At 73.8% G+C, this 46,620-nt stretch carries 49 protein-coding genes, 1 tRNA gene and 1 pseudogene; 25 read left to right on the plus strand and 26 right to left on the minus strand.

The window, feature by feature from the left end; all coding sequences use genetic code 11:
* Positions 1 to 438 precede the first annotated feature (438 nt).
* From AB0637_RS20005 to AB0637_RS20020, 4 genes are all read right to left on the minus strand, one after another.
* The gene (locus AB0637_RS20005) at positions 439 to 1,176 is read right to left on the minus strand and encodes a hypothetical protein (RefSeq protein WP_366174447.1); all 738 of its coding nucleotides are present in this window, start codon (positions 1,174 to 1,176) and stop codon (positions 439 to 441) included.
* An 83-nt stretch (positions 1,177 to 1,259) separates the two neighbouring features.
* On the minus strand, positions 1,260 to 3,065 hold the full coding sequence (locus AB0637_RS20010) for a glycoside hydrolase family 15 protein (RefSeq protein WP_366174448.1): 1,806 nt from the start codon (positions 3,063 to 3,065) through the stop codon (positions 1,260 to 1,262).
* 50 nt (positions 3,066 to 3,115) lie between these two features.
* Positions 3,116 to 3,337 carry a hypothetical protein gene (locus AB0637_RS20015; RefSeq protein WP_366174449.1) on the minus strand — a complete coding sequence of 74 codons (222 nt, stop codon included), beginning with the start codon at positions 3,335 to 3,337 and terminating at the stop codon, positions 3,116 to 3,118.
* A 153-nt stretch (positions 3,338 to 3,490) separates the two neighbouring features.
* Positions 3,491 to 4,009: a GNAT family N-acetyltransferase gene (locus AB0637_RS20020; RefSeq protein ID WP_366174450.1), complete on the minus strand. Its 519-nt coding sequence runs from the start codon at positions 4,007 to 4,009 to the stop codon at positions 3,491 to 3,493.
* A gap of 124 nt (positions 4,010 to 4,133) precedes the next feature.
* On the opposite strand from AB0637_RS20020, the gene AB0637_RS20025 reads away from it, so the two are divergent.
* Complete coding sequence (locus AB0637_RS20025; protein WP_366174451.1) at positions 4,134 to 4,745, plus strand: DAK2 domain-containing protein; 612 nt, start codon at positions 4,134 to 4,136, stop codon at positions 4,743 to 4,745.
* A 21-nt stretch (positions 4,746 to 4,766) separates the two neighbouring features.
* On the opposite strand, the gene AB0637_RS20030 is transcribed toward AB0637_RS20025, so the two are convergent.
* Together AB0637_RS20030 and AB0637_RS20035 are read right to left on the minus strand one after the other, a co-directional pair.
* A complete protein-coding gene (locus AB0637_RS20030) occupies positions 4,767 to 5,261 on the minus strand; it encodes a GNAT family N-acetyltransferase (protein WP_366174452.1) in 495 nt (164 codons plus the stop codon).
* Positions 5,262 to 5,278: 17 nt separating this feature from the next.
* Positions 5,279 to 6,019 (minus strand): hypothetical protein, encoded by a 741-nt coding sequence (locus AB0637_RS20035; RefSeq protein ID WP_366174453.1) that lies wholly within the window; start codon positions 6,017 to 6,019, stop codon positions 5,279 to 5,281.
* Positions 6,020 to 6,146: 127 nt separating this feature from the next.
* Between AB0637_RS20035 and AB0637_RS20040 the strand changes: the two genes are divergently transcribed.
* On the plus strand, positions 6,147 to 6,767 hold the full coding sequence (locus tag AB0637_RS20040) for a YceI family protein (RefSeq protein ID WP_366174454.1): 621 nt from the start codon (positions 6,147 to 6,149) through the stop codon (positions 6,765 to 6,767).
* On the opposite strand, the gene AB0637_RS20045 is transcribed toward AB0637_RS20040, so the two are convergent.
* Positions 6,757 to 7,878 carry a lycopene cyclase family protein gene (locus tag AB0637_RS20045; protein ID WP_366174455.1) on the minus strand — a complete coding sequence of 374 codons (1,122 nt, stop codon included), beginning with the start codon at positions 7,876 to 7,878 and terminating at the stop codon, positions 6,757 to 6,759. The two genes, AB0637_RS20040 and AB0637_RS20045, sit on opposite strands and share 11 nt — an antisense overlap.
* A gap of 48 nt (positions 7,879 to 7,926) precedes the next feature.
* Here AB0637_RS20045 and mscL point away from each other — a divergent pair, with 48 nt between their 5' ends.
* Positions 7,927 to 8,364, plus strand: coding sequence for a large conductance mechanosensitive channel protein MscL (gene mscL / locus AB0637_RS20050; protein WP_366174456.1), 438 nt, complete (start codon positions 7,927 to 7,929; stop codon positions 8,362 to 8,364).
* Between the two features lie 23 nt (positions 8,365 to 8,387).
* On the opposite strand, the gene AB0637_RS20055 is transcribed toward mscL, so the two are convergent.
* From AB0637_RS20055 to AB0637_RS20065, 3 genes and pseudogenes are all read right to left on the minus strand, one after another.
* Positions 8,388 to 10,583 carry an EAL domain-containing protein gene (locus AB0637_RS20055; protein WP_366174457.1) on the minus strand — a complete coding sequence of 732 codons (2,196 nt, stop codon included), beginning with the start codon at positions 10,581 to 10,583 and terminating at the stop codon, positions 8,388 to 8,390.
* Between the two features lie 82 nt (positions 10,584 to 10,665).
* Positions 10,666 to 11,034 (minus strand): hypothetical protein, encoded by a 369-nt coding sequence (locus AB0637_RS20060; RefSeq protein ID WP_366174493.1) that lies wholly within the window; start codon positions 11,032 to 11,034, stop codon positions 10,666 to 10,668.
* A 24-nt stretch (positions 11,035 to 11,058) separates the two neighbouring features.
* Positions 11,059 to 12,339: pseudogene (locus AB0637_RS20065) on the minus strand (ABC-ATPase domain-containing protein); the annotation flags it as partial.
* A 65-nt stretch (positions 12,340 to 12,404) separates the two neighbouring features.
* On the opposite strand from AB0637_RS20065, the gene AB0637_RS20070 reads away from it, so the two are divergent.
* Entirely contained in the window at positions 12,405 to 14,051 is a 1,647-nt protein-coding gene (locus AB0637_RS20070) for a tetratricopeptide repeat-containing diguanylate cyclase (protein ID WP_366174458.1), read from the plus strand.
* Here AB0637_RS20070 and AB0637_RS20075 read toward each other — a convergent pair.
* From AB0637_RS20075 to AB0637_RS20090, 4 genes are all read right to left on the minus strand, one after another.
* Positions 14,038 to 14,868 (minus strand): SDR family oxidoreductase, encoded by an 831-nt coding sequence (locus AB0637_RS20075; RefSeq protein WP_366174459.1) that lies wholly within the window; start codon positions 14,866 to 14,868, stop codon positions 14,038 to 14,040. The two genes, AB0637_RS20070 and AB0637_RS20075, sit on opposite strands and share 14 nt — an antisense overlap.
* Before the next feature lie 22 nt (positions 14,869 to 14,890).
* Positions 14,891 to 15,847, minus strand: a complete 957-nt coding sequence (locus AB0637_RS20080) for a sugar kinase (protein WP_366174460.1) — start codon at positions 15,845 to 15,847, stop codon at positions 14,891 to 14,893.
* Between the two features lie 128 nt (positions 15,848 to 15,975).
* Positions 15,976 to 16,593, minus strand: coding sequence for a hypothetical protein (locus AB0637_RS20085; RefSeq protein ID WP_366174461.1), 618 nt, complete (start codon positions 16,591 to 16,593; stop codon positions 15,976 to 15,978).
* A 50-nt stretch (positions 16,594 to 16,643) separates the two neighbouring features.
* Positions 16,644 to 17,081, minus strand: a complete 438-nt coding sequence (locus AB0637_RS20090) for a PPOX class F420-dependent oxidoreductase (protein WP_366174462.1) — start codon at positions 17,079 to 17,081, stop codon at positions 16,644 to 16,646.
* A 75-nt stretch (positions 17,082 to 17,156) separates the two neighbouring features.
* On the opposite strand from AB0637_RS20090, the gene AB0637_RS20095 reads away from it, so the two are divergent.
* Entirely contained in the window at positions 17,157 to 17,720 is a 564-nt protein-coding gene (locus tag AB0637_RS20095) for a hypothetical protein (protein WP_366174463.1), read from the plus strand.
* A 2-nt stretch (positions 17,721 to 17,722) separates the two neighbouring features.
* Here AB0637_RS20095 and AB0637_RS20100 read toward each other — a convergent pair whose 3' ends face one another.
* Both AB0637_RS20100 and AB0637_RS20105 read right to left on the minus strand, forming a co-directional pair.
* Complete coding sequence (locus AB0637_RS20100) at positions 17,723 to 17,902, minus strand: hypothetical protein (protein ID WP_366174464.1); 180 nt, start codon at positions 17,900 to 17,902, stop codon at positions 17,723 to 17,725.
* A gap of 65 nt (positions 17,903 to 17,967) precedes the next feature.
* Positions 17,968 to 18,969 carry an aldo/keto reductase gene (locus tag AB0637_RS20105; protein ID WP_366174465.1) on the minus strand — a complete coding sequence of 334 codons (1,002 nt, stop codon included), beginning with the start codon at positions 18,967 to 18,969 and terminating at the stop codon, positions 17,968 to 17,970.
* 140 nt (positions 18,970 to 19,109) lie between these two features.
* Between AB0637_RS20105 and AB0637_RS20110 the strand changes: the two genes are divergently transcribed.
* Entirely contained in the window at positions 19,110 to 19,976 is an 867-nt protein-coding gene (locus tag AB0637_RS20110) for a helix-turn-helix domain-containing protein (RefSeq protein ID WP_366174466.1), read from the plus strand.
* Positions 19,977 to 19,982: 6 nt separating this feature from the next.
* Here the strand turns inward: AB0637_RS20110 and AB0637_RS20115 are convergent, their stop codons facing one another.
* Complete coding sequence (locus AB0637_RS20115) at positions 19,983 to 20,681, minus strand: hypothetical protein (RefSeq protein WP_366174467.1); 699 nt, start codon at positions 20,679 to 20,681, stop codon at positions 19,983 to 19,985.
* A gap of 56 nt (positions 20,682 to 20,737) precedes the next feature.
* A tRNA-Leu gene (locus AB0637_RS20120) sits at positions 20,738 to 20,821 on the minus strand.
* A 145-nt stretch (positions 20,822 to 20,966) separates the two neighbouring features.
* Between AB0637_RS20120 and AB0637_RS20125 the strand changes: the two genes are divergently transcribed.
* The 8 genes from AB0637_RS20125 to AB0637_RS20160 all read left to right on the plus strand — a co-directional run bounded on the left by AB0637_RS20125 (position 20,967) and on the right by AB0637_RS20160 (position 29,792).
* A complete protein-coding gene (locus tag AB0637_RS20125) occupies positions 20,967 to 21,671 on the plus strand; it encodes a DUF3662 and FHA domain-containing protein (RefSeq protein WP_366174468.1) in 705 nt (234 codons plus the stop codon).
* A 22-nt stretch (positions 21,672 to 21,693) separates the two neighbouring features.
* Positions 21,694 to 22,179, plus strand: coding sequence for an FHA domain-containing protein (locus AB0637_RS20130; protein ID WP_366174469.1), 486 nt, complete (start codon positions 21,694 to 21,696; stop codon positions 22,177 to 22,179).
* A 3-nt stretch (positions 22,180 to 22,182) separates the two neighbouring features.
* On the plus strand, positions 22,183 to 23,562 hold the full coding sequence (locus AB0637_RS20135) for a Stp1/IreP family PP2C-type Ser/Thr phosphatase (protein WP_366174470.1): 1,380 nt from the start codon (positions 22,183 to 22,185) through the stop codon (positions 23,560 to 23,562).
* The gene (locus AB0637_RS20140) at positions 23,562 to 24,935 is read left to right on the plus strand and encodes an FtsW/RodA/SpoVE family cell cycle protein (protein WP_366174471.1); all 1,374 of its coding nucleotides are present in this window, start codon (positions 23,562 to 23,564) and stop codon (positions 24,933 to 24,935) included. Before AB0637_RS20135 ends, AB0637_RS20140 begins: the two co-directional genes overlap by 1 nt.
* Positions 24,932 to 26,395, plus strand: coding sequence for a penicillin-binding protein 2 (locus AB0637_RS20145; RefSeq protein ID WP_366174472.1), 1,464 nt, complete (start codon positions 24,932 to 24,934; stop codon positions 26,393 to 26,395). The genes AB0637_RS20140 and AB0637_RS20145 overlap by 4 nt, the downstream gene beginning before the upstream one ends.
* A gap of 45 nt (positions 26,396 to 26,440) precedes the next feature.
* A complete protein-coding gene (pknB, locus tag AB0637_RS20150; RefSeq protein WP_366174473.1) occupies positions 26,441 to 28,327 on the plus strand; it encodes a Stk1 family PASTA domain-containing Ser/Thr kinase in 1,887 nt (628 codons plus the stop codon).
* Positions 28,324 to 29,157, plus strand: a complete 834-nt coding sequence (locus AB0637_RS20155) for a metallophosphoesterase (RefSeq protein ID WP_366174474.1) — start codon at positions 28,324 to 28,326, stop codon at positions 29,155 to 29,157. Before pknB ends, AB0637_RS20155 begins: the two co-directional genes overlap by 4 nt.
* Before the next feature lie 89 nt (positions 29,158 to 29,246).
* Positions 29,247 to 29,792, plus strand: coding sequence for a class I SAM-dependent methyltransferase (locus AB0637_RS20160; protein ID WP_366174475.1), 546 nt, complete (start codon positions 29,247 to 29,249; stop codon positions 29,790 to 29,792).
* Between the two features lie 203 nt (positions 29,793 to 29,995).
* Here AB0637_RS20160 and AB0637_RS20165 read toward each other — a convergent pair whose 3' ends face one another.
* The 6 genes from AB0637_RS20165 to AB0637_RS20190 form a co-directional block, all read right to left on the minus strand.
* Positions 29,996 to 30,478: a GrpB family protein gene (locus tag AB0637_RS20165; RefSeq protein WP_366174476.1), complete on the minus strand. Its 483-nt coding sequence runs from the start codon at positions 30,476 to 30,478 to the stop codon at positions 29,996 to 29,998.
* Between the two features lie 30 nt (positions 30,479 to 30,508).
* On the minus strand, positions 30,509 to 31,252 hold the full coding sequence (locus AB0637_RS20170) for a phosphotransferase (protein ID WP_366174477.1): 744 nt from the start codon (positions 31,250 to 31,252) through the stop codon (positions 30,509 to 30,511).
* Positions 31,253 to 31,348: 96 nt separating this feature from the next.
* Positions 31,349 to 32,452, minus strand: coding sequence for an acetyl-CoA C-acyltransferase (locus AB0637_RS20175; protein ID WP_366174478.1), 1,104 nt, complete (start codon positions 32,450 to 32,452; stop codon positions 31,349 to 31,351).
* Entirely contained in the window at positions 32,449 to 33,573 is a 1,125-nt protein-coding gene (locus tag AB0637_RS20180; protein WP_366174479.1) for a class I adenylate-forming enzyme family protein, read from the minus strand. The genes AB0637_RS20175 and AB0637_RS20180 overlap by 4 nt, the downstream gene beginning before the upstream one ends.
* Before the next feature lies 1 nt (position 33,574).
* Positions 33,575 to 34,162 (minus strand): biotin transporter BioY, encoded by a 588-nt coding sequence (locus AB0637_RS20185; protein WP_366174480.1) that lies wholly within the window; start codon positions 34,160 to 34,162, stop codon positions 33,575 to 33,577.
* A gap of 67 nt (positions 34,163 to 34,229) precedes the next feature.
* Entirely contained in the window at positions 34,230 to 34,622 is a 393-nt protein-coding gene (locus AB0637_RS20190; RefSeq protein ID WP_366174481.1) for a MarR family winged helix-turn-helix transcriptional regulator, read from the minus strand.
* A 62-nt stretch (positions 34,623 to 34,684) separates the two neighbouring features.
* Here AB0637_RS20190 and AB0637_RS20195 point away from each other — a divergent pair, with 62 nt between their 5' ends.
* From AB0637_RS20195 to AB0637_RS20245, 11 genes are all read left to right on the plus strand, one after another.
* A complete protein-coding gene (locus tag AB0637_RS20195; RefSeq protein ID WP_366174482.1) occupies positions 34,685 to 35,860 on the plus strand; it encodes a substrate-binding domain-containing protein in 1,176 nt (391 codons plus the stop codon).
* 180 nt (positions 35,861 to 36,040) lie between these two features.
* Positions 36,041 to 37,720, plus strand: a complete 1,680-nt coding sequence (locus AB0637_RS20200; protein ID WP_366174483.1) for a hypothetical protein — start codon at positions 36,041 to 36,043, stop codon at positions 37,718 to 37,720.
* A 64-nt stretch (positions 37,721 to 37,784) separates the two neighbouring features.
* Positions 37,785 to 38,441 (plus strand): urease subunit gamma, encoded by a 657-nt coding sequence (locus tag AB0637_RS20205; protein ID WP_366174494.1) that lies wholly within the window; start codon positions 37,785 to 37,787, stop codon positions 38,439 to 38,441.
* Positions 38,434 to 40,131 carry an urease subunit alpha gene (locus tag AB0637_RS20210; protein WP_366174484.1) on the plus strand — a complete coding sequence of 566 codons (1,698 nt, stop codon included), beginning with the start codon at positions 38,434 to 38,436 and terminating at the stop codon, positions 40,129 to 40,131. Before AB0637_RS20205 ends, AB0637_RS20210 begins: the two co-directional genes overlap by 8 nt.
* Positions 40,131 to 40,817, plus strand: coding sequence for an urease accessory UreF family protein (locus AB0637_RS20215; RefSeq protein ID WP_366174485.1), 687 nt, complete (start codon positions 40,131 to 40,133; stop codon positions 40,815 to 40,817). Before AB0637_RS20210 ends, AB0637_RS20215 begins: the two co-directional genes overlap by 1 nt.
* Positions 40,810 to 41,514: an urease accessory protein UreG gene (ureG, locus tag AB0637_RS20220; RefSeq protein WP_366174486.1), complete on the plus strand. Its 705-nt coding sequence runs from the start codon at positions 40,810 to 40,812 to the stop codon at positions 41,512 to 41,514. Before AB0637_RS20215 ends, ureG begins: the two co-directional genes overlap by 8 nt.
* On the plus strand, positions 41,511 to 42,236 hold the full coding sequence (locus AB0637_RS20225) for an urease accessory protein UreD (RefSeq protein ID WP_366174487.1): 726 nt from the start codon (positions 41,511 to 41,513) through the stop codon (positions 42,234 to 42,236). Before ureG ends, AB0637_RS20225 begins: the two co-directional genes overlap by 4 nt.
* 72 nt (positions 42,237 to 42,308) lie before the next feature.
* A complete protein-coding gene (locus AB0637_RS20230) occupies positions 42,309 to 42,506 on the plus strand; it encodes a hypothetical protein (RefSeq protein WP_366174488.1) in 198 nt (65 codons plus the stop codon).
* A 69-nt stretch (positions 42,507 to 42,575) separates the two neighbouring features.
* Positions 42,576 to 43,010, plus strand: a complete 435-nt coding sequence (locus tag AB0637_RS20235) for a hypothetical protein (protein ID WP_366174489.1) — start codon at positions 42,576 to 42,578, stop codon at positions 43,008 to 43,010.
* A 99-nt stretch (positions 43,011 to 43,109) separates the two neighbouring features.
* A complete protein-coding gene (locus AB0637_RS20240; RefSeq protein WP_366174490.1) occupies positions 43,110 to 43,559 on the plus strand; it encodes a hypothetical protein in 450 nt (149 codons plus the stop codon).
* A gap of 128 nt (positions 43,560 to 43,687) precedes the next feature.
* Positions 43,688 to 44,446: a class I SAM-dependent methyltransferase gene (locus tag AB0637_RS20245; protein ID WP_366174491.1), complete on the plus strand. Its 759-nt coding sequence runs from the start codon at positions 43,688 to 43,690 to the stop codon at positions 44,444 to 44,446.
* A gap of 165 nt (positions 44,447 to 44,611) precedes the next feature.
* Here the strand turns inward: AB0637_RS20245 and AB0637_RS20250 are convergent, their stop codons facing one another.
* Both AB0637_RS20250 and AB0637_RS20255 read right to left on the minus strand, forming a co-directional pair.
* Positions 44,612 to 45,193, minus strand: a complete 582-nt coding sequence (locus AB0637_RS20250; protein WP_366174495.1) for an AAA family ATPase — start codon at positions 45,191 to 45,193, stop codon at positions 44,612 to 44,614.
* A 16-nt stretch (positions 45,194 to 45,209) separates the two neighbouring features.
* Positions 45,210 to 45,773: an AAA family ATPase gene (locus AB0637_RS20255; RefSeq protein WP_366174492.1), complete on the minus strand. Its 564-nt coding sequence runs from the start codon at positions 45,771 to 45,773 to the stop codon at positions 45,210 to 45,212.
* Positions 45,774 to 46,620: the final 847 nt, after the last annotated feature.

A 46,620-nucleotide genomic window follows, 5' to 3' on the forward strand; every position in this document is an offset into this window, starting at 1 on the left:
GGCGAGACCAGGACTGCAGCTGGTCCCGCTCGGCCTCGGTGAGCTGGATCTCTGGTGGTTTCGGTCCGCGTACGCGTGCCATCGCCCCAGCTTACGAAGCCGACAAGGAATTAGCGACTCACGACACTAGTGTCCTGAGTCGCCAGCTGCCGTGAGGGAGTGCAGCTGCGGGCGAAGAGGCTGCCTTCAGCACCGTCCTCAGTCCCAGGACGTGTCGCTGATGCAGGCGACCGCTCATGGGAGCCTGACACGATCGCTCAGGCTGAGCGGCTCCCTCCGCGGCCCGCCTGACCGTTCCCCGTCCCCCGTCTCCCGTCCAGCGCGCCCACCGCCCGGTTCGCCCGGAGCAGAGGCGAGGTCGTGCGTTGCGCGGGACAGACGCGGCGCACCGGGGGCCGGTCCAGCAGCCAGGCAGTCTCACCACCGGGGTGGGAAGCGTCACCGATCCCCTGGTGCGGAACGGGCGCCGCTGTCCTGCGGCACGGCACCCGTTCCGGTGACGGCGTGCACGAGCGCGGTCTTCGGGTAGTCGTCGGCGGCGCTCGGCGGCGCGGTCTCGAAGAGGTCGACCATGAGCTGCAGGGGCTGGTCCAGCACCTGCGCCGAGGTGAACACCACCTGTTCGTCGCACGCCACGACGACCCCGCGGGCGTCCCAGCGCGCCGACCACGTGTGCGGCCGCCCCGCTCCGACGGGGACCGTCACCTCGGTCATCTCGGTGCGCAGGCGCGGGTCGCGGTGGGCCTTGATCCCGACCCGGGCGGTCGTGGCGTCGGCGGTGACGGCGTCCGCGTCGACCTCCGCGAGGCAGATCTCCCCGCAGTCGCGCTCGTCGAGGTGCTCGGTGCCGACGAGCCAGGCCGCCAGCATGCACCCGGGGTCCAGGCTCGCGGTGACGCTCACGTCGACCTGCCCCGACCGCGGCGCCCACAGGATCCGCTGCGCCACCGCGGTCCGGACGACGAGACCGTCCGGGCGGTGCCGGTGGGTCCCCCGGGTCGAGCCCACGGGTCCGCCGAACGTCGCCGTCTGCAGGTTCGACACGCGCAGCGGAGCGTCCTCGGCCCGCCAGTCCGGCTGGTCGGCGTCGATGCGCAGCCGCAGCCCGCTGGGGCCGACGTCCCAGCGGGCGCGCGAGCGCTCCGGGGTCGTCCACTGCGGCAGGTAGTGGTCCACCCACCGGTCCGGATCCAGTGCGCCGGAAAGGAAGTCCTCGACGAACCCGGCCCGCGCCGGATCCAGTCGAGGGAGCCTCCCCTTCACGCCTCCGGCGCCTCGTGACCGTCGGCGTCGTCGCTGCGACCGCCCTCCCCGCTGGTGAGGTGGTGCGCCGCGACGACGAGGGGGAAGTGGCTGAAGGCCTGCGGGAAGTTGCCGAGCTGGCGGCGCGAGACGGGGTCGTACTCCTCGGCCAGCAGCCCGACGTCGTTGCGCAGGGAGAGCAGCCGCTCGAAGAGGGCGCGCGCCTCCTCCGTGCGGCCGATGCCGTGCAGTGCGTCGACCATCCAGAACGAGCAGGCGAGGAAGACGCCCTCCGACCCCGGCAGACCGTCCGAGGACTCCTCGGTGCGGTAGCGCAGGACGAAGCCGTCCTGCGTGAGGTCGCGCTGGATCGCGTCCACGGTCGCGACGACGCGGGGGTCGTCGAAGGGCAGGAAGCCCACGCGCGGGATGAGCAGCAGACTCGCGTCGAGGTTCTCCGAGCCGTAGCTCTGGGTGAACGCCCCGGTCGTCGGGGAGACGCCGTGGGCCAGGACGTCGGCCCGGATCTCGTCGCGGACGCGGCGCCAGCGCTGGACGGGGCCGGGCAGCCCGAACTCCTCGACGCTGCGGACCATGCGGTCGGCCGCGACCCAGGCCATGACCTTGGAGTGCGTGAAGTGCCGGCGGTCGCCGCGCATCTCCCAGAGGCCGTTGTCCGGCTCCTGCCAGCGCGCCTCGAGGTGGTGCATGAGCGCCTTCTGCAGGTTCCAGGAGTCGTCCTCCTTCTCCAGCCCGGCCTGGCGGGCCAGGAAGAGGCTGTCGAGGACCTCGCCCCACACGTCGAGCTGCAGCTGGCCGGCCGCCTCGTTGCCGGTGCGCACCGGGGAGGACCCCTCGTACCCCTTCAGCCACGGCAGCTCCATCTCCGGCAGGCGTCGGGTGCCGTCGAGGGCGTACATGATCTGCAGGTCACCGGGGTCGCCCGCGACCGTGCGCAGCAGCCACTCGCGCCAGGCGCCGGCCTCCTCGTGGTGGCCGGACAGCAGCATCGCCTGCAGCGTGTACGTCGCGTCGCGCAGCCAGCAGTACCGGTAGTCCCAGTTGCGGGTGCCACCGATCTCCTCGGGCAGGGACGTCGTGACGGCGGCCACTATCCCGCCGGTGGGCGCGTACGTCATGGCCTTGAGCACGACGAGGGACCGGGTGACGGCCTCCTCCCAGTGCCCCTCGACCGTCTCGCTGCGGTTCCAGTCGGTCCAGAACTCGAGGGTGTCGTCGAGGGCCGCGAAGGGGTCGGGGCGGTGCGGGGCCTTCTCGTGGCTGCGGCCCCACGTCAGGACGAAGGGGACGCGTTCGCCCTCGCGGACGACGAAGTCCGACACCGAGCTGAGGTCGCGCCCCTCCACCGGGGCCGTGGTCCAGAACCACACCGAGTCCGGGCCCGCGACGGCCTCGAGCTCGTCCCCGCGGCGTCGCACCCACGGGACGATGGAGCCGTAGTCGAAGCGCAGCGTCAGCTCGGAGGTCATCCGGACCTCGCCCTCGAGGCCCTCGACGATGCGGATCACGTCGGGGTGGTTGCCCCGCGGCGGCATGAAGTCGGTGACGCGGACGGTGCCGTCGGGCGTGTCCCACTCGGTCTCCAGGACCAGCGACGACCCCAGGTAGCGACGACGGGTGCTGCGGGCCCCACCGCTGGGCCCCAGCCGCCACCGACCCGCGTCCGGCGTGTCGAGCAGGGCCGCGAAGCACGCCGGGGAGTCGAAGCGGGGGAAGCACAACCAGTCGATGGACCCCCCGCGGTCGACGAGCGCCGCGGTGTGGAGGTCACCGATGAGCGCGTAGTCCTCGATCTTGGCCACGGCAGCATCTTCCCCTGCGCGGAGGGCTCTCGTGACCGGACCGGGCCGTGTCAGCGCAGGTGGCCGTCCGAGACCGAGCGCAGGTGGCCGGTGGAGACGGAGCGGAGGTGACCGGCGGTGACGGTGACCTTCACCGCGACGGGGGCCTTGACGGACACGCTGACCAGCCCGGGGGCCTTCACGGCGGCCGAGGCAGCCGGAGCCGACGCGGCACCACCGAGGAGCAGCGCACCCGAGACGAGGACGGCGGCGAGTGTGCGGTGCTTGATCACGGTGGAACTCCTTCTCGTTCGTGCGTCGAGACGGTGCGTCACCGACACCCCTGGCATCGGTTCGCATTCCAGCACGCTTGAGCAGCAGTTGGGTAGTCTAGAAGCTACTCTCCGTAGTCTTCTAGAGGTTTCTAGTACCCGTTCGAGGGACGCTCACGACCGGGGGTCGGACGCGAACTGGAGGACCATCTCGAGCTCCTCGGCGGTGGTGTCCAGGACGTACGGGACGCGCACCCCGTTCTCGACGAACCCCCACCTCCGGTAGAACGCCTGCGCCCGCAGGTTGCGCTCGTGGACGTGCAGCGTGATGCCCGACGCCCCGGGCCGGGTCCTCGCCCAGGCGAGGACCTCCGCGAGCAACCGGTCGGCCAGGTCCCCGCCCCGGTGGGCCGGGTCGACGAAGACCGAGACGAGGTAGAGGCCCTCGACCGGGTCGGTGTAGGCGCCCATCGTGCCCACCCACCGGCCCGTCGCCTCCTCGACACCCACGACGGTGAGGCTGCCCGGGGCCCCGGACCGGCGGACCCGGAAACGCCACTCCGCCGCGTCGTGCCCACGGGCCGCCGCCAGCGTCTCGGCGAACGCCTCGGGGGTGTCGGCCAGCATCCGCAGCCGGAGGTCGCGCCAGTCCTCCCACTCGGAGTCCTCGGGCCTGCGCACCAGCACGGTCACGGCGGCAGCCTACGTCTGGCGGTGGAGCGCCCCGCGTGAAAGGCTCCTGCGGGTCAGAGACGATCCCTCGACGACGAGGCGGTGGGCCGTGAAGCGACGAGCGAGCACGGTGACGGCAGGTGCGGTGTCGCCCCTGGACGAACTGGAACTCCGGCACGACGGACGGCGGGTCGAACCCGTCGCCGGAACCCGGGCAGCGGACCTCGACGTCCGACGTGTCCTCCTGTGGTGGAGAGGTTTCGAGCACCAGCTGCAGACCCGGACGGACGAACTGCACGGGGTCGGCCCCGAACTCGAGAAGGCAGCGGAGGCCGCCGACACGGTCCTGCGGGAACGCACTCCCGAACTCGTCGGGGACGTCTTCGCCGCCGTCGCCGTGGGGTTCGGCGCGACCCCCGGCCTGCCCTCGCTGCTCGCGCCCTGGTTCTCGGAGTTCGCACGGTCCTGCGGTCGGGTCGTCGGCACCCGGGAACTGGCCGACGCGTCCTGGGCGGGGCTCCTCGCCGTCCAGCGCGCGGGAGCACCCTCCCCCGGTGCGGGTTCCCTCGTCGACGCGATGGCCCCCGCCGCCGAGGCCCTCGCCGGCGCCGACGTGGCCGACGTTCCCGCGGTGGCGGCGCTCAACGCCGCCTACCGGGCGGCCGCCGACGGCACGCGGCACACCGTCGTTGACGGGGTCGTCGACCCGGGCGCCCTCGTCGTCACGTGGTTCTTCGAACGCGGCACGGTGGTCTGAGGAACGGCCGGGAACGAGGACTCAGAGGGGTTTCGCGAGGTACTCGCTCGGGTCCGCGTGGTCCCGACTTCCCCCGTCCTGCAGGAGTTCCACCCACTCGTCGACGACCGGTCCACCGCCCCAGCCGCGGTAGCCGAGGCGTTCGTACAACCTCCGAGGGCCGGGGTCGTCGGGGTCGACGGCCAGCCCGATGCCGTCGTGGCCGCGGGCCGCCGCCAGCTCCTCGGCCCGTCGCAGGAGAGCCGTCCCCGTCCCGCGGCCCTGCGGGAACGCGGCCAGCGCGTTCACCTCCGCGTACCCCGGGAAGCGTTCGCGGACGGGGGCGTACTTCGACGCCACCAGGAGCGTCGCCCGCCCCACGTTCAGAACGCCGTCCCAGGCGAGCAGGTAGGCGCACCGCCCGGCCGCCTGCAGCGCGAAGCGCTCGCGGTGGTCGTGCGCCGTGTGCCGGGACGTCTCCCCGACCAGCAGCCGGGCCAGGTCCTCCTCGGTGCACACGGCGACGCGCAGGCTCACGGGCGCGACGCTACGCCTCAGCGACGGCGGTAGAGGTCGACGTCGCCCGGTGCGAGGCGGGGGTACGGCGTCGACCGCGGTTCGGTCGGCCGCGGTTCGACGGGCTCGGACGGGACGGCCTCGGGCCGGACGGGCTCGGGCGCGGGCACGTCCAGTTCAGGCGGGGCGGGGTCGGAGAGCCCCGGGTCTTCCGCACCTGGGTGCGAGGGCGCAGCAGGCGCCGGCTCGGGTTCCGGTTCCGCGGGCCTGGCGACCCCCGCGACGACCCCCGTGACGACCGCCCCCAGGACCGCCGTCGTGAGGACGGTGACGGCCCCCACGGAGAAGGCGTCCACCTCCGAGCCGGTCACTCCGGACCAGCCCGTGACCGGGAGGACACCGACAACCTGGGCCAGGAACCCCAGGACCCCCGCCGCCGCCGCGGCGGTGGTGAGGGCGGCGAGGCCGTTCGTGACGGACCGGGCGGTCCCGCGGGGGGCCACGGCCCTCGGCCGTTCCGCCACGACCGCGGCGGCCAGGACGAGGAGGGGCAGGAGGGTGGTGGCGAGCAGGATCGGGACGCTCGGCCCGGACCACAGCGTCGACCACCGGTTCCCGAGGAGCTCAGGACCGGCCGGCGGAGGGACCTCCTGGACGATCCCGTCGGCGCTGCCGCCCAGCACCGACCACGCGGCGTGCCCGGTCGCGGCCAGGGACGTCGCGGACGTCAGGAGCAGGGGCCAGGCGGCCCACCCGTCGGGGAGTCTGCGGTCGGCCACGGCGCGACGCTACAGAGGCCCGCCGTCGAGGGGGCGGGATCGACCGGGGAAAGTGCTTGCAGCTTGAAAGAAGCAGGAGTACGGTGGTCTCAGGCGGTTGAAGCTGCAAACACTTCTGGAGGACACCATGGGTTGGTTCGGCGGCAAGGACAAGAACAGCGGCACGGCGACGGTCGAGGCTCCCGCACAGGCGGCGGCGGGTCTGCCCGCGGTCCCCGGCTACCAGGCCGGCACGTGGACGATCGACGCGAGCCACTCCGAGATCTCCTTCACGGTCCGCCACATGGCCGTCAGCAAGGTCCGCGGCCGCCTCGGGTCGGTCTCCGGCGAGATCGTCACCCACGACGAGCCCGGCACGTCCGCCGTCACGGCCGAGGTCGACGTCACGAGCATCACGACGTTCAACGACCAGCGCGACGGCCACCTCAAGACCGGCGACTTCTTCGACGTCGAGAACCACCCCGTCGCGACCTTCCGCTCGACCTCCGTCGGCCACGACGGCGACGACTTCGTCCTCGCCGGTGAGCTCACCCTCAAGGGTGTGACGCGCCCCGTGACCCTGACCGTCGAGGTGTCCGGCTTCGGCCCCGACGCCTACGGCGGGACCCGCGCCGGGTTCTCCGCCAAGGGCCAGATCAACCGTCGCGACTTCGGCGTCGAGTTCGACGCGCGCCTCGACAACGGCGGGCTCGTCGTCTCCGACAAGGTCGACCTCGAGCTCGACGTCGAGGCCGTCCTCAACGCCTGAGCAGCACCCCGGGCCGAGTCCGGCCCAGCACGGTCGACAGCATCGCCGCCCGCGGGGACGTGGCCATCAGCGCCACGTCCTGCGCGGGCGTCGTCGTCCCGTCGAGGAAACCCAGCACCCGGTGGACCGGGTTGCGTCGGAACAGGTCCACGAAGAACGACGCCCCGTCGACCCGACCCGACGTGAGCGCCTCCAGGACGAGGGAGTCCATGAGGAGGTGCCGCCGGCGGTGCGGTCGCGGCAGCGTGAGCCCCTCCGCGCCGCGACGGGCGATCCGCGCCGCGAGGACGTCGGCCTGGCGCTGCAGCGTCGTGAACGAGTACCCCGTGGACGGCCGGATCGACCCGGCGTTCGCGCCCCACCGCAGGACCCCGGGATCGGTCGAGGCGGGGAACGCGGCGTCGGTCATCGGGATGACGCCACGTTCCTCCGACAGCACCTCGTGCTGCCTGGTCCCGCTGCGCTGCAGGTACTCCCCGAGCCGCTCGCGGTACTGCGCGTCGGTCAGCAGGTGCGCCGAGAACTCCGTGTACTCCACGAGCGCCTCCGTCGGCGACGTCGGCAGCACGTACCCGAACGCCACCCCGCCCGCCGGTTGCGGCACCCGGAAGTCCATGAAGGTGGCCGTCACGGGGTCGAACTCCGGACGCGCCGTGCGGACGCGGTACCCCAGGAAGTGCTGCCACAGCAACGTCCGGCCCCCCGGCGGCACGGGGACCGGGCGGGTGTCCACCGCCGGCGCGGGCGGCCTGCCCGCCAGGACCTCCTCGCGCACGGCGATCCCCGCCGCGGCGAGCTTGGCGCGCACGGCGCGGTCGAGGTCGGTGGAGTGCAGGCTGCGGTACCGCCAGCCCCCGAGGTCGGCTGTCACGACGGCGCCGTCGGTGCCGACGAGGCGGATCCGTGGCCACTGCGCCGAGACGAGGTGCCCGAACGGACCGGGACCCGTGGCGCCCCAGGTGCTCCAGGTCCGGTCCGGGCTGCGCTCGGCGGCCGCCGCGGGCGCCTCCACGACCTCGAACGGGACACCGGCGTCGACGAGCCGCCAGGCCAGGCTCGCCCCCGCCGCTCCGAGCCCGACGACGGTGAGTCTGGCCTCGCCGTGATCCACGGGCCTAGTGTTCGTCACGGCTTCCACACACACCGGAGGAAACGAGCCATGAAGATCGTCAACGGGTTCAAGGACTTCATCCTGCGGGGCAACGTCATCGACCTCGCCGTCGCCGTGGTCATCGGGGCGGCGTTCTCGGGGATCATCAACAAGGTGGTCGAGGGGCTCATCAACCCCATCATCGCGGCGATCGGCGGGGCTCCGAACCTCGACGGCGCCTGGGTGATCCCGCTGCGGAAGATCGGTGCCGACACGATCGGCATCCAGGTGGGCACCATCGTGGGTGCTGTCCTCAACTTCCTCATCATCGCCGCCGCGACCTACTTCATCATCGTGCTCCCCGTGAACCGTCTGCTCGCCATGCGCAAGCGCGGTCAGGTCGCCGAGCCGAAGGCTCCCACCGAGGACGTCCTGCTGCTCACCGAGATCCGTGACCTCCTGGCCCGGCAGACCGGGGGCACCACCCCCACGCTCGACACCAAGTAGTCCCCCGGCACCCCGCGACCGGTTCAGCGGTCGCGGGTGCCGGCCCCCCGCGCAGGGGCGGTGACGACCAGCCCCTGCGCGACCGTGGTCAGCCAGCGCGCGACGTCGGCGGGCGGCAGCGGCCGCGCGTGCAGGTACCCCTGCGACTCGTCGACGTCGAGACCCCTCAGGACGTCCCGGGTCGCCTCGTCCTCCACCCCCTCCGCGACGACGCGCAGGCCGAGCCGGTGGGCGAGTGCGACGGTCGCCTCCACGATCTCCGCCGTCCGGGGTTCGCTGAGCACCCGGATCGTGAAGGCGCGGTCCAGCTTGAGCTCGGTGGCCGGCAGGTCCGTGAGGTAGGCCAGCGAGGAGTACCCCGTCCCGTAGTCGTCGATGCTCAGCTGCACACCGCGCTGGGTGAGGGCGTGCGTGACCGCGAGCGCCAGGGCGGGGTCGGCCATGAGGGTCGTCTCGGTGACCTCCAGGACGAGCCGTCCCGGGGCGAGGCCACCGTGGGCCAGGACCTCGTCGACCAGCGGCAGCAGGTCCGGGTGCGCCAGGCAGCTGGCGGAGACGTTGACGGAGATGCGCAGGGGCACCCCGTCGTGGCTCCAGCCCGCCGCCTCGGTCGCGGCGCGCCGCAGGACGTGACCCGTCAGCAGCTGCATGAGGCCCAGTTCCTCGACGAGCGGCAGGAAGACGAGCGGGGGCAGCAGGCCGCGGGTGGGGTGCTGCCAGCGCACGAGCGCCTCGACACCCACGACGCGACCCGTCGTCAGGTCGACCTGCGGCTGGTAGTGCAGGACGACCTCGCGGCCCATCCGGCCGTGGCCGGACCGCACGAGACGCCGCACCTCGTCGGCCAGGCCGGCGCGTTCGCGCAGCCGCGCATCGACCTCGGAGTCGTAGACGCTGACCCCGCCGCCACCCGTCTTCGCGGCGTACATGGCGGTGTCGGCCTGGCGCAGGAGGCGGTCGGGGTCGACGGCGCCGGCGGGGCCTGAGCGGACGCCCACGGACACCCCGATCTCCGCGCGTTCGACGACGGCCGCGTGCACGGCGCGGCCGACGCGGGCGGCCTGGCACTCGTCCCGGCCCGGCAGCAGGACGGCGAACTCGTCGCCCCCGATGCGGGTCAGCAGCGCGTCGGCGGGCAGCGCCTGCCGGGTGGCGGCGACGACGCGGCGCAGCAGGTCGTCGCCGGCGTGGTGGCCTTCGCGGTCGTTGACCTCCTTGAAGTGGTCGACGTCGAGCAGCAGCAGGGCCGCGGCGCGGCCGTCGGCGACGAGCTGGTCGAGCGCGTGCAGGAGGGCGCGGCGGTTCCCCGTCCCCGTCAGCTCGTCGGTGACGGCCTGCCGGCGGGACTCGGCGAGGTGGGCGAGTTCGCGCACGAGGTGGACCATCCGCACGCTCACGCCGAGGACCGCGGCGACCGCGTACCAGGAGGCACCCCAGCCGGCGGCGTGGTCGTCGGTCCCCAGCGCCGTCACGGCCACGGCCAGCACGACGAGGGCGCCGACGGCGGGCGCCTGGCTCGTCGCGGCGACGGGCGAGGTGCGGCGCGGGAGCGTCGAGGCGACCGCGACGGCGACGCAGGCGGCGACCCACCCCGTGACGGCCCGGGCGCCCTCGACGTCGTCCGGCCCGGCACCGCGCGTCCAGGCGCTGAGGACGATGAGCCCGGCGAACGTCAGGAGCAGCACCCACATCCGCACGTCCCGCAGCAGTCCGCCGATGGCGGCGACGGCGGCGGCCGTGCCGAGCAGGATGACGAGGCAGGCGACGGTGAGCATCCACACGTGGACCCCGACCGTCGGCCACGTCGGGGGCAGGACGCCGAACCAGCGCTGGGCCACGAGCCCGGCGGACGTGAGCGCCAGGACGGCGCTGACACCGTTGAGCCAGTCACCCGGGTCGGAGACGTAGGTGCGGAACCGGTTCCAGCGCACGAGGGCGCCGTAGACCAGCGGCGCGGCGACGACGACCGAGGCGCCCTGCAGGGGGCCCGGCCAGGTCGAGGTGAGGAGACCGACGACGGGGGCGACCGAGAGCACGGCGACGGCGGCGGCCCACCAGCGCCAGACCCCGGCCTCCCGGCGGCCCGCCAGAAGCAGCACGGCGACGGCCCCGGCCTGGGCGAGGCTCAGCAGCACGTGCCGAGCGGTTCCCGTCCCGGACAGCACCCCGACCAGCACCGCCAGGACGGCGGCGGCCGCGACGACACGGGCTGACAGCACCGCCTGACGGGAACTCACCTGCAAGGCATCGACCTCGCCCGGGCCGGACTGGCTGCGCCGTTCGGGTCCCCCCGCGCGGCGGTCAGTGCAGCTCGCGCACCTGCAGCGCCCGGAGCCGGTTCAGCGCGGCGGCCACCTCGTGCCGGCGCGGCACCGCGACGTCGGTGCCCGCACCGCCCGTCCAGCGCGCGGTGGGGCCGGCGAGGTCGGCCTCCAGCCGGTCGAGCACCTCGGGCAGGGGACGTCGCCCGTCGAGGTGGCCCGCGGTGACGGCGTGGTCCAGGACCAGTCCGGCGCCGGCGACCTGCCCCGCGTCGGTGAACTGCCGGACGGCCCGCACGTCCACGTCGTGCTCACCGAGGCGGAGGGTGTCCGTGCCGACGGCGGAGACCCGCCGGCGCCCCCGGGCCGTCGCGTCGACGCTGCCCGGGTCGGGCACCCGGGCGCGCACCCGGGGGAACGAGCCGGCCTCGGCGACCCGCCCCGTGGGGCGGCGGGCAACCTCGCGGGCGCGCTCGGTGACGTCCCGGCAGCGGTAGGACTCCAGCAGCAGGACGCGGTCGGCGACGTCGAGGTAGTCGCCGCTGGACCCGACGACGAGCACGGTGGACACGCCGTGGTCGTCGGCCAGCGGGCGGACGAGGTCGACGAAGGGGTTGAGGGGTTCGGACGCCTTGGCGACGAGTTCCTGCATGCGGGCGTCACGGACCATGAGGTTCGTCGCGGTCGTGTCCTCGTCGAGCAGGAGGACCCGCGCCCCGGCCTCGAGGGCCTCGACGGTGGCCGCGGCCTGCGAGGTCGACCCGGAGGCGTCCGCGGTGGAGAAGTCGCGCGGGTCCACCCCGCCCGGCAGCCCGCCGACGAAGGCCCCGACGTCGACCCGCGTCACCGCGCGGCCGTCCTCGGCGCGGACGGCGGCCGCCCCGGCGTCGGTGACGACGAGCTCCCGGCCGTCCCCCGGCACGTGGTCGTGGACCCCGGCCTCCAGCGCGCGCAGCAGCGTCGACTTGCCGTGGAAACCCCCGCCCACCAGGACGGTCACCCCCGTGGGCAGGCCCATCCCCGTCGTCCGGCCGGCGTGCGGCAGGTCGACCTCGACGCGCAGCGAGGGCGGGGAGGCGAACGGCACCGCTGCCGGCAGCGGCTAGTCGTCGACCCCGCTGGCCCGCGGCAGCACGGCGCCCTCGGCGACGAAGGCCACGAGTCCGAGCCCCGGCAGCAGGGACCGCAGGTGGGTGGCGTCCTCGACGGCGTCGCAGAAGGCCCGCGCCCGGTCGAGGTCGACCCCCAGGACGTGCTCGGCCACGAGGTCCGGCAGCGCGCCCGCCAGGTCGGCGGCGGCGTGGTGGCCGTCGATGCGGCGCCGCGGGCCGGGCAGCGGGTAGGAGAGGCGCAGGACGACCGAACCGTCCTGGTCGACCTCGCAGCTGCTGCGCTGCAGCACCTCCTGGCCGCCGGCGTCGACGCGGAACGGTCCTCGCGCGGCGCGGGCGGAGCGGGCCAGGAACCCCGCGAGCGCCCGACGACGGGCCGGTGGGGCCAGGTCGAGGCCCGCGAACGGTGTCACCGCGCAGTGGACCTCCCACCGCGAGGGCGGGGCGAAGGGGTCGGCCTGCCCGTGCCGCAGCGTCGCCGTGACGCCCGCGCCGAGTGGCCAGGGCCGTCCGGAGAGGGAGCGGTAGCGGGCGTAGGGGGCTCCGTCGAGGCGTTCGAGGGTCTCGCGCAGTCCGGGCACCCGTGGCACCCTACGCAGCACCCGTCCGGGTGGTACCGCGTCAAGGTGTCACCGCAGGGGCCGATCCCCAGGAGGTGACGACGGAGGTGAGCGCAGCGGCGACGACGGTCCAGGGGGACGACACGGGGGACCTCGCTGAGGACGCCTCCGTCCTGCTCCTGCGCTCCGAGCAGGCCCGCACGCAGGGTGAGTACCGCGAGGGCCGGCGCCTCGCCGAGCACGTCGTCGTGCTGGCCACCGCCACGGGCGACGACGCCGCGCTGGCCGAGGCCCTGCGCCTCGTCTGCAACCAGGCCGTCCGCCTCGGGGACCTCGAGGACGCCGCGCGCGCCGGCGCGGAGGCGGTCGTCGTGGCCGAACGCCTCGGCGACGTGCCCGGGCAGGTCGAGGCCCTCAACCTGCTGGCGCTGTCCTACGTGCAGCTCGCCCTCTACGACGAGGCCCTCGAGGCGATCGAACGCAGCACCGCCCGGGCCGTGACCCTCACCGACCCCGACCTGCGCTCGGCCACGTTCAACCGGGCCGGGACGATCCGGTCCGCGATGGGCGACTTCGACGAGGCGGCGGAACTGTTCGAGCGGTCGGCGCGGGAGCTGACCGGCCAGGACGTCTCGAGCGAGACCCGCTTCTGCCTGCTGACGAACATGGCCGACCTCGTCCTGAACCACGCCTACGCCGAGGGGCCCGTGGCCGCGGAGGACCTGCGGCGCGGGGTGGAACGCTCGTGCGAGTCCCTGACGCTGGCGGTGGAGGCCGGCAACCCCTACCGCCAGGCCCTGACGCTGCTCAACCGCGGCAGCCTCACGAGCTACCTCGACGACCCCGTCGCGGCCGCCCGCGACCTCGAGGCCTCCCGGGAACTGTCCCGCGCGCACGGCTACCGGAGCCTGGAACTCGGCGTCGTCGAGGCGTACGCGATGGACGCGGTGCGTCGCGGGGACCACGCCACGGCGGCCCCGCTGTTCGAGGAGGTCGCCCGCACCGCGGACGCCCTCAACGACGCGACCGTCCTGGTCCGCGCCCAGGAGTTCCTGGCCCGCTGCCACGAGGCGCTCGGGGAGTTCCGCAGCGCGCTGGAGGCCTACCGCCGGTTCCACGAGCTGGAGACGCGCCAGCGCACCGAGACCGCCCAGGTGCGGGCCCGGTTGCTGACGCAGACCGTGGAACTGCAGCAGTTGCGCTCGCACGCCGAGACCCTGGACCGGCAGGCGCACGAGGACCCGCTGACGGGGTTGCGCAACCGCCGGTCCTTCGACGCGGTGCTGCCGACGCTGCTGAGCGCGACGGGTGAGGGCGACCGGGTCTGCGTCAGCCTGCTCGACGTCGACCACTTCAAGGTCGTCAACGACACGTTCGGGCACGGTGTGGGCGACGAGGTGCTGCGACGGCTCGGTGCGCTGCTGCGCGAGGACGTCCGGCACCACGACCTGCTCGCGCGGATCGGCGGCGAGGAGTTCGCGCTCGTCTGCGTGCTGCGCGGCTCCGCGGCGTCCGGCGGGCTCGTCGACGGCGTGCGCCGGCGGCTGGACCGCTTGCGGCGCAAGGTCGAACAGTTCGACTGGGGTCAGGTCGCCGACGGGCTGCACGTGACGGTCTCGCTCGGTGCCGTCGTCGGGGTCCGTCCCGACCCCGACGACGGCGGGGAACTGCTGCGGCAGGCCGACCAGCTGCTGTACGCCGCCAAGGCCGCGGGCCGCAACCGCGTCGTGGCGCGGCCCGTCACCTCCCGCTGAGGACGTCCTGCAGGCTGCGGGGTTCCCGGCCGAGGACGGTCCGGACGGCGTCGCTGACGGCCTCGAGCTCGCCCGCGGCGACGGCCGTGTAGGTGCTGACCCAGCCGTCGACCATGAACCCCGGTGCCCCCGCGGCGGCCCGGGAGGCGTAGGCCTCCTCGACGGTCTCTGCGACGTAGCCGACGGGAACCCCCCGGACCTCGGAGATCGTCGCGGCGATCTCGGCGAACGACAGCGCCTGCGGCCCCGTGAGGTCGTAGCTGCGCCCGCCGTGGGCCTCGTCGAGGACCGCGGCCAGTGCGACCTCCGCGACGTCGGCGCGGGCGACGGCCGAGACCCGCCCCGAACCCGCCGGACCGCGCAGCGCGCCGTCGGTGACGAACTCCGGCAGCACGTCGAGGTAGAAGTTGTCGCGCAGGAACGTCGTCGTGAACCGCGCCGCGCTCAGCAGGTCCTCGGTCTCGGCGTGGTCGCGGGCGAAGGTGAAGGTGCTCGCCGGCGACGCCCCGAGGAACGACGTGTAGACGACCCGGCGCACGCCCGCCGCGGCGGCCGCCTCGACGACCCGGCGGTGCTGCTCGAGCCGCCCCGCGTCCTCGGCGCCGGAGACGAAGAGCAGGACGTCGGCGCCGTCGAACGCGTGCCGCATCGCCTCGCCGTCGTCGTACGTGGCGACGCGGACGTCGGCGCCGTCGAGGTCGGGGGCGCGGCGCGGGTCACGCACCACGAGGCGTTGCGGGGCACCGGCGGCCGCGAGCCCGCGGGCCACCCGGCCCCCGATCTGGCCGGTGGCTCCGGTGACGGCGATGAGTCCCATGCGCCCACCCTCCCACCGGGACTCACCCGGCGCGGGGCGTGGTCCGCTGGAACTCCTGCACCTGCGCGAGGTCGACGATCCCGGCGTCGGAGCCCAGGCCCGTCGCGACGAGGCTCCCGCAGGCCAGACCCCGTTCGGCGGCGGCGTGCAGGTCGAGGCCGTCGAGCAGGCCCGACACGAATCCCGCCGTCAGGGCGTCCCCGCAGCCCGTGCTGTCGACGACGTCGACCGCGTACGCGGGCAGGACCGTCCCCCGTTCCCCGCGCCGGGCCACGTGGACGCCGTCGCCACCGAGCGTCAGGAGCGTCGTGCCCACCCCGCGCTCGTGGAACCACGCGGCGATGTCGTCGGGGGTGTCCTCGGGGGCGTCCCGGCCGGTGATCCAACCGGCCTCCTCCACGTTGGGCAGCAGGAAGTCGGTGTGCGGCAGGACGGGTGCCAGCAGGTCCTGCGCGTCCGGGCGCGGGCTGGCCAGCAGGTCGACGGTCGTGGTCAGGCCCAGTTCCTTGGCCCGGCGCAGGATGCGCCCGGCGGGTTCACCGTCGACCCCCGGCAGCACGAACAGCCCGCCGAGGTGGAAGACCTGCGCCTGCGCGACGACGTCCCACGGGACGTCCTCCTCCCGCAGCCCCGCGTTCGCGCCGATGACGTGCAGCGCCGGCCGGGAGCCGTCCGCGCGGATGGGCAGCAGGCTCGCCGACGTCTGCAGGTCGGGGTCGGTGACGAGGTGGGACACGTCGACGCCGTAGCCGGTCATCGTCGTGCGGACGAAGTCGCCGATGGTGTCCGCGCCCACCCGCCCCACCGTCGCGACGTCGACCCCCAGCTTGGCCAGGTTCACCGACGGCGCGGCCGCCGTCCCGGCGACGGTGAAGCGGATCTGCTCGAGGATCGCGAGGTGCTGCCCCGGCGGGACCTGCGTGAACGGCCAGCCGAGCGCGTCGGCGATGTGCGCCCCGAAGGAGACGACCTGCGGCATCGAACGTCCTCCCGTCCCGCGGTCCTCGGTGACCGCCCGTGATCACCGCAGTCTCGGAGTCCGCCGCTCCCCGCGCAACCGCCCGCTCACCTGCGCACCCCCGACCCCGCCACCGCGGGGGGAGCGCGTCAGGGGGCGAGGACGACCACGACGGCCGGGTCCGCGCCGTCCCAGCGGGCCGTGAGCGTCTCCCCCGCCGGCACGTCCCCGCCGAGCACGCGCAGGACGAGGAGGCGGCCGTGCCCGGTGTCGACCGTCGTCACCGAGCCCTCGGTGCTGGTGCGGACCTCGGTCACCGTCGGGGAGTCGGCGGCGGACCCGCCGCCCTGCGCGAAACCCTCCTTCGAGCCCGGTTCGAGGCGACCGTCGACCGCGCGCTGCACCTCGGCCTCGTGCCCGCCGGTCGCGATCGCCCGGCGGACGGTGTCGGCGTACACGGGGTCACCGGTGGCGTCGTAGACCCAGCGCCGCCCCAGCAGCGAGTGGTCCATCTCCGTGACGAGGAAGTCCGCGGCCCCGTCCAACGGTGCGCCGCGGTAGGTCAGCGGCACGGTGAGCACGGTGCCGTCCGCGGTCCGGACGAGCAGCGTCTCGACGCCGACCTCCCCGGCGGGGTCGTCGAACCGGAACCGACCCGCCACGACGGCCTCCCCCTCGAGCGCGGGCGCCCACGGCTGCGACGGCAGCCAGTCGAGGACGGCCTCGAGCTTGGTGGGGGTCAGCGTCGCGCGGTGGATGACGGCCATGGCGCGAACCTACCCGCGGGGGTCACCCGGGCACGTCAGCTCGGCAACTGTCAGCTCGGCAATTGCCCGTAGACCCGGCCGACGGGCAGGCGCACCACCCGCCGCCGGTCCCGCACCATCGTGCGGCGGTAGTCGTCCCAGTCCGGGTGCTCACCCGCGAGCGCCCGGTAGAGGTCGACGAGTTCCTCGACGGCCTCGTCGTCCTCGCGCTGCGCGACGGCGGACAGGTTCGCGTCGCCCTCGACGACGACCCAGCTCCAGAAGTCCGCGGCGCTCACGTGCAGGCTCGCGCGCGGGTCCCGTTCGAGGTTCCGCGCCTTCGCCCGGTCCGCCGTCACCGAGATCCGGACGACCCGGCGGTCAGGGTCGTAGTGGTGGGTGACGTTGGACAACTGCGGTCGGCCGTCCCGCTTCAGCGTCGCCAGGACGCTGTTGCGGGTGGAACCGACGAGGTCAAGGAGGGCGTTCTCCGTCGTGACGTCTGCCATGGGAGTGCAAGCCAGGGCGGTCGCGGGTTTCTTCCGCCCTCGACACGACCGCCCGGTGCTGGTGCACTGGTCCGGGTGTCCGACACCGCTCTGACCGGTCTCCCGCTCGCCCGCCTGCACGAGTTCGTGCTCACCCCGGGCGACCCCGTCGACGTGGACGGCGCCCTGCAGGACGACGACGGGACCCTGCTGCTCCTGCCGCTGGGTGACGACGACGGCCCCAAGGCCGGCGAACCGGTGGGCGCAGGGGTCCCGGTCCTGCTCCCCGCGGACTCGACCGTTGCAGCCGAGGACGTGGTGACGGTCCGCGGCACGTGGACGGGCACGGAGATCGTGGCGACGTCCGTGGTCGTCGCCACTCAACCCCGGACACTGCGTGGCCTGAGTCGAGGTCTCGCCGCCGACGTGGAACCGTCCGTGTCCGCTGACGCCACGGCGCGGGAGACCCTCACCCTCGTCACCGGCGGCGAAGAGCCCCGCGGCCTCCTCATCGCGTTCGGAGGGGAGCGACGGGAGGACGGGTCGGACCTGTCGATGGCGTGGTTCTCACGCCTCACGTCGAGCGCCGCGGACCGGCTGGTCGACGTGCCGCCCGAGCAGCTCGCCGTCGACGTCTGGCTCGTCCCCGCCCCGTCTTGACGTCAGCGCCCGCCCGGGTGCCCGCTGGAGATGACGCGACCGCCGTCCCCGTCGCTGTTCGGGATGAAGCTCCCGAGCGGCATCCGCGGGGGCTTCCGGCGGTCGGTGACGACGAGCGAGAGCACTCCCCACACCCGTCGCAGCACGCGTAGGAGGAGCGGTCGTCGCGGGGAGTCGTCCACGCCTCGATGGTGGCACTCCCCGCCCGGCCCCGACACCCCTTCCACCAGCGGCGCCGGGTCCCGGATCACAACCCCGTCATGGCCTGCATCGCCGCGTTGTAGCGCTCCCCCGCCACCCCGAGACGTTCGGCCGCCGCGGACAGTTCCGCGAGGTCGTCCGCCCCGAGCTGGAGCTCGGTCGCGCCGAGGTTCTCCTCCAACCGCGACAACCGGCGGGTCCCGGGGATCGGGACGATGTCGGGCCGCTGCGCGAGCAGCCACGCGAGCGCGACCTGCGCGGGCGTCGCGCCGAGGTTCCCGGCCACCCGGCGGACGAGGTCGACGAGCGCCTGGTTCGCCGCACGGTTCTCCTCGGTGAACCGGGGGATCCGGGTGCGGACGTCGTCGGCGGCGAACTCCGTCGAGGTGTCGACGGCCCCCGTGAGGAAACCCTTGCCGAGCGGGCTGAACGGGACGAGGGAGATGCCGAGCTCGTCGAGGACGGGCAGGACCTCGGCCTCGATCTCCCGGGTCCACAACGAGTACTCGCTCTGCAGCGCCGTGACGGGGTGGACGGCGTGCGCGCGCCGGATCGTCCCGGCACCCGCCTCGGACAACCCGAAGTGCAGGACCTTCCCGGCGGCGACGAGTTCCGCGACGGCCCCCGCGACCTCCTCGACGGGGACGTCCGGGTCGACGCGGTGCTGGTAGAAGAGGTCGATCCGGTCGGTCCGCAACCGCTGCAGCGAGGCGTCGGCGACGCGGCGGATCTGCTCGGGCCGGCTGTCGGTGCCGACGGACTTCCCGTCCTGGATGTCCCAGCCGAACTTCGTCGCGAGGACGACGCGGTCGCGGAGGGGTTCCAGGGCCTCCCCGACGAGTTCCTCGTTGTCGTACGGGCCGTACACCTCGGCGGTGTCGAAGAACGTCACCCCGCGCTCGACGGCACCCCGCAGGACGCCGACCATCTCCTGCCGGTCACCGGGGTTCGGCCCGTAGCTCTGGCTCATCCCCATGCAACCCAGGCCGAGGGCCGAGACGGTCAGCCCGCCGTCGACGGTGCCGAGGGTTCGCGTCCGCGTGGTCATGGTGTCTCCTCCGGTCGGTGCCACGTGCCCTCCCAGTGGACCGGCGCCGCGGCCGGCGCGACAGGCACTGGTGAAGGGTGTGACGGCAGACCACCCCTCGCACCCGCAGTCGGCCCCCCGACCGACCTACGATCGGACGGGTGGACACCCGCGACGAGATCCGCACCTTCCTGACGACCCGCCGCGCGAAGATCACCCCCGAACGGGCCGGACTCGTCGTGCACGGCAACCGTCGTGTTCCCGGGCTGCGGCGCAGCGAAGTGGCCACCCTGGCCGGGGTGAGCGTGGAGTACTACGCCCACCTCGAACGCGGGAACCTCGGCGGGGTCTCCGAGAGCGTCCTGCACGCCCTGGCCGCGGCCCTGCAGCTCGACGAGGCCGAACGCGCCCACCTGGCGGACCTGGCCCGGAGCGCGGGGCCGGCGGCACGCACGCGACGCCGTCCCGCGCCGAAGGGGGTGCGGCCGGGGTTGCGCCGCGTGGTCGACGGGCTCGGGGACCTGCCCGCGTACGTCCGCAACGGCCGCCTCGACGTGCTGGTGTTCAACCGGATGGCCCGCGCCCTGTACGCCCCCGTCTTCGCCACGCCCCGCGCGACGGGTCAGGAACCCAACACCGCCCGCTTCACCTTCCTCGACGACCGCGCCCGCGACTTCTGGGCGGACTGGTCCCGCGCGGCCGACGAGACGGTCGCGGTCCTGCGCACCGAGGCCGGCCGCGACCCGTTCGACAAGGGGCTCAGCGACCTCGTCGGGGAGTTGTCGACGCGCAGCGAGGAGTTCCGGACCCGGTGGGCGGCGCACGACGTGCGCCTGCACTCCACGGGCGCCAAGCGCTACCACCACCCCGTCGTCGGCGACCTGGAACTGGCGTACGAGTCGCTGCAGCCGACGGCCGACCCCGGCCTGACGCTCCTCGTCTTCAGCGCCGAACCCGGGTCCCCCGCCCACGACGGGTTGCGGTTGCTCGCCAGCTGGGACGCGGCCCCGCGCACGACGGGGTCCTGACCGGACTCACTCCGGGCGGGTGCCGCCCTGGGCCAGGACCCGACCGGACGCGTCGAGGGCCCGCCAGGTCGCCTCGGTCGAGCGCGCGGCCACCGACGCGTCGACGACGGGGGCGGCCCACCACACGTTCCCCTGCACGGCCGCGACGCGGTCCGTGCCGTCGGGCGTGCGCACGACGACGGCGGCGACGTCGGAGGCGGCCCAGCCGAAGTAGTCGACGACGTTCTCCCCCGGGCCGTACCCCGACCCCGACCCAGCGACGGTCACCTCGACGTCGTCGTCGGTCGGCACGGGGATCGTCGCGGACGACGCTCCGCTGCTGTCCTCGCGCAGCCGGAATCCCGTGCAGAAGAAGACGGTGTCACCACCGTCCTCGCGGTACCCGACCGCGGAGGACACGTCCGTGCGGGCCGCGAAGACGAGGCGCAGGTCGTCCGTCTCGTCGGCCGGCACCCGGTGGGACCCGTCGTCGTGCACCGACCGCCCCTGGCCCATGCGGGCGCACGCGTCCCCGTCGTGAGTCTGCTCGGCGACGTCCCCGCCCGCACCGGGGTCGAGGTTCCGAAGCCGGGGCGCCGACGGGTCGTCCGGCAGTCCGACGACCGTGGGGGCGACGGCGCGGGGGACGGGCGGGGCGTCCTGGCACCCCGCCACGAGGAGCAGGGCGACGACCGCCGGCGCGAGGACCCGTCCTGACATGCGCACCCCCCCTCCGGAGACGACGAAGGCCCCGGTCGGAACGACCGGGGCCCTGCCACACGTGCGCGAGGGGGGAGTTGAACCCCCACGCCCTTTCGGGCACACGGACCTGAACCGTGCGCGTCTGCCTATTCCGCCACTCGCGCGTGCTGGGAGCAACCGTACCAGCCCCGGAACTGCCCACACGCCACCTCCACGTCCGCTCACCGCCGCTCCACGGGCAGGCAGGGGGTGCCCGGCTACGATTGCCTGGCCCGTACGACTGGACGCGATCTTGGAGGGAGGCCCACCGTGGGAGTGCTCGACCGCTTCGAGCGCGGGGTCGAACGTGCCGTCAACGGTGTGTTCGCTCGGGCCTTCCGCAGCGAGGTGCAGCCCGTCGAGGTCGCCAGCGCCCTGCGCCGCGAGCTGGACGACCGCGCGGCCGTCCTGTCCCGGGGGCGCACGCTCGTCCCCAACAGCTTCATCGTCGAGCTCGGCCCGGCCGACCACGAGAAGATCGCCTCCTGGCAGGACACCCTGTCCGACGAGCTGGTCGCCGCCGTCACCCAGCACGCCGAGAAGCAGCGGTACAGCTTCGTCGGCCCGGTGCGCGTCGGTTTCCACGAGGCCGACGACCTCGAGACGGGCGTCTTCCGCGTCCTGTCCTCGACGGTGAAGGGACGGGTGGCCCCGGCCACCCCCCGCACCGACCAGGCCGGCCGGCCGCGGCTGGAGGTGGACGGTCGCGGGTACGTCCTGGCGGAGTCCGTCACCGTCCTGGGCCGCGGGTCGGACGCCGACGTCGTCCTCGACGACCCGGGCGTCTCCCGCCGGCACGCCGAGATCCGCGTCGCCCCCGGTGGCGCCCGGGTCTCCGACCTCAGCTCCACCAACGGCACCTTCGTCGACGGTGAGCGCGTCTCCTCGCTCGACCTGTGGGACGGAGCCGTCATCACCGTCGGACGCAGCAAGATCGTCTTCCACGCCGCGCGGCGGGACGAGGGCTGGACGTGACGGGCCGGCCGGGGACGCGCCCGTGAGCGAACTGACCCTCACCGTCCTGCGGTTGGGGCTGCTCGTCGTGCTGTGGCTGTTCGTCCTGGCCATCGTCGGCGTCCTGCGCGCCGACCTGCTCGGCACCCGCGTCACGACGCGCCGCACCGAGCGGGCGACGGCCCGTCCCCGGCGTGACCCGGTCGAGGCGTCGCCAGAAGCGGCCCGCCCGCGTCGCGCGACGCTCGTCGTCACCGAGGGGTCGCTGCGCGGCACCACCCTGGCGGTCGGCCAGAACGCGGTCCTCATCGGCCGCGGCAGCGACTGCACGCTCGTCCTCGACGACGAGTACGCCTCCACCAAGCACGTCCGCATCACCCCGAACCCCGCCGGAGACGGCTGGACGGTCGAGGACCTGCAGTCCACCAACGGCACGTTCCTCGGCCGCGACCGCCTGACCGCCCCCGCCCCCTTCGAGCCCGGGACGCCGCTGCGCATCGGCAAGACCGTGCTCGAGCTCCGGAGGTAGCTCGTGGCCATCGCGCTGAACTACGCCGCGCGCTCGGACGTCGGACTGGGCCGCACCACCAACCAGGACTCCGGGTACGCCGGACCGCACCTGCTGGTAATCGCCGACGGCATGGGCGGCCACGCCGGTGGCGACGTCGCCAGTTCCCTCGCCGTGGGCGAGATGTCCTCCCTCGACGGGGAGTCGCACGGCAGCGACGACGCCGCCCAGCACCTGCACGAGGCCATCGAGGCCGCGAACGAGCAGCTGCGCCGGCGCATCGAGGCCGAACCGGACCTCGCCGGGATGGGTACGACCGTCACGGCGATCCTGCGGGCGGGGTCGCGGCTCGTGCTCGCGCACATCGGCGACTCGCGCGGGTACCTGCTGCGCGACGGTCAGCTGACGCAGCTCACGAAGGACCACAGCTACGTCCAGACCCTCATCGACGAGGGCCGGATCAGCCCCGAGGAGGCCGAGCGGCACCCGCAGCGCTCGGTGATCATGCGCGTGCTCACCGGCCGCCACGACGACGAGGCCGACGTCTCCGTCCGCGAGGCCCGCCCGGGCGACCGCTACCTGCTGTGCAGCGACGGCCTCTCCGGCGTCGTCAGCCACGACACGCTCAAGGAGACCCTCGCCGCGGGCGCCGACCCGGACACCACCTGCCAGCGGCTCGTCGAGCTCGCGTTGCGCGGCGGCGGACCCGACAACATCTCCTGCGTCGTCGCCGACGTCGTCGAGCTCGGTGGCGGCGCGCCCCCGTCGACGACCCCGCAGGTCGTCGGCGCGGCCGCCTTCCACCGCCCCCGCCGTTCGTCCGCCGCCGGGACACCGGCCGCCCGCGCCGCCGCCCTGCGCGCCGCGCAGGACGAGTCCGGCGACGACTCGGAGGACGACGATCGCCCCCCGCTGACCGACCGCGAGCGCCGCCGCCGTCGGCTGCGCTGGATCGCCGGCCCCCTGCTGCTCGTGCTGCTGCTCGCAGCCGGTGGGCTCGGGGTGTGGCGGTGGAGCCAGCAGCAGTACTTCGTCGGCGACGACGCCGGGACCGTCGCGATCTACCAGGGCCTGTCGCAGGACATCGGCCCGCTGAAGACCTCCCACGTCCTGCAGACGACGGACATCGCCGTGGCGGACCTTTCGACGACGTGGTCCACGCGCGTCCGGGCGCGGGTCACGACGGGCAGCCTCGCCGACGCGCGCGAACTCGTCACCAACCTCGAGGACAACGCCGCCGCCTGCCGGGCGGCCGTCGCGGCGACCACCGCCGTCCCCTCGCCGGCGCCGAACGGCACCGCCACCCCCGACGCGACCGCCACCCCGAGCGCGACCCCGAGCGGTTCCCCCACGAGTTCCCCGACCCAGACCCTGAGCCCCGAGGACTGCGGAGGTGTCGGCTGATGGCGACCGTGCTGCCCGTCTACCCGACGACCCGCCGCAACGTCGAGCTCGCGCTCGTGCTGCTGGCCGTGGTCATCGCCGGCGGCGCCTGGGCCGTGACCGGGCTGACCATCGACGGGTCGATGCCGCCGAACCTGTTCGCGTACGCGGGCGGGCTCGGCGGGCTCGCCGTCCTCCTGCACCTGCTGCTGCGCTGGCGGGCCCGGCACGCCGACCCGCTGCTGCTCCCCGTGGCCACGCTGCTCAACGGCATCGGCCTGGTGATGATCCACCGCCTCGACCTCGCGCTGGACTCCTCGGCGGCGTCGCGGCAGTTCATCTGGTCGGCGCTGGGGATCGTCGCCGCCGGCGTCGTCCTGGTGTTCGTGCGCGACCACCGCATCCTGCGCCGGTACACGTGGACGGCCGCGGTCGCGGGTCTCGTCCTGCTGCTGCTGCCGCTGACGCCGGGGCTGGGCCGCACGGTCAACGGCGCGCGCATCTGGATCGGGATCGGACCGCTGTCCTTCCAGCCCGGGGAGATCGCGAAGATCTGCCTCGCGGTGTTCTTCGCGGGCTACCTCGTCGTGCACCGGGACGCGCTCAGCCTGACGGGGCGCAAGGTGCTGTTCCTGCAGCTGCCGCGGGCGCGCGACCTCGGGCCGATCCTGCTGGCGTGGGTGGCGAGCATCGGCATCCTCGTCCTGCAGCGCGACCTCGGGACGTCCCTGCTGTTCTTCGGGCTCTTCGTCGCCGTCCTCTACGTCTCGACCGAACGCGTGTCGTGGATCGTCCTGGGGCTGCTGATGTTCTCCGCAGCGGCCGTCTTCGCGGCCACGACGATGGGGCACGTCCGCGAGCGCGTCGACATCTGGCTGCACCCCTTCACGGCCGCGAACCGCAGCGGTGACAGCTACCAGCTCGTCCAGGGCCTGTTCGGGATGGCGAACGGCGGGCTGACGGGGACGGGGCTCGGCGAGGGTCGCCCGCAGACGGTGCCGTTCGCGAACTCCGACTTCATCTACTCCTCCCTCGGTGAGGAGCTCGGGCTCGTCGGCCTCTTCGCCGTGCTGATCCTCTACGTGGTGCTCGTCGAGCGCGGGCTGCGGACGGCGATCGGCGTGCGCGACGGGTTCGGCAAGCTGCTGGCCGCCGGGTTGGCGTTCTCCGTGACGCTGCAGGTGTTCGTCGTCGTCGGCGGCGTCACCCGGGTCATCCCGCTGACGGGTCTGACGATGCCGTTCCTCGCCGCCGGCGGGTCCTCGCTCGTCTCGAACTGGATCGTCGTCGCCCTGCTGCTGCGGGTCTCCGACCTGGCCCGCCGCCCGGCCGCGGAGGTCCGCAACGGACCCGACGGCGACACCGGCGTGACCCAGGCGGTGAGGACCGTATGAACCGCCCCCTGCGCCGCCTGTCCCTCGTCGTGGCGTTCCTCTTCTTCGCCCTCTTCGCGTCCACGACGTGGATCCAGTTCGTCTCGGCGGACCGGCTCAACGCCATGCCGGGCAACTCCCGGCAGCTGTACGCCGAGTTCGGCCGCGAGCGCGGCGCGATCCTCGTCCAAGGTGGCGCGGCCGTCGCGACGAGCCAGCCGGTCAAGGACCCGTACGAGTACCAGCGCACCTACGCGGCGGGCCAGCTCTACGCGCCCGTCACCGGCTACTACTCGCTGCGCTACGGCACGGCCGGCATCGAACGCGCCGAGAACGACGTGCTGTCCGGGTCGGCCGACGAGCTGTTCTACCGGAACCTCTCGAGCCTGCTGACGGGGGAGAAGCCCCAGGGCGCCGACGTGACGCTGACGCTGCAGCCGAAGGTGCAGCAGGCGGCCTGGGACGCGCTCGCGGGCCGCAAGGGCGCCGTCGTCGCTCTCGACCCGCAGACGGGGAACGTGCTGGCGATGGTGTCCAGCCCCAGCTACGACCCGAACACGCTCGCCTCCCACGACTCCAAGGCGCAGCAGCAGGCGTGGACGCAGCTCAACGGCGACGAGGACGACCCGCTGGTGAACCGCGCGACGTCCGCGCTGTACCCGCCGGGGTCGACGTTCAAGCTCGTGACGGCCGCCGCGGCGCTGGAGAGCGGGAAGTACACCGCCGACTCGATGCTGGACGGTCCGCAGGAGCTCGACCTGCCGCAGACGAACAACACCCTCAAGAACGACGAGGGCACCGCGTGCGGGCCGAACAACCAGGTGTCGCTGTCCGACGCGCTGAAGATCTCCTGCAACACGGCCTTCGGCTCGCTCGGTGAACAGCTCGGCGCGAACGCGATCGAGGAGCAGGCCGGCAAGTTCGGGTTCGGGCAGTCGCTGTCCATCCCGACGTCGGTCGCCACGAGCCGCTACCCGACCGGTGACGCCGTCGCAGGCCCGCTGCTGGCGTACTCGGCCATCGGCCAGGGCAGCGACGTCGCGACGCCGCTGCAGGTGGCCATGCTGTCCGCGGCCATCGCCAACGACGGCGTCGTCATGAAGCCGAACCTCGTGGCCAAGGTCAGCGAGGCGGGCGGTTCGGGCAGCGTCATCGAGCAGCCGTCGCCGCAGGAACTCGGCCGGGCCGTCAGCTCGGGCACCGCGAAGACGCTGCAGCAGATGATGGAGCTCGTCGTCAGCAACGGCACCGGGACGCGCGCGAAGATCGACGGCGCCACCGTCGGCGGCAAGACGGGCACGGCGCAGCACGGGACGGGGCTGCCGCCCTACGCGTGGTTCACCTCCTTCGCCGAGAAGAACGGCAAGGAGGTCGCGGTGGCCGTGGTCATCGAGGACGGCGGGTCGACCGAGAGCGCCTACGGCGGCCGGTTGTCGGCACCGGTGGCCAAGACCGTGATGGAGGCGGCGCTCGATGGCTGACTTCCGCAGGAGCAGGGACACAGGACGCAGGGGACGGGGAGAGCAGTGACGGACACGACGACTGGCCACGGGGTGCCGGCGCCGCGCGTGCTCGGCGGCCGCTACGAGGTCGGGAACCTGCTCGGTCGCGGCGGGATGGCCGAGGTCCACGTGGCCCAGGACACCCGCCTCGGGCGGACGGTCGCGGTGAAGCTGCTGCGCTCGGACCTCGCACGCGACCCCTCCTTCCAGGCGCGCTTCCGCCGGGAGGCGCAGGCCGCGGCGGGGCTGAACCACCCCTCGATCGTCGCCGTCTACGACACCGGCTCCGACCACCTCACCGAGCACGGCGGCGGTCGCGTCGAACTGCCGTGGATCGTCATGGAGTACGTCGAGGGCCGGACGCTGCGCGACATGCTGCGCACCGACCACCCGCTGGCGATCACGGACGCGCTCTCGTACACCGAGGGCGTCCTCGGGGCGCTGGAGTACTCGCACCGGATGGGCATCGTCCACCGCGACATCAAGCCCGCCAACGTCATGATCACGCCTGCGGGCGAGGTCAAGGTCATGGACTTCGGCATCGCCCGGGCCGTCAGCGACTCCTCCGCGACGCTGACCCAGACGTCCGCCGTCATGGGCACCGCGCAGTACCTGTCGCCGGAGCAGGCCCGCGGCGAGCAGGTCGACTCACGCAGCGACCTCTACTCCACCGGCTGCCTGCTGTACGAGATCCTCACCGGCCGCCCGCCGTTCACCGGTGACGCCCCCGTGGCGGTCGCCTACCAGCACGTCTCGGAGCAGCCGCGGCCGCCGTCGGCGCTCGTGCCGGACATCCCGCCGGCCGTCGACCACGTCGTGCTCATGGCCCTGTCGAAGGACCGCGAGCACCGCTACCAAAGCGCCGGCGACTTCGCCGACGACCTGCGCCGCGCCGTCGAGGGCCGCCCCCTGCGCGGGGCGAGCCTGCCGCCGACCGCCCAGGCCACCCAACAGTTCGCGGCCGCGCCCACGACCGTCACCCCGCCCGTGCCGGTCGGCCCCGCCACGGGCACGCTGCCGCGCATCGCCGAGGACGGTCCGCTCGAGGAGGACCGGCCGCGCCGCTGGCCGTGGATCCTCGTCATCGTCGCGCTGGTGCTCGGCATCGGCGTCGTCGTGTGGGCGCTGTCGAACCAGGACGGGCGGAGCGGGTCCCCGACCCAGACGACGGCCTCGACGCCGGCGACCGTCGCCATGCCCGACGTCGTGAACTCCTCGGAGTCCGACGCGCGCAAGGCGATCGAGGGTGCCGGCCTGACGGCGAACGTCACGCAGGCCGCGGACGACACGGTCGCCGCCGGAAACGTCGTCAGCACCGACCCCGCCGCCGGGACGCCGGTCCAGGTGGGCGGCACCGTGAACGTCGTCGTGTCGTCCGGACCCGACGCGGTGCAGGTCCCCGACGTGCGCGGGCAGTCGCAGGAGGCGGCCCGGCAGACGCTGCAGGAGGCCGGGTTCACGGTCGGCAACGTCAACACCGTGGACGACGCCTCCGTGGGCAAGGGCGAAGTGGTCTCCACCGACCCGAAGATCGGCGCCTCAGCACCCAAGGGCAGCGCGGTCGGCCTGAACATCGCCAGTGGGCAGGTCACCGTGCCGGACGTCGTGGGCCAGTCCCAGACGGACGCGCTCAAGCAGCTCAACGACCTCGGGTTCAACGTCAACACCCGGGAGACCTCCGCCCAGGGCGACGGCGAACCCGGGTCCGTGGTGGACCAGAGCCTGCAGCCCGGGACGAAGGTCGACTCGGGGACGGCGATCAACCTCGTCGTCCAGGCCCAGCCCACGGCGACGGACACGCCGTCGGCGTCCCCGACCGGGTCCTCCTCGCCGAGCCCCTCCGGGTCGCCGACGAGCGGTGCCACCGGGGGCAGCAGCCCGACCGGGGGTTCCGGGGACGCGCAACAGTGACCCGAACCCGGCTGCTGCACCTGTCCGACACGCACCTCCTGGCGGGCGGGGCCCTGCACAACGGCCTCGTCGACACGACGGCCGCGCTCGGGCACGTGCTGGAGTCGTTGCACGGCATCGGGTCCCTCGACGCGGTCGTGGTGTCCGGGGACGTCTCCGACGACGGGACGGTCGCGTCGTACACGACGGCCCGGGACCTCGTGGGTGAGTTCGCCCGCACGCACGGTGGCGTCGCGGTGTTCGCGATGGGGAACCACGACACGCGGGAGCAGTTCGCGCAGGTCCTCGGACCCGTGCGGTCCGTGCACGACGTCGACGGGTTCCGCGTCGTCGTGCTGGACTCCTCGGTCCCCGGCCGGGGGTACGGGTTCCTCGACGACGAGCAGCTGGACTGGCTGCGCGCGGAACTGGCGACCCCCGCACCCCGCGGGTCGGCCGTCGTCCTGCACCACTCCCCCGTGCCCGCGCCGACCGTGCTGCACGAGGCGCTGAAGCTGCAGAACCCCGCCGACCTCCTCGCCGCGCTCGCCGGGTCCGACGTGCGGGTCGTGCTGTCCGGGCACTACCACCACCCGGCAGCGCAGACGTTCCCGTCCGGGCTCACCGCCCTCGTCGCTCCCGGGGTGGCGAACCGCAGCGACCCGTTCGCGCCCCACGGTCAGGAACGGATCCTGCGCGGGCACGGGGCGCTGCTCGTCGAGGTCGACGAAGCCGGGACGGTGTTCTCCAGCGTCCTGGCGATCCCCTCCCCCGGCGACGGGGAGGAACTGTTCCTCCTCGACGAGGAGACCGTCCAGCGGATCGCACGGGAGGCGGGGGTTCCCCGCTGACCGGGCACGTCGTCGCGTGGTGCGACCGCTTCAACGCGGCGCACCCCTGGGACCACAACGCCTGGTACCACCCGTGGATCGAACGGCGGTTGCCGCGACGCTGCGGTTCCGCGCTGGACGTCGGCTGCGGGACGGGGGAGTTCGCGCGGCGGCTGGCCCGGCGCGCGGACCACGTGACGGGGATCGACCGGGACGCCACCGTCGTCGGCGGGACGGAGCCGTCCGGCGGGGTCGAGTTCCGCCGCGGTGACCTGCTGACCGCCGACCTGCCCGGCGGGTACGACGTCGTCACGGCCCTGGCCGTCCTGCACCACGTCCCGCTCGAGGCGGGACTCACCCGGTTGCGTGACCTGCTCGCGCCCGGGGGAACCCTCGTCGTCCTCGGCCTGCACCGGGAACAGGGCCCCCTCGACCGCGCCCTGAGCCTGGCGGCCGTGCCGGCCAACCTCCTCGTCGGGGCACTGCTGACCCGACGCCGTGGTTCAGTCGCTCGCCCGGTGGCCATGACCGCCCCGACCGCACCGGCCACGGCGACGCTGGCGCAGGTGCGGGCGGTGGCACAGCGGGTGGTGCCAGGGGCGAGGATCCGGCGTCACCTGTTCTGGCGGCACTCGCTGGTGTGGACGCGGACGTGAAGAACCCTGCGTCCGGGTGGCGTCGCCGTCGGCGCCACCCGTCGCAGGGGACGGCGGATCAGAAGACGCGTCGCCTGGTGCCCGAGATGGGGACGAGGTTGAGGACCAACCCGACGACGATCAGCGCGACGCCCACCCACAACAGGACGTGCACCCCCCACCCCCACGCCGTCGGTGCGCCGGACACCCGCAGACCGGTCCGGTCAGGCGCGGCGACCCCACGCCTCGAACTCGTCCTGCACCTCGTCGAAGAACGCCGTCTTGGCGCGTGTGTAGTCGTCGAAGTCCGGGTCGCCGGCGTGCTCGGCGGCGGCCGCGGCCTTGAACGCGGCGTACCGGTCGCGGACGAACAGACGTTTGCGCCACACGTCGTCCGCGACGACCTCCGCGCCGCGCGGGAGGTCGCGGTGCACCCCGGGTGAATCGGGGCGGGCGCCGACCGCGGGCTCGAAACCCGTCGGCGCGAGCGCCGCGTCCAGCACGGCGGGTTCAGGGAACTCCGACATCGTCACCTGCAGGTCGACGTAGGCCTTGGCGGGCAACCCCGGGACGGCCGTGGACCCGATGTGCTCGAACGCCTCGGCCACGCCCAGCGGGGCGAGCGCCGCGCGCACGGCGGTGAGCAGTCGGGTCGCCCGCGCGGGCCAGGTCGGGTCGTACGGCTGCAGCACCGCAGGTCCAGGCATGCCGTCACGGTAGCGACCACCCGGTCCGCGTCACGCCCGTGCCCGCGCGCGCAGGACGTCGACCTCGCAGCCCGGCGCGAAGGGGTCGAAACCGTGCTGGACCAGCCACGGGACCGCCGTCAGGCTGCGCCACGACCACCACCCCCGCACGGCGTCCACGTCGACGTCCCCGCCGTAGCCGTCGAGCACGGCCGGCAGGTGCTCCTCGAACCCGAGGGTGAGGACGGCGAGGTCGAAGGCGGCGTCCCCGCGCGCCGCCTCGGACCAGTCGATCACCCCCGTCACCGCGTCGTCCGCGACGAACACGTGACCGGGCTGCAGGTCCCCGTGGGTGAAGACCGGGGTCCACGGCCGGAGCACCGCCCGGGCGACGTCCCGGTTGCGCTGCACCAGGTCCGAGGGCAACAGGTCGTGCGCGGTGATCCACGCGCACTCGCGGTCGAGCCGTTCCGCCACCGCGTCGGCGTCCGGTGCGGTCCACGGCGGCAGGGGTGCGTCGTGCAGCCGGCGCACGGCGGCCCCGGCCGCGGCCCACGCGGCCGGCGGACTCACCGCGCGGTGACCGAGGCGCGCGAGCGGCGCCCCGGGCACGGCGGCCAGTGCGAGGACGGGCGGGGTGCACCACAGGACCTGCGGAGTGGGCACCGGCGCCAGGGCCATGGCCGTGACCTCCACGGCGGTCCGGTCGGGGTCGCCGTCGACCTTGAGGAAGACGTCCCCCACGCGCAGCGTCGCGCGTTCACGGTGCGCGACGACCACCTCGACCTCGTCCACGACCCCAGCGTGGGCGAGCGCCGGGTCAGTGGCCAGGGGTTTGCGTCGAGTGCGCTGCGTTCCGACACCCCGCAGGCCCGACGACGTGTCGGAACGTCACGCCCCACCGGTCGCCCGCACCACCACGGCCACCCCCAGTCCTCCCCCCGCCGCGCTGACCGCCACCCCCACCTGACCGGGCACCAGTCCCCCCGCGAGGGCGACGAGCAACGCGGCGCCCGTCGCCCCCCACGGGTGGCCGACGGCGAGCGCGCCACCGTCGGGGTTGAGTCGGGGGTCCTCGTCGTCGAACCCCAGGGCACGCGAGCAGGCGAGGACCTGCGCGGCGAAGGCCTCCCCCACCTCGAGGCGGTCGACGTCGGACGGCGACAGGCCCGCCACCCGCAGGGCCTGCCGCACAGCGGGTTCCGCGGCGGCACCGGGCAGGGCGGGATCAGCGCCGACGCCCGCGGCGCCGAGGACCGTCAGACCGGCTGCGCCCCAACGGGTCGCCGTCACCTCGTCGACGAGGGCCACACCGGCGGCGCCGTCGGCGTGGGCGCTCGCCGTGGCCGCCGTGACGGTTCCGTCGACGCCGAACGCGGGCGGGAAGCGGGCGACGACCTCGGGGCGCAGGACGCGGGGGCGGGCGTCCCGGTCGAGGCCCGCGAGCGGGACGAACCGTTCCGCCGTGCGACGGCGGGCGGCCAGCGCACGGGCGTGGGACCGGACGGCGAACGCCTCCTGGTCGGCGCGGGAGACGCCGACCTGCCGGGCGAGGGCGTCGGCGGCGGGTCCCATGTCGGGGTCGGGGAAACCGTCGGGGGCGAAGGCCGCGCGGGGGACGACGCCGTCGCGGTGCCGGGCGGTCGTGCTCTCGGCGCCCACCGCGAGGACCGCACCGGCACCGGTCGCGGCGAGCGCGGCGGCGATCCGGACCGCGGCGAGTCCGCTGGCGCACTGCGCGTCGACGGTCGTCCCCGGCACGAGCGCGCCGAGGCCGGCGGCCAGCGCGGCCCGGCGCGCGGGGTTCCCGTCGGCCGTCCCGACACCCGCGACGACCTCGGCCACCACGACGTCCTCCCCTGCGGCGCAACGGGACACGTCGTCGGCGAGCGCCACCAGGACGGCGGCCGCGAGGTCGTGGTCGCGCAGCCCGGCGAACGTCGTACCGGCCGTCGCGAACGGGGTGCGTCGCGCGGCGACGACGACCGCGCTCACCGACGCTGCCCGGCGAGGCGCGCCACGGCGGCGCGGTCGGGTTCGCCCTTGCCGGTGCGGGGGACGTCGGCGACGGCGAGCCAGCGGCGGGGCCGGGCCGCGGGCGGGAGGGCACGGGCGGCGGTCCGCAGGTCCGCGGGAACGTCCGGGGCGCCGACGACGACGGCCGTGACGACCTCGCCGAACCGCTCGTGCGGGGTCCCGCAGACGACGACCTCGACCCCGGCCGGCGCGTAAGGCCGCAGGACGTGCTCGACCTCGGCGACGAGGACGGTGCTGCCGCCGCTCAGCACGGTCCCGGGTCGGCCGAGCACGACGAACCGCCCCTCCGGCAGAGCCCGGGCGACGTCGCCCACCCCCGCCCACCGGGATCCGGCGACGGGCGCCGGCGCACCCGTCGCGTCGAGGCGGCAGCGCGCGACGTAGGGCGAGTCGACCCTCAGCAGCCCGTCGCGGACGCGCACGGCGGCACCGGGGAACGCGGCGAACCCGTCCTCCGGCGCGGACCCCGGTGCGTGCCGGGCGATCCCGACGAAGGACAGTTCCGCGGCGCCGTAGTACTCCACGACCGTCCACCCGCGGTCGAGGGCCTGCCGTCGCAGGCGTGGGTCGAGGCCCGCACCCCCGACGACGGCCGTGCGGACGCGAGGGTGGTCGTCGCGCTCGAGGACGGCGGCCAGGACGGTCGGGACGACGTGCAGGACGGTGCTGTCCGGCGGCGGGGTCCGGCCGCCCGCGCCGGCGGTGCGGGCGCCGACCCGCAGCGCGTGCCACCCCGCGTGCAGGGTGAGCGTCGAAGTGGGTGGGCCGGCCGTGCCGACGACGTCGTCGCGACCGAGGGCCAGCAGGTCGGCGAAGGGCCGGACCGACGCCGCCCAGGACGCCGACGTCCGGACGACGGCGCGGGGGCGGGAGGTGCTGCCCGACGTGCTGAGGACGAGGTCCCCGCGGCGCACGTCACCCGCCGAGACGGCCCGCCGGGTCGCCATCAGGAGCTCGTCGCCCCCGGCCGGGTCGAGCACCAGCACGGGCGGGTGGTCGGGGTCCTGCGTCGCCGCGACCAGCGCGGGCGCCAGGTCCCCCGCCCCCGCGGTCAGGACGACGAGACCGTCCGCGCCCACCTCAGACGGACGTCGTCGCGCGCCGGCGTCGCAGCGGCAGGAGCTCGGGCCGGGCGCGGTGGACGCCGCTCGCCACGACGGCCGTCAGCGCGGCCTTCACCAGGTCGCCGGGGAGGTAGAGGGAGAAGATCCCCCAGGCCTTGGCCGGGGGCAGGCCCAGGACGAGGAGCTGCAGCGGCACGCCGATCGCGTAGACGACGCCGATGCCGCCCGCGATCGCCGCCGTGAAGAACCACTGCGGCCGGTCGCTCGGGCGGCGCGCCGACAACCACCCGGTGAGGGCGGCGCCCAGCGGCCACCCGAGCAGGTACCCGACGCTGGGGCCGGCGAAGACGCTCAGCCCGCCGCGCCCACCGGCCAGCACCGGCAGTCCGGCGCCGCACAGGACGAGGACGACGAGAGCGGCGAGCGCACCGCGCCGCGCACCGAGCAGGGCCCCGGCGAGCATGACGCCGAGGGTCTGCAGGGTGATCGGGACGGCGTTGCCGAACAGCGACAACGTCCCCGGCGCCCCGAGGACGACGATGACGGCGGCGAAGGTCGCGATGAGCGCGACGTCGCGAGAGGTCGAACGCTGCACCGGACGCACAGGCGGAAGGGTAGCCACACCGGGGACGCGGCCGGGCGCGTTCCCGCGGGTCGGCGGGGGCGCCGGGTCAGAGACCGTGCCGGTGGGCGACGGCACCCACACCGTCCGCGACCGCGGCGAGCTGGCGGGACCCGTCGCGGGTGACGTGCAGGACGACCCGCCGCCGGTCGAGGGGGTCCAGCGCGCGGGCGAGGAGCCCGCCGTCGACGAGCGCGTCGACCGCGCGGCTGGCGGTCGCCGGGGCGATGAGGAGGGCGTCGACGAGGTCGCTCATGGACGACCCGGGGGCGTCGGCGACGTGGGCGAGGCAGCGCCAGCGGTCGACGGTCAGCGCACCGTCGCGCAGGGCGTCGGCGAGCGCCGCCTGCACGGCCGCGGCGGCGCGCAGGCTGTCGAGGACCGCGCGGGCGGCGGGGGTCTGCGCGGTCGTGGCGGACTCGCGCCGGACCTGCTGGGGCATGGGTCCCTCCGCCGGCTCTCGAGGACCCCGGACGTGCGGGCCCGTGTGGAATCGTGGTCAGCATGCCAGAGGCCGCCCCCCGGCCCGAGCCCGTCCCACCCGAGCGGGTGCCCTCGTCGCGGGACGCCTACCGGGTGGCCCTCGTGGTGCCGCGGCAGGGGCCGGCGGGCATGTTCGGGCCCTCGTGCCGGGCGGCCGCGCACCTGGCCGCGGAGGAGGTGGACACCGCGGGGGGTGTCGCAGGCCGTCCGGTGCACCTCGTGGAGGTCGACGCCGGCGCCGCACCCGCCGAGGTCGCGCGCACCGTGGGCGCCCTCGTGGACCGGGGTGAGGTGGACGCCGTCGCCGGCTGGCACCTGTCGAGCGTCCGGCAGGCGCTGGCCCCCGCGGTCGCGGGCCGCGTCCCGTACGTCTACGCGACGGCGTACGAGGGCGGGGAGGTCGGCGACGGGGTGGTCTGCACCGGGGAACTGCCCGGTGAGCAGGTCGTCTCGGCCCTGCGGTTCCTGCGGCGGGAGTTCGGCTGGCGGCGCTGGCTCGTCGTCGGCGACGACTACGTGTGGCCGCGGGCCACGGCGCACCAGGCGGCGCGGGTGCTGCGCACCGCGGGTGTGGACCTGACCGCCCCGCTCTGGGTCCCCCTCGGCAGCACCGACGAGCGCGTGTGGGAGCGGGTGGTCGCGGAGCTGGACCGGCAGGCCGACCCCCGCGGGGGGTCGGCCGTCCCGGACGGGGTGCTCATGCTGCTGGTGGGTTCCGACGGCGTCCGGTTCAACCGGGCCTTCCACCGCGCGGGCCTGGACGCCCGGCTCGTGCGGTTCAGCCCGTTCATGGACGAGACGATGCTGCTCGGCGGCGGACCGGAGACGTCCCGGGGGTTGTTCGCCTCGGCCGGGTGGTTCGCCGGGTTGACGTCCGCGGCGGCGCTGGAGTTCAGCGCCGGGTTCGCCCGGCACTACGAACGCCTCGTCGGGGTCGGGGGCCTGGCGGTCCCCTCCCCCGGCACGATGGCCGAGAGCACCTACCTGGGGCTGCGGTGGTTGGCCGACGTGGGCCGGCGTGCCGTGCCCGGGCCGCGCGAGGTCGACGCGGCGCGGTCGGCGTGGTCGTGGGACACCCCGCACGGGACGGTGCGCCTCGACGGCGGACGGGCCCACCACCGCGTGCACCTGGCCGCCGCGACGGGGGCGGAGTTCGAGGTCCTCGGGGACGTCACGGCGGACTCCACCGCCGGCTGACTGCCCGGGCGGTGCGTGTTACAGCGGCGTTTCGGCTCCGTTCCGCCGTCGTGAATTCTCCAGAAACGCTGCAGGGCAACGCTTTCCGGCGACCGGGGCGGTTGACCCGCGGATCGCGGCACCCCTAGGTTCGATTCGCTTCCAGTTGGAAGCACCCCAGCCCAGGCCCGGAGGTCCGCGATGACCCACGACACCCGAGGCGCCGAGCCGGCCGCGCCCGGCACCGAGCACCTCAGCGCCGCCACCTCGGAGACCCTCGAGGACTACACGCTCCGCTTCGCCCCGCGCAGCTACCGCCGCTGGACGCCCGCCGTGGTGGCCACCTCCGCCCTCGGCGGCATCGCCTACCTCGCCGACTTCTCCATCGGCGCCAACATCGGCATCGCCCACGGGACCACCAACGCCCTGCTAGGGATCGCCGTCGCCGCGGTCGTCATCTTCGTCAGCGGTTTCCCGCTGGCCTACTACGCGGCGCGGTACAACATCGACCTCGACCTCATCACCCGCGGATCGGGTTTCGGGTACTACGGCTCGGTCGTCACCAACGTCATCTTCGCGACGTTCACGTTCATCTTCTTCGCGCTCGAGGGCTCGATCATGGCCCAGGGCCTGGAACTCGGGCTCGGGATCCCCCGCTGGATCGGGTACGCCGTCTCCACCCTCATCGTCATCCCGCTCGTCGTCTTCGGCATGAAGGCGCTGTCGAAGATGCAGGTGTGGACGACACCGCTGTGGCTGGTGCTCATGGTGATCCCGTTCGTCTACCTCGTCGCCACCCACCCCGACAGCGTCGGGCAGTTCTTCGCCTACACGGGCGAGGACGGGTCGGGGTCGTCGGTGAGCACCGCGTCGGTGCTGCTCGCCGCCGGGGTGTGCCTCTCGCTCATGGCGCAGATCGCCGAGCAGATCGACTACCTGCGGTTCATGCCGCCCCGCACGGCCGAGAACAAGCGGCAGTGGTGGACGGCCGTCGTCCTCGCCGGTCCGGGCTGGGTCGTGTTCGGCGCCCTCAAGCAGGCGGTCGGGCTGTTCCTGGCCGTCTACCTCATCGCCTCCCTCGACCCGCAGGCCGCGGCGAGCGCCAACGAACCCGTCCACCAGTTCCTCGGCGTCTACGAGGAGATGGTCCCGGGCTGGCTGGCCATGACCCTGGCCGTCGTCCTCGTCGTCATCAGCCAGCTGAAGATCAACGTCACGAACGCCTACTCCGGTTCGCTGGCCTGGACGAACTCCTTCACCCGCGTCACCAAGCACTACCCCGGCCGCATCGTCTTCGTCGTCGTGAACCTCGCCATCGCGCTGACGTTGATGGAGGCGAACATGTTCGACTTCCTCAACACGATCCTCGGGTTCTACGCCAACTGCGCCATGGCCTGGGTCATCACCGTCGCGACCGACATCGTCGTGAACAAGCACCTGCTGAAGATCTCCCCGCCCGTCGCCGAGTTCCGCCGCGGCATGCTCTACCCCGTGAACCCCGTCGGGTTCGTGTCGGTGCTGCTGTCGGCCGGGCTGTCGATCGTCGTGTTCTTCGGCGGTTTCGGCGCGGGGCTGCAGCCGTACTCCCCCGTCGTGGCCGTCGTGCTGGCCGTCGTCTGCCCGCCGGTGCTCGCCCTGGCCACCAAGGGGCGCTACTACCTGCGCCGCACCGACGACGGGCTGCCCCTGCCGATGTACGACGAGGACGGCAACCCCTCCGGCGCGGTGCTCACGTGCCACGTCTGCCACCAGGACTACGAGCGTCCCGACGTCGCGGCCTGCGTGACCCACGACGACGTCGTCTGCTCGCTGTGCCTGAGCACGGACAAGGTCGGCGACCACGTCCTGCCCGCGGCCGGCGCGGTCCCGGCGCCCCGGTGACCGCCTCGACCGCACGTCTCCAGACCCTCGGCCACCGCACGACGAAGGGCTAGTGTCCGCTCCCGTGAACATCAGTCCGGCCGACACCGAGAAGCTGCTCCTGGCGGTCGCGGGCATGGTCGCCCGCGACCGCCTGCAGCGCGGGGTGCTGTTGAACCACCCCGAAGCCGTGGCGCTCCTGTCCACCTGGGTCGTCGAACGCGCCCGCGAAGGGGCCCGTGTCGTCGACCTCATGGAGGCCGGCCGGCACGTCCTGCGCACCGACCAGGTCATGCCCGGGGTGCCGGAGATGCTGCACGACGTGCAGGTCGAGGCGACCTTCCCCGACGGCCGCAAGCTCGTCACCCTCCACCACCCCGTCACCGACGGCGGCGCCCGGGCGCAGGAGGCACCGGGCGCCGTGCGCGTCCGCCCGGGGACGATCACCCTCAACGCCGACCGCACCGACGACGAACGGCTCACCCTGCGCGTGGAGAACACCGGCGACCGGCCCGTCCAGATCGGGTCGCACCTGCACCTGCCCGACGCGAACCCCGCGCTCCGCTTCGACCGCGCGGCCGCGCACGGGTTCCGCCTCGACGTCCCCTCGGGCACCTCCGTCCGCTTCGAACCCGGTGTCGCCCGGACCGTCGAGGCCGTCGCCCTGCGCGGCGACCGCCGCGTCCCGGGGATCCAGCGGGACCGCTCGCACCTCGGAGAGGGGGGCGGCCTCGATGGTTGAGATCGACCGCGCCGCGTACGCCGCGCTCTACGGCCCCACCACGGGCGACCAGGTCCGTCTCGGGGACACCGACCTGTGGATCGAGGTCGAGGCCGACCTCACCGTGGGCGGGGAGGAGGCCGTGTTCGGCGGCGGGAAGTCCATCCGCGAATCGATGGCGCAGGGCACCACCTCGCGCGCCGACGGCGCCCCCGACACCGTCGTCACCAACGCGGTCGTCCTCGACCACACCGGGATCTACCGCGCCGACGTCGGCATCCGGGACGGGATCGTCTGCGGCATCGGGCGCGCCGGGAACCCCGACGTCGCCGACGGCGTGCACCCCGCCCTGCGGATCGGTCCCTCGACCGACGTCGTCTCCGGCGAGGGCCGCATCCTCACCGCGGGCGGCATCGACACCCACGTCCACCTCATCTCACCGTCCCAGGTGCACGAGGCGCTCGCCGCGGGGATCACGACGATCGCCGGCGGCGGCACCGGGCCGAGCGAGGGGACGAAGGCCACGACGGTCACCCCCGGCGCCTGGCACCTCGCGAACACCCACCGGGCCCTCGACGACCTGCCCGTCAACGTCCTGCTGCTGGGCAAGGGGAACACCGTCTCCGCGGCGGGTCTGGCCGAACAGGCCCTCGCAGGCGCGGCCGGGTACAAGGTCCACGAGGACTGGGGGTCCACGCCGGCGGCGATCGACGCCACGTTGCGCGCGGCCGAGGAGTTCGGCCTCCAGGTGGCGTTGCACTCCGACTCCCTCAACGAGGCCGGGTACGTCGACTCCACGGTCGCCGCCATCGCGGGCCGGTCCATCCACGCGTTCCACACCGAGGGCGCCGGCGGCGGGCACGCGCCGGACATCATCACCGTCGCCGGGTTGCCGCACGTCATCCCGGGGTCGACGAACCCGACGCTGCCGCACACGGTGAACACCGTCCCCGAGCACCTCGACATGCTCCTGGTGTGCCACCACCTGAACCCGGCCGTGCCGGAGGACCTCGCGTTCGCGGAGTCCCGCATCCGGGCGACGACGATCGCGGCCGAGGACGTCCTGCACGACCTCGGGGCGCTGTCGATCACGAGTTCGGACGCGCAGGCCATGGGCCGCATCGGGGAGGTCATCACCCGCACGTGGCAGGTCGCGCACGTCATGAAGCGCGCCCGCGGCGGGATGGACGCGCGCGCCGACAACGAACGGGCCCTGCGCTACGTCGCGAAGTACACGATCAACCCCGCGATCGCCCACGGCATCGACCACCGCGTCGGGTCCGTGGAGGTCGGCAAGCTCGCCGACCTCGTCCTGTGGGACCCGGCGTTCTTCGGGGTGCGGCCCTCGGTCGTCCTCAAGGGCGGGGCGCTCGTCCTCGGCGCGCTCGGGGACCCGAACGCCTCGATCCCCACGCCGCAGCCGGTGCTGCTGCGACCGGCCCTGGCGCACCCCGTCGGCGCCGACGTCTCGATCAGCTTCGTCTCCCCCGCCGCCCTGGCCGACGGTCTCGCGGGACGGCTCGGGTTGCGTCGCAGGCTGGAAGCCGTCCGCGACACCCGCGCGGTGGGCAAGGCGCAGATGGTCCACAACGACGCGCTGCCCCGCATCGAGGTCGACCCCGAGACGTTCGCCATCACGATCGACGGGGACCTCGTGGAACCCGCGCCCGCCGAGGAACTGCCGCTCGCGCAGCGGTACCAGCTGTTCTGATGGGTTCCCCCGACCTGCTGCTCGCCCTGCTGGCCGACGCGCGGCTGCCCGTCGGCGGGCACACGCAGTCGGCCGGGGTGGAACCGGCGATGGCGCACGGTGGGCTGACCGCCGCGGACGTCCCGGCGTTCACCACCGGTCGGTTGCGCACCGTCACGGCCGTCGAGGCGGGAACCGCCGTCGTCGCGCGGCACCGCGTCCTGGCCGGGGACGACCTGGCACCGCTCCAGCGTGCGTGGGCGGCGCGCACGCCGTCGCAGCCGTTGCGTGCGGCCTCGGGAACCCTGGGCCGCGGCTACCTGCGGCTCGCGCGGTCGCTGTGGCCGGACCCGCCGCACCTCGAGGGGGGCTGGGACGGACTGGAACGGACGTGCGGCCGGACGCCCCCGCGACCGCTCGTCCTCGGGGCGCTCGCCGCGGTCGCCGGCCTGGACGCCGAACGGCTCGTGCGCCTGTGCGCGCACGAGGACGTGGCCACCGCGGCCGCCGCCGTGCTCAAGCTCGAACCCCTCGACCCGCTCGTCGCCACCGGCTGGGTCCTCGCCGCGCACCCCGAGGTCGAGGCCCTCGTCGAACGCTGCGCCCACCTCACCGACCCCGACGACGTGCCCGCCACCGCGGCCCCGCTCGTCGAGCAGTTCTCCCTGCAGCACGCCGTCACGAGACAGAGGTTGTTCCATGCCTGAGCACCGTTCCCCCGCCCGCGCCCTCCGCCTCGGCATCGCCGGTCCGGTCGGCACGGGGAAGAGTTCGCTCATCGCGCTGCTGTGCCGGGAACTGCGGGACACCCACCGCCTGGGCGTCATCACCAACGACATCTACACCGACGAGGACGCCCGCTTCCTGCGCTCGGAGGGTGTGCTGGAACCCGAGCGGATCCGCGCGGTGGAGACGGGGGCGTGCCCGCACACCGCCATCCGCGACGACGTCACGGCGAACCTGCTGGCCGTCGAGGACCTCGAACGCGACTTCGACCCGCTCGACGTCGTCCTCGTGGAGTCCGGTGGGGACAACCTCACGGCGACGTTCTCCCCCGCGCTCGTCGATGCGCAGATCTTCGTCCTCGACGTCGCGGGCGGTGGTGACGTCGCCCGCAAGGGAGGCCCGGGGATCGGGCGCGCGGACCTGCTCGTCGTCAACAAGACCGACCTGGCCCCGTACGTCGGCGTCGACGTCGACCGGATGCGCGCCGACGCCCTCGCCGCGCGCGACGGCCGGCCCGTCGTCGCGCTCTCGCGCACCGACCGCGCCTCGATCGACGCCCTCACCGGGTGGTTGGACGGCGTGCTCACCAGCTTCCGCTCCGGCACGCACTCCCCCGTCGACCCCGGCCCGATGGCACCGCACTCCCACGCCGACGGGACGGTGCACTCGCACGCGTGAGCACCCGCGTCGTCGTCCGCGCGGACGGTTCCCTGGACCTGGGGGTGGGCGCCCTCGCGCCGAAGGTGCTGCAGCGCAGCGGTCGGCACGCCCGGGTCGCCCTCGTCGGGACGCGGGCCCTGCTCCTGTCCGGGGACCGCGTCGACGTCCACGTCGAGGTGGCCGCGGGCTGCTCGCTGGAACTCGTCGAGGTCGCCGCGACCGTCGCCTACGACGGCCGCGGCGGACCCCCCGCCCACTGGTGCACGACGGTGGTGGCCGGGCCGGACGCCCGGGTCGTGTGGGACGCCCAACCGCTCGTCGTCGCCACCGGGGCCGACGTGGACCGGACGGTGCGGATCGACCTCGCGACCGGGGCCGTCGTCGCGCTGCGCGAGGACGTGGTCCTCGGCCGCACCGGGGAGGCCGGCGGGCGGCTGCGGTCCCGCACGCACGCGCGGCTCGACGGCGAGGACCTGCTCGTCGAGGACCTCGACCTGCGGGACCCCGCCCTGCGCCGCTCCCCCGCCGTGCTCGGCACGGCCCGGCAGCTGCGGACCGTCACCGTCCTCGGGCGACGGTGGGAGGAGGGGGCGTGCGGTCCCGCGCTGCAGCTCGACGGTCCCGGGACGCTCGCGCGGGAGGTGCTGGGGGTCGGCCCCGAGCCGGCGGCGGGCGCCCTGGACCGCTGCTGGGACACGCTGCGCCGCGAACTGCTGTCCCCGTCCCCCGGTGCGACCTGACCTTCGTCAAGGGGGTCCCACGACGCCTCCCGGCGTGCGACGGTGGATCCACTCGAAGGAGAGGAACACGTCATGGGCTCGGTCGCCGTCGTCTTCATCGCGCTGGTCGTCTCGGCGCTCGTCCTCGTCACGCTGATCGTCGTCCTGCTCGTGCGCGACCACGGCCGCGACCGGTCCGCACGCGACGTGCCGCACCGCGGTGACTGGGACCTGGCCGGGTCCTCGCCCATGGCGCACGGCCGGGGCACCGGGACGCCGACGAGCAGCTGAGCCGCTGTGCTGCACCAGGACCCCGGTGACCGCCGTCGACCGTCGGTCCACTGCGGCACGACGCCCACCATGCCGACGCTGACCCTGAGCGCGATCGAAGCCGCCGTGCGGGCCTCGTGGGGACCCGACACGACGTTCGCCTCGACCGAGTACATGGCCCGCGGCAGCGGACAGCCCTCCCGAGGTCAGTGCGGAACGACCGCCCTCGTCCTGCAAGGACTGCTGGGCGGCGACCTGATGGTCGCCGACGTCGAGCACGAGGGACGCGTGGCGGGCGTGCACTACTGGAACGTCACCGCCGGCGGGATCGAGGTCGACCTCACACGAGACCAGTTCACCGACACCGAGAAGCTGGTCGACGTCCGCCGCGTCACGACGCAGCGCAACCACGGTGGAGCAGGTGAGCAGCCGTTCCTGCGGCTCCGCGAGCGCGTCACCGCCGCCCTGCAACCCGACGCCGTCACACGGTGGAGCTCGGGGTCAGCGGTGCACATCGCGGGATGAACGCGACGTCGTGACCGTCCTGCGAGTTGATCGCATCTAGGGTCGATGACCATGGCGCGGTGGTGGTTTCGTCGGCGGTCGTCCCCTCGCCGGGACGAGGTGGCCGTAACACCCCCTCCGACGGTCCCCGCGCGGGTCGCGACCTTCTCCGGTGTCAGCCGAGAGGAGGTCCTGGGCTACGGAACCGGGCTGTACGAGGTCGTCAGCGACGGCGGTGTGCACATCACCTTGCACGAGACCGAGCTGGTGCGGCTGGACCTGGCGGCCGCGCCGCGGGCCGAGCTGACCGTGTGGTGCCGCTTCGATCCTGACTGGGTGCCAGCCGGTGCTGAGGCGACTCCGGTGGTGCGGTTGCACTTCACCGATGTCGTGGTGGAGAGCATCGAGGTCGATGAGGAGGGTTGGAACCCGGCCTTGCGCAGCGACGGGCAAGTGCGGTTGATGGACTACGCACCTGGTGACTGGTTCCGGCTGCAAACCGCGGCGCTGGTGGTGAACTTCCGCGCCGGTCACGCGGATCTGTCGCTGCATGCGTCGGAGCTCGACTGAGCGCCTGACCTCAGCTGCCTGCGTCTGGAGGGCGCCATCACGGACAGCGGGATGACCGTACGTTCTTCTGGCCCCTCGACGGACTTAACGACTCGCTCAGAGCGTGGGGATGCTGGTTGCCTGCGGTGGTGACCGTCCACGATCAAGACCTTGTCGCTGAGTGGGCTCAGCGGTTCTCCGAGCCGACCGCCGGCTGGTCGTTCGCCTCTTTCGAGGGGAAGGTGGGCAGCGGGAACCCGCCCTGGTCCTACACCGACCTGGCCCGCCGGTTCCTGCCGACAGCTCGCTCGGTCCTGGACCTGGGGACCGGTGGCGGTGAGCAGTTCCTGGCCTTCGCCGACGTCCTGCCATCCGACACCCACGCCACGGAGGGCTGGGATCCGAACGTGGCGATCGCCCGGGCGGCCTTGGCGCCTCACGGCATCGACGTCGTGGCGCACAACGCCGAGCGGGGTGAGCAGCTGCCTTACCCCGCCGCACGTTTCGACGTCGTCATGCCGCGTCACGCCGCCTACGAGGTCACTGATGTGGCGCGGGTGCTGCGGCCTGGGGGTGTCTTCCTGACCCAGCAGGTGGATGGGCGCAACCTGGCGGACCTGTCGGCCGTCTTCGGCGCCGACCCGGCCTACCCCGACACGACATTGGCGGTGTGCCAGGAGCTGGCCGCGGACGCCGGGCTGGTGGTCGAGGAGGCGCGGGAGTGGAACGGGAAGATCCGCTTCGCTGACGTGGCCACGTTGGTGTCCTACCTGCGGATGATGCCGTGGCAGCTGCCGGCCGACTTCACCGTCGAGCGGTATGCGTCCGCGCTGCTGGGGTTGCAGCAGCGGGCTGCTCCCTTGACTTTCACCGAGGTCCGCTTCCTGCTGATCGCCCGGCGTCGCTGACCAGGATGTCGCAGCCAGCATCGCGTCAGCTGGTCTGGGTCGAGCCAACGCTGAAGACAGTCCGCTTCTCGCCATAAGAATGACGTCAGCGGTGGCGGCTGCCCCGCCCGTATCGCGGGATGACCGTGAGGTTCCACGGACGGGCAGCGGCCTGTGGTCGAGACGCTAGGTGAGATCCGTCCCAGGCGACGGCGAGGTGCGCAGCGGTCCCTGCAGCCAGTGGTGCGCCTCGGTGTGGCTGCGCAGGCGGACGACAGGAACGCCGGACTGCTGCCGAGCCAGGACGCTGACGCGGGCTGCGTTGGTGCGGTGGGTCTTCCATGCCCAGCGCACGATGTGGTTCGGGTCGCTGAAGAAGGCCCGCAGCGGTGGCTCGACGTTGCCGTTCCACAGCACCTGGCGCCGCAGCCGGCGCACCACCGTGCGGCGAGTGACCTGGTGCATGACCACGGTCTTGGGCAGGTCCAGCCAGACCAGGAGGTCAGCCCGCTCGAGCAGGTGGTCGCGCACGGAGCCGTACTGCCACTCGGTGACCCAGGCGGGGCCGGCGCTGAAGCGGTGCACGTCTTCCTCGAAGGAGGGCCGCGGTGTCCAGCCCGGTCCGTGGAAGAGGAAGTCCAGCTCCACGTGGGCTACGTCCAGGACCTCGGCGATGCGCGCGGCCAGAGTCGTCTTGCCGGATCCGGAGGGGCCGGCGACGAGGATCCGTCGGGGGCGGTGGGGTAGGGCGTCGGTGGGGCCGAGCAGTGGCACGGTGTCGACGCTAGCCAACCGGGGGCGTGGCGTCGGCGTTCCAGCCGACGGCGCGGATCACTGCCTGCGCCACCTCGGACGGGGCCTGCCCCGCTGCCACGGGCACCTCGACGTCACCGATGCCGACTGCGTCGAGGATGGCGTCCAGTTCCCCGCTGCGGTGCAGGTGCCAGTCCAAGGCGTCGCGGTCATCGTGGTGTCGCTGACGCAGGCGGCCTTCGACATCGCTGAGGTCCACGCGCAGACGGCACACCGTCAGTGGCACCCCGGCAGCTTGCTCGTACAGGGGCTGTTGCGCGGAATCTTCGAGCACCCCGGCCAAGACCAGGCGGAGCGCACCGGCGGCGAGGTGGTTGCGGGCCACGTCGCGCAGGTTGGCCAGCATCAGCTGCTCGTGGAAGGGATCGGCCTCGGGGCTGGGCCAGGCGTCGCGCAGCGCGTCGAGGTCGATGACGGCGTGAGGGGTCGCGCCCTGGCGCAGCAGCGCACCGATGTATCTGGCGGTAGTGGTCTTGCCCGATCCGACGGTGCCGGTGATCAGCAGGGCCGCTGGCGATGAGGTGGAGGTCCGCACCGACGCGACGGTAGCGGCTGGCCGAGCACCGTTCGCGGGATGACCGTGCGAACCGGCTACTGCTTTGAGGACCGGCGGTAGGCCCGGTACTCGAGCGACCACTGCAGCACCAAGGCGACCCACAACGCACATGTGATCTTGGCCCAGCCCTCCAAGACCCATCCGGAGATGGCGAACAGGACGACTCCCAGTGCGATGAAAGCTGGGTAGTACCGCACCAATCTGCGTGATCTGGCTGGTGATCTTTTCTCGTCCGTCACAGGGGCAGCCTCTCGCAGTGGATGCCATGAGAGCGGCGGATCGACTGTGTTCGTACCTTGCGCAGATCGCCATGAGCGCGACGTCGCTGGCAGTCAGGACCACCCGTATCGCGGGATGACCGTGACGTCGCCCAGGGGTCCGGGCACAGGGGGCTGACGAGTTGTCGTCAGGCAGAGGGGTGACGGCCGTGGACGATCGCCCTCGCGGTGGAAGTAGTACGCGATGCTCGTCCGGTGTCCGATTCGACAGAGCGCGCTGGCTGGCGCCAGCGGCGGGGACCGCGGCTGCTGCTGCGCGTGGCGTCGGTTGTCGTTGCTTTGGCTCTGGTGGTGGTGGCGCAGAGGCAAGGCGAGCAGGGGCACGTAGTGCGTACTGCTTTGGCCGTCGGCGGGATCCTCGTCGTGATGAGCTGGGCTACGGATTCGATCGCCCGCGGTGTCTCTCGGATCGTTCGCGGTCGGCGTGGCAGTTCGGGATGACCGTGCCTCCTGCGCGCACCGCGGGATGACCGTGAAGTCGCCAGCCGCGTGGGCGGCGGGATGATCAGATGATGCTGGGGTCGGTGACGTCCTTATTGAGCCGGGGG

Origin of the sequence: Kineococcus sp. NPDC059986, from assembly GCF_040702905.1 — a bacterium.
Lineage (GTDB): Bacteria > Actinomycetota > Actinomycetes > Actinomycetales > Kineococcaceae > Kineococcus.

Excerpts from the sequence above, each read along its gene's own strand:
- AB0637_RS20080 (WP_366174460.1), bottom strand. The coding sequence starts at position 15,847 with ATGCCGCAGGTCGTCTCCTTCGGGGCGCACATCGCCGACGCGCTCGGC.
- mscL (WP_366174456.1), top strand. The coding sequence starts at position 7,927 with ATGAAGATCGTCAACGGGTTCAAGGACTTCATCCTGCGGGGCAACGTC.
- AB0637_RS20230 (WP_366174488.1), top strand. The coding sequence starts at position 42,309 with ATGGGCTCGGTCGCCGTCGTCTTCATCGCGCTGGTCGTCTCGGCGCTC.
- AB0637_RS20235 (WP_366174489.1), top strand. The coding sequence starts at position 42,576 with ATGCCGACGCTGACCCTGAGCGCGATCGAAGCCGCCGTGCGGGCCTCG.
- AB0637_RS20105 (WP_366174465.1), bottom strand. The coding sequence starts at position 18,969 with ATGACCACGCGGACGCGAACCCTCGGCACCGTCGACGGCGGGCTGACC.
- AB0637_RS20040 (WP_366174454.1), top strand. The coding sequence starts at position 6,147 with ATGGGTTGGTTCGGCGGCAAGGACAAGAACAGCGGCACGGCGACGGTC.
- AB0637_RS20200 (WP_366174483.1), top strand. The coding sequence starts at position 36,041 with ATGACCCACGACACCCGAGGCGCCGAGCCGGCCGCGCCCGGCACCGAG.
- AB0637_RS20090 (WP_366174462.1), bottom strand. The coding sequence starts at position 17,081 with ATGGCAGACGTCACGACGGAGAACGCCCTCCTTGACCTCGTCGGTTCC.
- ureG (WP_366174486.1), top strand. The coding sequence starts at position 40,810 with ATGCCTGAGCACCGTTCCCCCGCCCGCGCCCTCCGCCTCGGCATCGCC.
- AB0637_RS20140 (WP_366174471.1), top strand. The coding sequence starts at position 23,562 with ATGGCGACCGTGCTGCCCGTCTACCCGACGACCCGCCGCAACGTCGAG.
- AB0637_RS20190 (WP_366174481.1), bottom strand. The coding sequence starts at position 34,622 with ATGCCCCAGCAGGTCCGGCGCGAGTCCGCCACGACCGCGCAGACCCCC.
- AB0637_RS20195 (WP_366174482.1), top strand. The coding sequence starts at position 34,685 with ATGCCAGAGGCCGCCCCCCGGCCCGAGCCCGTCCCACCCGAGCGGGTG.
- AB0637_RS20085 (WP_366174461.1), bottom strand. The coding sequence starts at position 16,593 with ATGGCCGTCATCCACCGCGCGACGCTGACCCCCACCAAGCTCGAGGCC.
- AB0637_RS20075 (WP_366174459.1), bottom strand. The coding sequence starts at position 14,868 with ATGGGACTCATCGCCGTCACCGGAGCCACCGGCCAGATCGGGGGCCGG.
- AB0637_RS20215 (WP_366174485.1), top strand. The coding sequence starts at position 40,131 with ATGGGTTCCCCCGACCTGCTGCTCGCCCTGCTGGCCGACGCGCGGCTG.
- AB0637_RS20165 (WP_366174476.1), bottom strand. The coding sequence starts at position 30,478 with ATGCCTGGACCTGCGGTGCTGCAGCCGTACGACCCGACCTGGCCCGCG.
- AB0637_RS20210 (WP_366174484.1), top strand. The coding sequence starts at position 38,434 with ATGGTTGAGATCGACCGCGCCGCGTACGCCGCGCTCTACGGCCCCACC.
- AB0637_RS20145 (WP_366174472.1), top strand. The coding sequence starts at position 24,932 with ATGAACCGCCCCCTGCGCCGCCTGTCCCTCGTCGTGGCGTTCCTCTTC.